Below are 57,671 nucleotides of genomic sequence, written 5' to 3' on the forward strand. Positions count from 1 at the left end.
AACCGCATCCTACTGGAGAACTACTTCCTGCCCGGCGACCTCGAGGCCCAGATCGAGGCCTTCGTCGAGCACTACAATCACCAGCGCTACCACGAGAGCCTGGCCAACGTGACCCCTGCCGACGCCTACTTCGGAAGGGCGCCGGGCATCATCAAACAGCGCGAAAGGATCAAGCGACAGACCATCGAATATCGGCGCTTGCAGCACCGCAAGCTCGCCGCCTAACATCAATCCCCAGACGAAGCCCGCACTCCGCTAATCTACGCCGCGAAGTGTGCCAAATGTTCTGACGACGGACACTCTGTAATCTCGACGATTCCTTCCAGGATGTGGCAGAATTCGAAAACTTCGCCCTTGATCGACTTGTTGGTGCCCTCGGTCCCCGAGAAGACACCGGTGCGCACCTTACCGTCTTTCGCGGTATCCAGATCCCAAGCCTTGCAGACCGGCGTACCGGCAATCAGGCGATCGGGAGCGACCGGGACGGAACGTGGCTCGAATTCGGGCGCGGTCACAACGGGAACGAATAGATTCATGGCACTAGCCTCTTTCAGAAGGGAGGTCTTCAGTTTAGTGGAGTGATCCTGCCCAAGCGTGCCGAATTTCGCGGTCGCTCCGAACCCTATGCTGTTTCGTCCGGGCCAGGCCAAATTTGATGCGCCGCCTTCGGAAAATTCGATGCCGTAGTGCGCGTCAATTCCGCGATAACATGGCAAGACGGATGCGGTGCGGGCAGGCATCGGCTCGTCCTTCGGGATCATCGCCATGCAGGCGCCGGTGCGGGGTCCGCAAGGCAGTGGAGGGACTGCGGTCCCACGGCAGAAAAAAACGCCTATGGCGCCTGCCGCCATGTCGGGGTGCTGTCCGCGCTGCTGGCGGAAAAGGGGTTTCATGGCCATCAGAGCGTCCTGGATGGGCCTTTTGGCTTTTGGATCATGGCCGGCTCGGACCGCCCGGGCCCGAGGGCTATGCCGGACTGGGCGAAGACAGGCTGGTGACGCGGGTCGAGTTCAAGCCCTATGCATGCTGCCAGTGGTCCCATACCATAATCGAGGCTCTGTCACGGCTCGCCAAAGGGTTGGTGCCCGGCGATGTCGCCGAGGTCGATGTGTATGGGATTCTGGAGTTCTATCGCGGTCTGGGCGGTGGTATGCTCGACAACATCGACGATGCGCAGTTCAATGCCCCCTATCTGGCAGCGCTGCAGCTTCTTGGCCGCTCGTCTGAATTCGGCATGTCAGAGCCGGACCTAGCAGATAGCGCGGTGGCAAAGATGACCGAACGGGTGCGCCTGCATCACGATCCCGCCTATGACGTCGCGCAGGATGCCACCATGGCAATGCCGGTGCGGGTGGAGATCGCCACCACTGGCGGCGAGCTGCGCACCCTGTTCATCGAAGAGCCGCCCACGTCGGTCCAGCGCAGTGGATTCGGCCAGAATCAGATCTGCGCGAAGTTTCGGCGCGTCTGCGATCCGGTTCTGGGCGCCGAACGGTCGGAACGGGCGCTGTCCATGTTGTTGGATATCGAGCATGCCGATTTCGCGACGCTCATGCAGCTCTTTGCGATCGCCTGAGCCCAATACGGGTTGGCGCGGTCAGACGCCGCGCCGGTCCCATTTGTCGAGCATCCCATAATAGAGCACAGCCAGGGGATAGAACCAGGCGCGCCCATGGAAAAAAGGCCGCGTTTCGAAATTCAGATCCGAATAAATCGTGTCGCCCTCGGCGCTGCCCATCATCTTGTGTGCGACGCGGCTGCCAAGCCAACTGGCCCGTGCCACGCCGGTTCCGTTGTACGCGCCCGAAAAGTAGAGGCCGTCGAATTGTTTGACATGGGGAAACCCATCGAACGTAAAGCCCAACTGCCCGTGCCAATAGTGGCTGATCTTGGTCTGCGCGAGTTCCGGAAAGATCTGGACCAGCAGGCTGCGGATATAGCGGGCATTGGCCACGTTGCTTTCGTGGCGTCCGCTCATATTCAGCACCCGCCCGCCGAGGATCATCCGAGTTCCGTCGGGCGAAGGGCGGTAATAGGTTACGACGCGCTGGCTTCCGGCAAGGAGTTGCTGCTTGGGCATCAGCCGCGCCATTAGGTCGGGCGGCAGCGGTTCGGTGGCGACAAGGCCGCTGCCGACCGGGATGATCCGCCGCTTCAGATAGGGCGATACGGTGGCACTGTAGCCATTGGTGGCCAGCAGAACCTGCTTGGCCGTCACGTCGCGTCCCGCCACCCGAAAGCGCAAGCCGCCGTTGTCTGGTCGGATGTCTGATACCTTGGCGCCGCTGTGAATCCGGACGCCATGCCGGGTCGCAGCTCGGGCCAGTTCCAGAGCATATTTCGCAGGCTGGATGCCAGCATAGCCCGGCATCGAAATGCCGCCATGATACAGGTCGGTTTTCACCTCGGCATGCTGTTCTGACCGTGGCACCATGTAGGCATCGCAGGGCATGACCTTGGTGATGCGGTCGATCATCCGGCCCAGCTTGTCATATATCCGCGGCGCCATCGCGCCCTTGAAGTAGCCGAGGACTTTCAGGTCACAATCCAATCCTTCAGTAGCGACGACATCCTTGACGTACTGCAATGATTGAAAGCTCTCCTCGACAACGCGACGCGCGACGTCCGGTCCATAGGCCATGGCCGTATCGAAGAAGGCCCAGCCCGGTCCAAGAAAGCCGCCGTTGCGGGACGACGCCCCCCAGCCCGGTGCTTCTGCGTCGTAAAGCGTCACCTGCTTGCCTGCACGCGCAAGGACCAGCGCCGCATTCAGCCCGGTAAAGCCGCCACCGACGACCGCGACTTCGGTGGTCGCAGCGATTTCGTCGGCGGTGGATGCCTCGGGTCTTGAGCCTTCCCACCAGTAGGGCGTGTCGACGGCATTATCGGTGCAGAATTCGGCTTTGAGACGAGGCATGTTGGGTTTTCCCAGAAGTGCGGCCGGGCTGCGCGGGCATTGTCGATATCAAGCGTAAGACAGGCGCGCCCGGTACTTCAAGACGGTTCATCCAGAATTGGACGAAATTACCAGAACCATTCTTACGTCATCCATAGTTTCGCGTTATGACTCGTCCATCGACGCCGGACGCAAAGGGAAATCGAGACCATGGAAAACCAAGAAAATCCCCTGCTTGACCAGTTGGATCAGATCGCCCGCGGCGTGGCTGAGACGTTTGCTCCGTTTTGCGAAGTGGTTCTTCACGATCTGACAGACCCCGATCACGCAATCGTCGCGATCTACAACAACCTTTCCCAGAGGCAGGTGGGCGACCCGGCCACCGAACTGGGGCTGAACCGGATTGCCGACAAGGACTTTCCGCAGGTGCTGGCCGCCTATGCCAATCAGTTCCGCGATGGCCGCCGGGTCAAAAGCACGTCGATCGGCATCCGTGATGCCGGGGGAGACTATGTCGCCGCCCTGTGCATCAACGTGAACATGACACTGTTCGACAATTTGCGAAGCGCCTTTGACGAGTTCTGCCGAACCGGTCCACATCAGGCGCCCATTGAGTCGCTCAACCCTGCAAGTGCCGCCGCCTTGCGCGCGGCGATCGAGCGTTTCGCGGCACAAAGGGCCAAGACCCCCCGCTCGCTCGACCCTTCAGAGCGCAAGCTGCTGATCCGGGAATTGGAGGAGGCAGGCTTTCTGGATGTGCGGCGCGCTATCGAGACGGTCAGCGCACAGCTTGGCGTCTCGCGCTCCACGGTCTATGAGGACCGCCGCGCGGCTGACAATGCGTAGCCTGCATTCCTCGCAGGGTGGCGCCCATTTCTGCCACGAAGAGTGGAAAATTCATTCATTTATGCTGCGGACGCCAAGCCATTCCGCAAAATCCTTTTCTGCCCGCCTCTAAGCTTTGAAACAGGGCAATTGAGGAGCCAAGATGGCGCGCTTCACACCTAAATTCATCACGTTCGAGCGCTACGGAGCCCTGACCAACTACGACACGGGCATTAAGCACAAGGTCTGGGTCAACCGCGGGCACGAGCCGGCCAACCCCTTCTACGAATACATTGAAATTGCCGACACGCGTGGTCTGCCCGCGATCGTCGGACCGTAATTTCCTTGCCACGCCGCCCTGCCGGAAGGTCGGACAGCAATCTAAGGAGACTTCCATGATCAAAGCCGCCGACATTGAAACCGCCACAGCGCGCATGCATCAGTTCTTCATCAACGGCACTTGGGTTGATGCATCGAGCGATGAATGCGCCGACATCGTCAACCCGGCGACCGAGGAGGTCATCGGAGAAGTCGCGCTTGCCTCTGTCGCAGAGACGGACAAGGCGGTGGCTGCAGCGCGCGCGGCGTTTCCCGGATGGTCCACGACAAGTCCCGACGAGCGCGCAGACAAGATTGACCGGCTGCACGCGCTGATCCTAGAAAACAAGGACACACTCGCGCGGGCCATCACCGCCGAAATGGGCGCCGCGACCAGCTATGCGCAGACGGCCCAGGTGCCGCTGGCCGCAGAACATCTGCGCGTTGCGAGCGAGTTGCTGCGCAGCTATCGCTTTGTGACGCGCCGCGGCCAGGCCGCCATCGTGCGCGAGCCCATCGGCGTTTGCGCACTTATCACTCCCTGGAACTGGCCGCTGTTCCAGATCACTGCCAAGGCAGGGTCGGCCCTGGCGGCAGGCTGTACGGTCGTGTTGAAGCCGAGCGAGCTCTCGCCACTCAGCGCGGCTCTGTTTGCAGACCTGATCGCCAGGGCAGGATTTCCGGCCGGCGTGTTTAATCTGGTCAACGGGACGGGTCCGGTGGTAGGCACCCGTCTGGCCGAACATCCCGACATCGACATGGTATCGATCACCGGTTCGACCCGCGCCGGTGTCTCTGTGGCACAGTCTGCCGCACCAACGGTCAAGCGCGTCGCCCAGGAGTTGGGTGGAAAGTCGCCCAACGTGATCCTGCCCGACGCCGATCTCTCTCGAGCCGTGCCGCCGGGTGTTGCCTCGGCGATGCGCAACGTCGGCCAGTCCTGCAGCGCACCGACCCGGATGATCGTGCCCCGTGCACGGCTCGCGGAAGTCGAAGAGCTGGCGGTCGCGGCGGTAGCTGACTTCAAGATCGGAGATCCGACCGATGCGGTTACGACGCATGGGCCCTCCTCGAACCGGAACCAGTATGCCCGCGTTCAAACCATGATCCAGACCGGCATCGACGAGGGCGCGAAGCTCCTCACTGGCGGACCGGGACGCCCCGAGGGTCTTGAGCGCGGCTTCTTTTCGAAGCCCACGATCTTTTCCGAGGTCACGACGGACATGGCCGTGGCGCAGGAAGAGATTTTTGGCCCGGTTCTGGTCATCATGCCATATGATGATGTGGAAGAGGCAATCACGATCGCCAATGATACCGTCTACGGCCTCGGAGCGCAGGTGCAGGGCTCGGACCTTGATTTGGTTCGCAAGACCGCCGCGCGCATCCGGGCAGGCCAAGTGCATCTGAACTATCCTGCCTGGGACCCGTATGTGCCCTTCGGCGGCTATAAACAGTCCGGCAATGGCCGCGAATATGGGATAGAAGGGTTGGAGGAATACCTCGAGACCAAGTCCATCCTCGGCTACTTCGACGGGGAGTAAATGCCACCGTCTTCGCATCGGCCCGAAGTCCACTATTGTTGCAACCGGCATGATTGCGGCATATTCGGGCCGATGTGGACTGAACGAACCTTGACAGCAACACGTATAACAAGTTGGTTCATAACAACAAATTGAGGGCAGAGTTCCAATGAATGCCCGTCAGATCGAGATCTTCCGCCCATCATGCGCAAGGGGTCGCTTACCGCCGCAGTGAATGCGCTGGCCGTGTTGCAACCCGCCATCAGCAAGTCGTTGCTCCATTTCGAAAGTCATTTGGGCTACGCGCTGTTCGACCGCATCTTCCGCGAGATCGAATTGCTGGACGAACTCGCGCTGAACATCACGGAACGGCGGGTTGGACTGTTGCGCATCGGCGTGACCCGGCCGCTGGCGATCCTGGTTTCGTCCTCGCTGGTGGCAGCGCCGCTGGTGCGGCCGGGCCTCGGGGGTGCGCTGGCCGACGCTTTCATGCCCTGTGACAGGAACGAGAACCTCGTGATCCATCGCTTCCGCCCGGAAATCAGCATGAACCTTGCGATCTCGACCAATACCGACAAACCAGCTTCGCGCTTGCTGTCTGCATTCCGGCTGAACCTGCGCGACGCGATCCGGCAGTACCACGCGGCTCACGACGCCACCACACAGCGTTGATGTCCGACCTGCTCGGCCAAATCCCGGCGGACGAACAGATCGGCAGCGTCACCGCCGACGGTGCCTATGACACCCGCAAATGCCACGACGCCATCGCTGACCGCGGGGCGGATGCCGTCATTCCCCCAGGGCTCCGCCCGTTCAGGGCTGAATTGATCCACCGGATCAATTCCAGGCCGCCCTTCACCCCCGCAAGAACGCCAAGCCGTGGAAGACCGTCACCACCGGCACGATCGCACGAAACGAAGCCCTGCGGGCATCGAAAGACCACGGTCGTGCCCTCTGGCGACGATGGAGCGGATACCATCGCCGAAGCCGCGTCGAGACGAAACCTCTCGGGACATTTCCTTCGGAAATACCCTGCCGGTCAGTGGATGCACTGTGTGAAACTGCTTGGGCAGCGCCTCATGGCGCAGGACTTTGACCGGCAGGTCGCCGAAGTCCAAGTCCGCATCGCCGTCATGAACGGCTACACCGCGCTTGGCATCCCTGTCACAGAAGCCGTGGGATGAAACCGTCCGGGGAAAGGGAAACCTCGGGTATCACAAGCTTTGTGCATCAGAGCCGCGACGTTCTGCTCATGATGTCCAGCTACCATGCTGGATTCACGAGATGAATCCAGCACGAGATTTGTGTAATAGAGCTTCTTGGCAGATTCTGTTGTCGCATTGGGTGAAACAGCAGATTAATTCAGGCCTATCGCGCGATACTGCGCTGAATTACAAGTATTCGATAAGCCGGATGTTAAAGACCATGTCAGATGACGATCTACAGCCCGAAGCCGCCGAGGGCTGTCTGATCCTCGACAATTACCGGGCGACAGCTCACAAGATCACTACTGCCGACCGCCATTTGTTGCACGAACTGACAATCAGCGTGTTCTGGCCGCATCGCGACCGGGATCTCGATCTCTTCATCTCGCTCGGTCAGGGCTATGTCGCTGTCGATGAAATCGGTCGGGCGATGGGATCGGCGATGTATTTCCCCATGGGGGACGATTTCGCCATGTTCGGGATGATGGTCACTGCACCACGATTGCAGATGCAGGGGGCCGGCCGCTGGCTTTTGAACCGGATCATGTCCGATTGCGCCGGGCGCGACCTGCGGTTGAGCGCGACGCGCGCTGCCTATTGGCTGTATGAAGGCGCGGGCTTCGTGCCGGTGAATACGATCTGGCAGCATCAGGGCAAGGCGCGGCGGATCCACTCCCCGGAGCCGGTCGCGGGAGTGGATGTTCGCCCGATGACCGGGGCCGATATCCCGGCCATTCTCGCGCTTGACCTGCTGGCCCTGGGGGCGGATCGCTCCGACACGCTGAAGGTGCTGATCGGCCTGTCCGAGGGGCTTGTCGCGGTTCGTGGCGATCAGGTCTTGGGCTATGCGCTGAAGCGCCCGTTCGGTCGAGGCAAGGTGATCGGGCCGGTGATCGTCGATGACGAACGGGTCGCGATGCAGCTGATCGCACCGTTCATCCAGGCTGATGTGGGCAACTTCCTGCGTGTCGATACCCCGGTGCAGAGTGATCATTTCGCGGCCTTTCTCGCCGCCGCGGGACTGGGGGCCTATGACACGGTGACCGAGATGCGGATCGGCCCGCAACGCCGCGCGACGGAAGGACCGCGAGTGTTCGGCATGGCATCGCATTCGCTGGGCTAAACGCCGCCGGGATTGATGACAGCAGAAAGGGGCGCTTCAGCGCCCCTTTTGGTCTCTGTCGCGTATCCGGTCAGGACAGGCGGTCTTTCATTCCGAACCACAGGCCCACCAACGGCAGGAACCAAGGTTGGCCCGAATGCGCCGGGATCGGTGGCCAGCTCATCCCGGCCAGCGGGTTGGTATCAGTCCGCCCCATCGCCAGGTCGGCCAGCGTCTGGCCGATCAGCGTCGACATCTGCGCGCCATGGCCGGAATAGCCCATGCCATAGATCATGCCGTCATGTTCCCCGGCGCGGGGGTAACGGTCCTTGGTCATGCCGACCAGACCGCCCCAGCAATAATCGATCTCGATCCCGGCCAGATGTGGGAAGGTCTTGGCCAGCCCGGCCTGCAGGATGGCGCCGGATTTCGCATCGGAGCTCTGGTTAGACACCGCCGAAAACCGCGCCCGTCCGCCAAAGATAAGGCGGTTGTCAGGCGACAGGCGGAAATAGTTGCCGATGTTCATCGTGGTCACGCAGGTGCGATTGCCCGGCAGGGTGGCCGCAATCTCGTCTGGCGTCAGCGGCCGGGTCGCCACCACGAAGGAGCCGACCGGAATGATCCGGTGCCGGATCCAGCGGAACGGCTTTTTCGCATATTCGCCAGTATAGGCTCCGGTGGCCAGGATCACACGTTCGGCGCGCAGCTTGCCCTTCGGCGTGGTCAACTCCCAACCGCTGCCGGCGTGCTGGCGGTCGGCCACCGGGGCGCCATGCCAAATCTTGGCACCGTGACGATGCGCGGCCTCGGCCAGGCCGGTGGCATAACGGCCCATGTGCATCATCGCCGCCTTTTCATAGAGCATGGCGCCATGGACCCCGGCGGCCCCGACTTCGCCCGGCAGGTCGGATTTCTCCAGCCAACGGGTATCGGGATCGACCTCGCGATGGATCAGGTCGAAATTCGCCCGCAGCCCGGCGACATGGCTGGGTTTCGAGGCGAGCTTGAGTTTACCCGCGCGGCGGAAGTTGCAGTCGATCCCTTCCTCGGCAATCACCTCCTCGATCATGTCGATGGAATGATCGAAGGCATGGTACAGACGGTGCGCCTGCTCCGCCCCCAGATGCGCCTTGGCTTCGGCATAGCCGTGCGCGATGCCGTTGTTCAGATGGCCGCCGTTGCGTCCGGACCCGCCGGCGCCGACGTGATCGGCCTCCAGCAAGGCCACGCGCACGCCGGATTTCGCCAGTTTGCGCGCGGCGTTGAGCCCGGTGAAGCCGCCGCCGATCACCGCCACATCATAGCTGCCCTGGACCGGCCCGTTTTGGGGTTGGGAAAAGGGGGTGGATGTGTCGTGCCAATAGGATTTGAATTGCATCTGTGCCTCCGCTGCGCGGGTTCCTGATCTGATCTTACAGGCCGGCGACGGCGGCAAGGCCGGAGACGTCGGGGATTTCGGTATAGCCGTAATAGGGGTTGGCCGGTTCGTGGCCGCGGTTCACCCAGGCCTTGTGCTTGATGCCGATGTCATGTGCGGTCATCAGATCATAGCGGAAGCTGGAAGAGACATGCAGCACGTCTTCGGGGCCGCAGCCGAGCATGTCGAACATATACTCGAACGCACGCATCTGCGGCTTGTAGGCGCCGGCGCTTTCGGCGGTAAAGACATGGTCGATCGGCACGCCGAGGTTCTTGATGTTATGCGGGATCTGATCGTTCATCGAATTGGTCAGCGCCACCAACGGGATCTTGCCGGCGATCTTGGCCAGGCCGGCGGTGACGTCGGGGTGGGGGCCCCAGGTCGGCACCCGGTTATAGATGTCTTCGGCGACGGCGGGATCGAAGGCGATGCCGTTCCTTTTGCAGGTCCGTTCGAGCGAGTTGTAGACGACTTCGGCATAGGGCTTCCAGGCGCCCAGAACCTCATCCAGACGGTAGGCCGCGAAATCGGCGATGAAGGTGTCCATCTGCTCGGGCGACAGCTTGTCTGCATAATGTGCGCGGGCGGCGCCGGCCATGTCGAAGAAGATCATCGTGCCGTGGCAGTCGAAGGTGATGAATTTGGGGCGGAAGGTCATGTATCTCTCCGAGAGGTCTTGTCTGCCTGACAGCATGACCCGGGTCGCACGACAGGGATTGCCGCGTTTGCAGGTTTGGACGCAGGAAATTGCGTTTCCTGCGCGGGATCCGGCAGGGGATGCCGTGGGGAGGCTGGCTTTGGGCGCTCCTGCCGGGGCGGGCAGGGCAGGGTAGGGGGGCGCCCTGCCGGCGCCATTGCCCCAACCGAGGAATTCCCTATGACGCATCTCGTGCCGCTTGACCTGACCCCTGATTTCGCCCCGCGCGAGGACAAAGCCCTGCCTGAACGGTTGATCGAGGGCGATCCCACCTTCAAGACCTGGGAACTGGACTGCGCGCAGGCCGAGACCGCGAAGTGGGGCAAGATCCGCACCGGCATCTGGGAGGCGACGCCAGGCACCACCAAGTCGATCAAGGGCGAGACTTTCGAGTTCTGCCATATCCTGTCGGGTCATGTACGTCTTTCCGAAGAGGGTGGCGAAAGTCGTGACTTTACCGCCGGCGACAGTTTTGTGCTGAAGCCCGGTTTCGTCGGCACCTGGCACACGATCGAGACCGTGCGCAAGATTTGGGTTATCGCGGCCTGAGGCGCATGATGATGTTTGCAAAGGATATTCTGGCCCGGCTGGTGGGGTTTCCCTCCGTTGTCGGGACCCCGAACGGGGCGCTTCTTGGCTTCGTGCGCGATTATCTGGCCGGTCATGGCATTTCCTGCCGTATTCTGACCGGCCCCGAGGGCGATCGGGCCAATCTCTTCGCGACGATCGGCGATGCCTCGACACCCGGCTATATTCTGTCGGGCCATGTCGATGTGGTGCCGGCCGGAGAACCCGAGTGGCTGGCCGATCCCTTCGTGCTGCGTGAGGAAGCCGGCCGGCTGATCGGTCGCGGCGCCTGCGACATGAAAGGCTATGTTGCCGCAGTCCTCGCGGCGGTGCCCGATCTGGTGGCGATGGATCTGTCTAGGCCGATCCATATCGCGCTGTCTTATGATGAAGAGGCCGGTTGCAAGGGCGTGCCGCATCTGCTGTCTGCCTTGCCCGATCTCTGCGCGCCGCCGCTTGGCGCCATCATCGGTGAGCCGACCGGTCTGGTGCCGGTGCTTGCACATAAGGGCAAGGCCTCGGTCCGGGTCACGGCCAGGGGCGTGCCGGGACACAGTTCGCGCCCCGATCTCGGGCAGAATGCCATTCATGCGCTGGTGCCGGTGTTGGCCGCTGCCACCGCTCAGGCCGAGGCGCTGAAGGCCGGGCCGCAGGATCTGCGGTTTGCCCCATCCTATTCCAGCCTGCAGATCGGCACGTTGTCGGGCGGGCAGGCGATCAATATCATTCCCGACCGCGCGGAGGCGCGTATCGAGGCGCGCGCGATTGCCGGCGTCGATCCGGAGGCCCTGCTGGCCCCGGTGATCGCGGCGGCGGAGCTGGCGGGTCTCGAAAGTGAAATCTTGTCATCCTATCCGGCCCTTGCGCTCGATGCCGCCGATCCGCTGGCGGCATTGGCTCAGGCAATCTCGGGTCATGCGCCCTTGGGGGCGGTCAGTTTCGGGACCGAAGCCGGGCTGTTCCAGAAAGCGGGGATTCCATCGGTGATCTGCGGTCCGGGGGATATCGCCCGGGCGCACAGACCCGAAGAATATCTGACCCTGGAGGAGCTGGAAGGGGCCCGCGCCATGGTGGTGGCGCTTGGTCAACGCCTGAGCGGCTGATACGATCCCGGTTCGGCAAAATTTTCTGCGGTCCCGCGGTGCGGCGGCAAAGTAAACTGCCGCGCCGCGGCGCAATCAGACCAATCATGCCGCCTCTTGGAGTGTAGGGTCGGGGGGACAAGATCAAGAGCCGGAGTTCCAATGTCTCACACTGCGTCTCAGCAAATTCTATTCGAAGACTTCGCTCCGGATCATCTCGACGGGGCACTGCGCCTGTCGCAGGAAGCCGGATGGCCGCATCGCCGCGACGACTGGGCGTTGACCCTGTCGGTTTCGACTGGCGTGGTCGCGATGGATAGTGGCGAGGTGGTCGGCACCGCGCTGTGTTCCTGTTTCGGCGATGTCGCAACGCTCAATATGATCATCGTCGATCAGCGGATGCGGGGCCGGGGCCTTGGGCGCGAATTGATGAATCGCGTGATCGCCATGGCCGGGGCACGCGAAACGCGTCTGGTTGCCACCACAGACGGGTTGCCGCTGTATGAAAAGCTGGGCTTCGTCGCGACCGGTCGGATCGAACAATACCAGGGCATCGCGGTTGCAGCGCAGCCCGAGGTTTCTGTCGATGCGGCGACGGGTGCCGATATCGCGGCGCTGGCCGCGGCAGATCTGGCGGCCTCCGGAATGGAACGGGCTACGCTGTTGGCCCGAATCGTCGAGACTGGAACCCTGCTGCGGGCCGAAGGTGGCTTTGCCCTGCTGCGCCGCTTCGGGCGGGGTCATGTGGTCGGCCCGGTGGTGGCGCGCGATGTGGCGACTGCCCGGGCGCTGATGGCGGCGGCTGCCAGTCGGCTGGAGGGGCAGTTCCTGCGGATCGACATGGCTGGTGCTCTCGTTCAGGCCGATTACGCCGAAAGCCTCGGCCTGACACATGCCGGCGGTGGCACCACGATGGTGCGCGCCCCGAAATCGCCCACGGCGATTTCTTCTGAATACAAAACCTTCGCCCTCGTGTCGCAGGCCCTGGGCTAATTCCGCGGAGATTGAACTGACATGTTGTCAAATTCCCTTGTCGAACTCGACCGGCGCCATCTGGTCCACCCGGTGTCCTCGTTCCGTGGGCACGAAGCGCGCGGCGTGCGCATTCTGACCGGCGCAAAGGGCGCCACCGTTACTGATGCCGAAAGTCGTGAGCTGATCGACGGATTTGCTGGCCTGTGGTGTGTCAACGCCGGCTACGGCCATGAAAGCGTGGTCGAGGCCGCCGCTGAACAGATGCGCCAATTGCCCTATGCCACCGGCTATTTCGATCTGGGCGCCGAAGCGCCGATCAAGCTTGCCGCGGAACTGGCCGAACGGGCCCCGGGTGATCTGAACCATATCTATTTCTCGCTCGGCGGGTCGGACGCTGTCGACAGCACAATCCGCTTTGTGCGCTATTACTGGTATTCCAAGGGCCAGCCCGAACGCGATCAGTTCATCTCGGTCGAGCAGGGTTATCATGGTTCCACCACGATGGGCGCCGGCCTGACTGCGCTGCCGGGCTTCCACGAAGGCTTTGGCGTGCCCTATAGCTGGCAGCACAAGATTTCCTCGCATTACACCTATCGCAATCCGCTCAAGACCGATGCCGAAATCATTGCTGCCTCGGTTGCCGAGCTGAAGGCCAAGGTCGAGGCGATCGGGCCCGAAAAGGTAGCCGCCTTCTATGTCGAGCCGATCCAGGGTTCGGGCGGGGTTCTGGTGCCGCCGAAGGGCTGGGTCAAGGCGATGCGCGACGCCTGCAAGGAGATGGGCATCCTCTTCATCGCCGATGAGGTGATCACCGGTTTCGGCCGCACCGGTCCGCTGTTCTGCTGCGAAGAAGAAGACATCGTCCCCGATCTGATGACCACGGCAAAGGGGCTGACCTCGGGCTATGTGCCGATGGGCGCGGTCTTCATGTCGGATCATGTCTATGAAACCATTGCCGAAGGCGCCGGTGCCAAGGCGGTGGGTCATGGCTTCACCTATTCGGCGCACCCGGTGTCGGCGGCTGTCGCGCTTGAGGTTCTGAAGCTGTACGAAGGCGGGCTGCTGGAGAATGGCCGCAAGGCCGGTGCGCGGCTGATGGAAGGGCTGCAGGGCCTTTCGGATCATCCGTTGGTCGGCGATGTGCGCGGGCGCGGCATGCTGGCAGCGATCGAACTGGTCACCGACAAGGACAAGAAGACGCCGCTGCCGGCCAGTGTCCAGCCGGCCACGCGGCTGTTTGACCGGGCCTGGGAACAGGGGCTGGTGATCCGCTCCTTCGCGCAGGGCATCTTCGGCTACGCCCCGCCGCTGTGCTGCACCATGGAGGAGATCGACCAGATCGTCGACCGCACCCGCAAGGTGCTGGACCTGACGCTGGAAGATCCCGAAATCCGCGCGGTGCTCGCCTGATGGCGCTGCTGCTGCAGACCTTTCCGGAACGCGCGGCCATCTGGTCGCGCGTCTTCTCCGAGGCAGGCGAACCGCTGGTCTGCGGTGCCGATCAGGTCTCGGATCCTGCGGCGGTGCGGTATCTGGCTTGCTGGGTGCCGCCGCCGGATCTGACGATCTATCCCAATCTCGAGGTTGTCATCTCGGTCGGGGCCGGGGTTGATCAGATGCCGAAGATGCCCGAGGGTGTGCGGCTCTGCCGGACCCTGGCCCCGGGCATCGAGGAGATGGTGCGTGACTGGGTGGTGATGGCCACACTGATGCTCTATCGCGCCATGCCGGTTTATCTTGAGCAGGCAACGCGCGGGCAATGGCAGACCCATGGCGTGCCTCTGGCCCGCAACGGTCGTGTCGGCATCATGGGCATGGGGCGGATCGGTCAGCTGGCGGCGGAAACCCTGACGGGACTGGGCTTCCAGGTGAGCGGCTGGTCACGATCGGGGGCGCCTGCCGGTGGGGTCGAGATGTTCTCGGCCGAGGAGCTCGACCGCTTTCTGGGGCAGAGCGATGTGTTGATCTGCCTGCTGCCCCTGACCGGTGAGACCCGTGGTATGTTGAATGCGAATCTGTTCGCGAAACTGCCGGAGGGCGCCCATCTGGTGCATGCCGGGCGCGGTGCCCAGCTTCATATGCCGGCGCTTCGGGCGGCGCTGGATACAGGGCGTCTCGCTTCGGCCATGCTGGATGTGACCGAGCCGGAGCCGTTGCCACAAGACCATTGGGCCTGGGCCGATCCCCGGGTGATCATCACCCCGCATGTGGCGGCGAATACCGATCACCGTGAAGGGGCCGAACATGCCCTGCGGGTGGTGCGCGCGGCCCGCGCAGGCCAGCCCTTGCCCGGTCTGGTCGATCAGGCGCGCGGCTACTGACCCACTCACGGCGGCGGTTGGAAATACCGCCCGCCGCGAGAATTTAAAATAATCTGCTGTCGAGGTGCCGTGTTTCGGAGAATTTCGAGCGGCGAGCAGAGCGACACTGAACAGAACCGAGACGGCGAAAACGCCGCTAGATGTTAAAGACAAGGGGAGAGCGGCACGTATCCGGGCAGGTTTGCATCGGAGCGCCGCATCATTTCCCTCGCAAAATAAAATGCTGCCTTGTGCGGCTGTTTGCAGAAAGGACTGCTGTAATGGCAACCGAAACCGTCGTGAAACCGCTGACTGCGTTTTCCTACGTCACCTTTGACGTGGTGGGCACGTTGATCGACTTCGAAGGCGCAATCAAGGATGGGCTGGCCGAGATCGCTGCCCGCGAGGGGCGCGAGATCGACGGCGAAGCCGCGTTATCGGTTTATCGTGACGCGCGTTACGAGCCGGGCGCGTTGCGCTTTCCCGATGATCTGGGGCGTTGCTATTCTCGGATCGCCGCCGCTTTCGGCCTGCCCGACACCGAAGAATATCGCAAGCTGATGATCGAACGCGTCGGCGATGCCAAGCCGTTCCCGGATTCGGTCGAGGCGATGGCGCGGCTCAAGGCCCGTTACAAGCTGATCGCGATGACCAACGCCCGCCGCTGGGCCTTTGAGAAATATGAGGAAAAGCTGGGCTTTCCCTTCTGGGCCGGCTTTACCACCGACGATACCGGTTGCGAAAAGCCGAACCCCGACTATTTCCACCAGGTGTTCGATTATGTCGCCAAGGACGGCGGCAGCAAGGATGACATCCTGCACACTGCACAAAGCCAGTATCATGACATCGGCATTTCGCGCCAACTGGGCATGACCAATGCCTGGACTCAGCGCCGGCATGCCCAGAATGGCTATGGCGGGACCATCGAACCGAAAGAATTCACCGAGCCTGATTATCACTTCCACGCGCTGATCGAGCTGGCCCGCGCCGCCGATACCGCATTCGAGGCCTGAGTTCACCACCGGCCCGGCACGCCGTCAGAAGCGGGGCGGGCCCACATCAACAGGGAAGAAGCACCAATGACAAATAAGACCCCCACCAACTGGACCGGTCGCGACGATGCGATGGTCGAACAGGCGATTCGTCGCGGCGCGTCACGCCGGGAGTTGCTGAAGATGCTGATGGCTTCGGGCATCGGTGCGGTAGCCGGCGGCTCGTTGCTGCTGCGGGCGGATCAGGCCGTGGCCGCGGCGCCGGTCTTCGGCGGCAACATGAAGGCCGCAGGCTGGTCCTCTTCCACCGCTGATACGCTCGATCCGGCCAAGGCTTCGCTGTCGACCGACTATGTCCGGTGCTGTGCCTTCTACAACCGCCTGACCTTCCTTGACGAGGCCGGCCAGGTACAGATGGAACTGGCCGACAGCGTGTCTTCTGACGACGCGCAGACCTGGGAGGTGAAGCTGAAGTCGGGCGTTCTGTTCCACGACGGCAAAACGCTGAGCGCCGACGATGTGGTCTATTCGCTCAAGCGTCACCTGGACGAGGGCGTCGGCTCCAAGGTCAACTCGATCGCCAAGCAGATGACCGAGATTTCCAAGGTGGACGATCTGACGGTGAAGATCGTTCTGGCAGCCGCCAACGCCGACCTGCCGACCATCCTGGCGCTGCATCACTTCATGATCATCGCCGATGGGACCACGGATTTCTCCAAGCCGAACGGCACCGGTGCCTTCATCTGCGAGGTGTTCGAACCCGGCGTGAAATCGGTTGCAGTGAAGAACCCGAATTATTTCAAAGCCGAAGGTCCCTATCTGGACAGCTTCGAATTCTTCGCGATCACCGACAACAACGCCCGCGTCAATGCGCTGTTGTCGAATGACATCCAGCTTGCCGCCTCGGTCAATCCGCGGTCGCTGCGGATGCTGGACGGCCAGTCCTCGGTGAAGACCTCGGTCACCACCTCGGGCAACTATTCTAACCTGAACATTCGTCTCGACATGAACCCGGGCGACAAGGCCGGGTTCATCGAAGGGATGAAGTATCTGGTCAACCGTGAGGCGATCCAGAAGTCGGTGCTGCGCGGTCTGGCCGAAATCGGCAACGATCAGCCGGTCTCGGCGGCGAGCCGCTATCACAACCCGAACCTGAAGCCGAAGGACTACGACCCCGAGCGCGCCAAGAGCCTGTTCGACAAGGCCGGTCTCTTGGGCCAGTCGATCCCGGTCGTCGCCTCCGACGCCGCCACCTCTTCGGTTGATATGGCGATGATCGTGCAGCAGGCCGGAACCCAGATCGGCATGAAGCTCGATGTGCAGCGCGTGCCGTCCGATGGCTACTGGTCGAACTACTGGCTGAAGGCGCCGATCCACTTCGGCAACATCAACCCGCGTCCGACCCCGGATATCCTGTTCTCTCTCCTCTACGCATCCGATGCGCCGTGGAACGAAAGCCAGTACAAATCCGAAAAGTTCGACAAGATGATGGTCGAGGCCCGTGGCGCCCTGGACGAGGAAAAGCGCACCGCGATCTATTGGGACATGCAGGAGATGGTCGCCAACGAAGCCGGCACCATCATTCCGGCCTATATCTCGAACGTGGATGCGATCTCCTCGAAGCTGGGCGGGCTGAAACCGAACCCGCTTGGCGGCATGATGGGGTATGCTTTCGCCGAATACGTCTGGCTGAACGCCTGATCCGTGACCAAAAAAGCGATCCGCGGGGGCGATGGCCCTCGCGGATCCGTTCGCTCACAAGGAGGTGCCACATTTGCCCGCTTCGCTTACCCCATATTTCCTGATCGCCCAGCGACTGGGGGTTGCGCTGATCACTTTGGTCATCGTCTCCTTCGCGGTGTTTTTCGCAACCGAACTTTTGCCCGGGGATGTGGCAGAAATTCTGCTGGGGCAGGCGGCAACACCCGAGGCCGTGGCCGGTCTGCGCGAGGCAATGGGACTGAACCAGCCGGGTATCTACCGCTTTTTGCACTGGTTCGTGGGGCTGGCCTCTGGCGATCTGGGAACATCCTATGTGAACAACATGCCGGTGGCCGATCTGATCAGCGGACGACTGGCGAATTCGCTGAAACTCGCCGGTGTGACGACGCTGTTTGCAGTGCCGATCGCTCTCAGCCTCGGCATCGGAGCGGCGATGTGGCGCGGTTCGATCTTCGATCGGCTGGTGTCGGTCCTGACCATCTCGGTGATCTCGGTGCCTGAATTCATGGTGGCGACGCTGGCGGTCCTGATCTTCGCGGTCTGGCTCGGCTGGCTGCCGGCGCTGAGCTATGGCGCCGATGTCGGCTCCTGGTCGGCGATGCTCAAGGCCTATGCGATGCCGGTGATCACCCTTGGTTTCGTGGTCTCGGCGCAGATGATCCGGATGACCCGTGCCGCGGTGATCGAGACGATCAACACCCCTTACGTCGAAATGGCCCTGCTCAAGGGCGCCTCGCGGTCGCGCATGGTGCTGCGGCACGCCCTGCCCAACGCGCTCGGCCCCATTGCCAATGCTGTGGCCCTGTCGCTGAGCTATCTGGTCGGTGGCGTGATCATCGTCGAGACCATCTTCAACTACCCCGGTGTCGCCAAGCTGATGGTCGATGCTGTTTCCACCCGCGATCTGCCATTGATCCAGTCCTGCGCGATGATCTTCTGCATCAGCTATCTGTCGCTGATCACGCTGGCGGACATGATCGCCATTCTTGCCAACCCGAGGCTGCGCCACTGATGTCCGAGAAATCCCTCTCCCTCCGCCTGCCGACGCCGCGCAATCTGGGCTATTCCTTCAACTGGGTCGGCCGGATCGGCCTGATGATCATCCTGTTCTGGGGGGCCGTCGCGATCTTCGGACCCTGGCTTACGCCCTATCCGGTCGGTGAGATCGTCGATTGGGATTATTTCGGTCCGATGAGCGATAAGTTCTGGATGGGGACCGATTATCTGGGCCGCGATATCCTGTCCCGGATCATCATGGGCGCGCGCTATACCGTCGGCATCTCGCTGGCCTCGGTGACGCTGGCCTGCACCGGCGGCGTGATCCTCGGCATGGTCGCGGCTGTCGCGGGCGGCTGGTTCGACACTGGCCTGTCGCGGCTGCTGGACGCGTTCAATGGCATTCCCTCGCTGCTGTTCGGTCTGGTGGTCGTGGCTGCCGTGGGCTCTTCGATCCCGGTTCTGGTCCTGACGCTTGCGGCAATCTATCTGCCCGGTTCCTATCGCTTTGCCCGCGCCCTGGCGGTGAACGTCAACACGATGGACTTCGTCACCGTTGCCCGCGCGCGGGGCGAACGGACGCCCTATCTGATCTTGCAGGAGATCTTTCCCAATATCCTCGGGCCGGTGCTGGCCGATCTCGGGCTGCGCTTCGTCTTCATCGTGCTGGTGCTTTCGGGGTTGTCGTTCCTGGGGCTCGGGGTGCAACCGCCGAATGCCGATTGGGGCGCGTTGGTGCGTGAGAATATCGAAGGTCTGTCGCTTGGCGCGCCGGCGGTGGTCTTCCCTTCGATCGCCATCGCCTCTCTGACCATCTCGGTGAACATGTTCATCGACAACCTTCCCACCAAGATCCGCGACAGGAGCGAATGATGACTGCAGCCCCCCTCGTTTCCGTTCGCGGTCTGACCATCGGCGCCACCACCGACGCCGGCCGCAAGGTGAAGATCATCAAGGGTGTCGATTTCGACATCGCCCCCGGTGAGATCGTCGCGCTGATTGGTGAATCCGGATCGGGCAAGACCACGATCGCCCTGTCGCTGATGGGCCATACCCGCACCGGTTGTGAAATCACCGGTGGCACGATCCGGCTGGGTGATGACGACATCACCGCCATGGACGAACGCGCCCGCAGCGGGCTGCGCGGCACGGCGGTATCCTATGTGCCGCAATCGGCCGCCGCCGCCTTCAACCCGAGCCAGCGGATCATGCAGCAGGTGATCGAGATTTCCGCGATCCACAAGCTGATGCCGCGACCCGAGGCCGAGAAGAAGGCGGTGGAGCTGTTCCGCGCCCTGGCGCTGCCGGATCCCGAGACCATCGGCCACCGCTATCCGCACCAAGTCTCCGGTGGCCAGTTGCAACGGCTGTCGGCGGCCATGGCGCTGATCGGGGATCCGCAACTGGTGATCTTCGATGAACCGACCACCGCGCTTGACGTGACCACCCAGATCGAGGTGCTGCGCGCGTTCAAATCGGTGATGGAAAAGGGCGGCATGGCCGGGGTCTATGTCAGTCACGATCTGGCCGTCGTTGCCCAGATCGCTGATCGGATCATCGTGCTGAAGGGCGGTGAAATTCAGGAGGTCGGCACGACGCAGCAGATCCTCGACGCGCCGGCCCATCCCTATACGCAAGAGCTGCTGGCGGCGTTCGAACCGGTGCCGCATGAACTGGCCCAGATCGAACATCGTCCGCACGAACGGCCGATCCTCGAGATTCAGCATCTGTATGCCGGCTATGGTCCGGTGCGCAACGGCGAACCTCAGCTCAAGATCCTCAAGGATGTGAATTTCAAGCTGCAGCGCGGCCGCAATCTGGGGGTGATCGGGGAATCCGGATCGGGCAAATCAACCCTGGCCCGCGCGATTGCGGGGATCGTACCGGCCTATCGGGGCAATATCCTGTTTGACGGTCGCGAACAGCATCTGTCTTTGGCGGATCGGTCGAAAGACGATCTGCGGCGGGCGCAGATGGTCTTTCAGCTTGCCGACACCGCCCTGAACCCGGCGCAGTCGATCGAGAAGATCCTCGGCCGACCGTTGTACTTCTATCATGGAATGAACAGCCGGCAACGCGAGGCGCGGGTGATCGAACTGCTGGACATGGTGCGCTTGCCGGCGGCGTTGCGCCATCGCCTGCCGGGAGAGCTCTCCGGGGGGCAGAAGCAACGGATCAACCTGGCCCGGGCGCTGGCTGCTGAACCTGAGCTGATCCTCTGCGACGAGATCACCTCGGCGCTCGATACCGTGGTGGCGGCGGCGATTCTCGATCTGCTGAAGGAACTTCAGCGCGAGCTGAACCTGAGCTACCTGTTCATCAGCCACGATCTGTCGACGGTCGAGTCGATCTGCGACGATGTTCTGGTGATGTACAAGGGAGAGGTGGTGGAGGCCCTACCGGCGGCGCAGATGTCGCGCGATGCCAGCCATGGCTATTCCCGGTTGCTGATCTCGTCAGTGCCACAGCTCGATACCGGCTGGCTGGCGGGGCTGGAGCAGGATCCCGAACTGGTGGCGGCCTTCTCGGATCGTTAGGCTGGACTCTGTTCTGGCGGAACATGGCTCAAGGGCGTGACAGCGATGTCGCGCCCTTTCAGATGCGATCGGCGAAAAGCCGGGTCAGCGGCAGCTGATTCTTGACGAAAGGCGTCTTGATCACGACGAAGCTGAAATATTTGTCGATGCCGATATCACGGTCGTTCAGCCCTTCGATGATGTTCTGGTAATCGACGATTCCCGAGGTCACGAATTTCACCAGATAGTCGTAGCCGCCAGAAATCAGGTGGCACTCGACGCAGCTGTCGATCTTTTCGACCGCCTCCTGAAATCGGGCGAAATCAATCTGGCGATGGTTCTTGAGGGTGAATTCGGTGAAGACCGTCAGCGTTTCGCCCAGTTTCGCCACGTCGATCTGGCCGGTGTAGCCAGTGATATATCCTGCCTTTTGCAACTTTTTCACGCGCATGAGGCAGGGCGAGGGTGACAGGTTCACCCGTTCGGCCAGCTCCACGTTGGTGATCCGACCGTTTTGTTGCAGTTCTGCCAGGATCTTGAGGTCGATCCGGTCGAGTTTGAGGCGATTATTCATGGTGCTTTCCTTCCCGCGCATATCGCGCAGCGTGGCCCGTCAGAAAAATCAGCAACCCCGCCCTGTCAACTGCATTTAACAGAAAATGCCGGCTTGGCATCGGCATCCGGCAGATGCGGCTGAACAGACCCGGATAATCTGCGTTAAACGACAGGAGACTCCGATGTCCGCACCCTTGATGCAAATCCCGACCCAGACCACGCTTCCAGCCGCCGCCGACTGTGTGGTGATCGGGGCCGGGATCGTCGGGGTAAGCGCGGCCTATTGGCTGGCGCGGGCGGGCAAGTCGGTCGTTTTGCTGGAAAAAGGCCTGGTGGGCGCGGAACAATCCAGCCGCAACTGGGGGTGGTGCCGACAGCAGAACCGCGATGCGCGGGAATTGCCACTGTCGACCAAGAGCCTCGCGCTCTGGGACGAGATGACCGCCGATATCGGCGAGGATCTGGGGTTTCGCCGTTGTGGGCTGCTCTATCTGTCCAATGATCCCGCCGAACTTGATGGCTGGGCCGCTTGGGGCCGTTTCGCCCGGGGGGAGGGAATCGATACCCGGATGCTGAGTGCCGCAGAGGCCGGTGAACGCGGCGCCGCCACGGGGCAGAACTGGCTGGGTGGCGTCTGGTCTCCGACCGACGGGATTGCCGATCCATCGCGCGCCGCACCGCTGATCGCCAAGGGCGTGATCAAGCACGGTGGCCAGGTGGTGCAGAATTGTGCTGCGCGCGGGATCGAGTGCAGCGGCGGCGCGGTCTCGGGCGTGGTCACCGAACGGGGCGTGATCGCCACCCGGCAGGTGGTGATGGCGGGCGGTGCCTGGGCCGGCAGTTTCATGCATCAACTGGGGATCGCCTTTCCGCAGGCTGCGGTGCGCAGCTCGATCCTGTCGGTGGCGCCCGGTGCCGAGGGGTTGCCGCCGGCGCTGCATACTGCCGCGGTGTCCTCCACCCTGCGCGGCGATGGCGGCCATACCCTCGCGATCTCCGGGCGCGGGCATCTTGACCCGACTCCCGGTGCGTTGTTCGGTGCGAAGCATTTCCTGCCGATGTTCGCCAAACGCTGGCGTGCCCTGCGCCCGGGTGGGCTGCAGGCTTGGCATGCCGGCTTCGAGTCCCGCGCCCATTGGGCGCTGGATCGCGAAACGCCGATGGAGCGCATGCGCATTCTCGATCCGCGCCCCTCGCGCCGGCTGATCGACGAAACCCTGCGGGCCGCGCGCGCCCTGTTGCCGGCGCTGCGCAACATCCCGGTGCAGGCGGCCTGGGCGGGCTATATCGATTCCACCCCCGACGGGGTGCCGGTGATCGACACCGACACCGGCGTCGACGGGCTGATCCTGGCCGCCGGCCTGTCGGGGCACGGGTTTGGCATCGGGCCGGGGGTTGGTCACCTGGTGGCCGATCTGGCGTTGGGGCGCGCGCCGCTGACCGAGGTCGCGCAATACCGTCTTGCACGGTTCAGGGAAAGCCAGTGGGGCAAGGTCGCAAAATTCTGAATTCATGCGGCGAATCGGTCGATGCGGAAATCGTCGAGCGGGGTTTCGCAGGTGCCGGTGGTGATCAATTCGGCTATGGCGTCGCCGACGCCGGGGCCCAATTGAAAGCCATGGCCGCAGAAGCCGAAGGCGTGAAACAGCCCGGGCGTGGTGGCCGATGCGCCCATCACCGGCAGCATGTCCTGCACATAGCCTTCGCAGCCGGACCAGGTGCGGATCACCGCCACGTTGGCAAGCGCCGGCACCAGCCGCAACAGCGCGCGCATCTGCACCGGAGTCCGGACCGGGTCGATCCGGGCATGCCCGGGATCGAGCGCTACCGGCACCCGTTCCGCACCGCCGCCGAAGACGATATTTCCGCGCTCCACCTGCCGCAGATAGGCGCTACCGTTCTTCTCCCGCGTCCAGATGCCGACCACAGGCAAGATACGGTGGGGCAGGGGCTCGGTCACGCCCATCTGTGGGCCGAAGGCCGTGATCGGGACGGGTTCACCGAAGTGTTCCGCAATCCTCCCGCCCCAGGCCCCGGCGCAATTCAACAGCCGCTCTGCCCCGATCTGACCCTCGCGGGTTTCGACAGTGAAACCGCCATCGCCATGGCGGATGTCAACTTCGGTTTCTTCGACGATCCGCACGCCCAGACGCGTGGCGGCCTCGGCGAAGGCCGGGGCGATCAGCCTGGGGTTGCCAGAGCCGTCGTGCGGCGAAAAGCTGGCCGCGATGGCGCCGGGGCCGAGGCCGGGAAAGCGACGGCGGATCTCTGGCGGCGTCAGCTCGTCAATCTCCAGCCCCCAGGGACGGGCGGCGCCTTGAAAGGCGCGCATGTCGGCCAGGCTGTCGTGATCGAAGATCAGCCGGATATGACCGGTGGCACGGAATTCCACGTCACGGCCCAGCAGCTCCTGCGCCTGCCCCCAAAGGGCGCGCGACCGGTGTGCCAGAGGCATTTGCGGCAGATAGCGGCCGGTACGGCGGATATTGCCGAAACTGGCGATGGTGGCCCCGGTGCCGATGCGGTTGCGTTCGATCAGCGTCACCCGGGCACCGCGGCGGGCCAGAAAGAAGGCCGAGGCCGTCCCCATCAGCCCACCGCCCAGAACGATCACATCCATCCGGCTTTCCTCGCCTGCTTGTTCAGATGCCGCCAAGTCAAACAGCGGCAGTCTGGGCTGTCAAAGACCGGAAATGTGTGGAACCATAAGTCGAACCTATGGAGGCAGGATGCGCGCCCGCCAGCTTGAAGTCTTCACCGCCGTGATGCGTGCCGGAACCGTGACCGGTGCGGCCCGAATGCTGAATATCTCGCAACCCGCGTTGAGCCAGATCCTGATCCATACCGAGGATGATTTGGGCTTTGCGCTGTTCAACCGGGAAAAGGGGCGGCTCTATCCCACGCCGGAGGCACTGGAGCTTTATCCCGAGGCTGAACGGCTGTTCGCCGGGCTGGAGGGTTTGCAACGCAAGACCTCGGATCTGCGGCTGGGCCGGGCCGGGCTGGTGCGTCTGGCGGCCTCCACCCCGCCGGCGATGGCACTGGTGCCGCAGGTGCTGGCAGAGTTTCGGGCACGTCACCCGGACATCCAGCTTCGGTCCCATGTCGCGCCGCTACAATCCATGATTGCGATGCTGCGCGCCGGCGACGCCGCGCTGGCGCTGGCGTTGGACGATCGCCTGCCCCCGGATATCGAGGTGGAAACGTTAGGCCATACCGGGTTTTGCTGCATCCTGCCCGAAGGGGATGCGCTGACCGGGAGCGTGGAGATTTCCTTTGCCGATCTCGCGCCGCGCACGGTGATTTCCTATCGCGGCAACACCCGACCGCAGGAGGAGCTGGCCCTCGCCGCCCGAGCGCAGGGGCAGGCCTTCGCCCCTGAAATCGAAATTGATTCCTCGATTTCCGCCGTGGCCTTCGTGCAGGCCGGGCTGGGGATTGCCGTGGTGGACGATCTGCTGCCCTGGGAGCAGTTCGCCGGGGTGCAGGTCCGGCCACTGGCCGGGGCTCCCGAGCTGCCTTTGTCGCTGCTGACCTTGAAGGGTAAGGTGCTGTCGCGGGCAGAAGATCTGATGCGTGACCAGATCCGCAGTCTCTGTGCCAAAGGGCTATAGGCGGGACTTATAGCCCGTGTCGGGATGCGTCTTGGACCGCCGTTTCGCTTTCTGAGAGCTTGGCGCCAAAGGCTCTGGAAAGGACAGATCATGGACGCGACCCCGCAACGGGACAAGGGCGCCACTGCCGATTGGAAGATCGGCGTTGATATCGGCGGCACCTTCATGGATTTCTGCGCGCTGGAAACCACCTCTGGCCGCGTCGCTTCGCTCAAGGTGCTGACAACGCCGGACGATCCCGGGGCGGAGCTGTTGACGGGCTTGCAGTTGCTGGCCGAGCGCGAGGGGCTTGATCCCACCACGGTCAGCCGTTTCGTGCATGGCACCACGGTGGGCATCAATACCATCATCCAGCGCAAAGGCGCGGATCTGGCGTTGATCACCAACGCCGGTTTCGAGGATGTGATCGAATTGGCTCGGCTCAGGATGCCGGACATGTATTCCCTGTTTTGCCACCGCCCAGATCCGCTGATTCCGCGCGACCGGATCTTCGGCATCCCGGCCCGGCTGCGTGCGGATGGCACCGAGACCACGGCCCCCGACCTGACGACGCTTGCCGAGGCTGTGGCGCGGATTCGCGCCCAGGGGTTGCAGGGTGTGATCGTGTCCTTCCTGCACAGCTGGCGCGACGGGGCGCAGGAGGCCGCGGTAAAGGCCGAGATCGAGCGCCTTGCCCCGGATCTTTTCGTTTTCACCTCGGCCGAGGTCTGGCCGGTTATCCGCGAATATGAACGTACCTCGACCGCAATCCTGAACGGGTATGTGCATCCGCGTGTCTCCGGCTATCTGGAGGCGTTGGAGGCGCGGCTTGCTGGACAGGGGGTGCCGGCGCGCGCCATGCTGACCAAATCGAACGGCGGGTTGATGAATGCAGCCGAAGGCCGGCGCGATTGTGTGTCCATGCTGTTGTCTGGCACTGCCTCGGGGGTGATCGGTGCAGCCTGGCTGGCGCGGCAGGCGGGGGAAACAAAGATCCTGACGCTGGATATCGGCGGCACTTCGGCCGATTTCGCGCTGATCGTCGACGGTCAGGCACAATATGGCACCGGTGAGCTGATCGGGGAGTTCCCGCTCTATATCCCTTCGGTCTCGGTCAGTTCGATCGGCATCGGCGGTGGGTCTATCGCCAGCGTCGATGCGCAGGGCGTGCTGCGGGTCGGGCCGGAATCGGCGGGTTCCAATCCCGGGCCGGCCTGCTATGGCCGTGGCGGCACCCGGGCGACGGTGACCGATGCGATGGCGGTCTGCGGTTGGCTGGGCCATACCGCCATGGCCTATGGCCAGCTTTCGATGGATGTCGATCTGGCCCGCCAGGCCGTGGGCGTCCTGGCCGAACAGCTTGGCCGGGGCCTTGAGGAAACCGCGCAGGCGATCCTGGATATCGCGGTCTCCGAGATGTTTGTCGAGGTCGAAAAGCTTGCCTCGCGCGCAGGTGTCGATCTGCGCGAATTCACCCTGATGCCCTTCGGCGGTGGCGGCCCGATGCTGGGCGCCTTCCTGGCCCGGGAGCTGGGGCTGGCCAAGGTGATGGCCCCGCGCCGTCCCGGCGTGGTCTCGGCGCTTGGCGGGTTGGTGGCCGATCTGCGCGGCGATTTCATCCGCACGATCTATGCCGATCTCGATGATGCGGCGCTTTCCTCTTTGCGCCAGGGATTCGAGGCCCTGGCCGAGGAGGGGGCGGCCTGGTTGCGGGTGCAGGGACATGCGGGCGCGGCGGAGCTGAAGCTTTCGGCGGATATGCGCTATGCCGGGCAAAGCTTCGAGATCGAGGTGGAATTGCAGCCAGATTGGCTGTCGGACAGGGCCGAGATCGAGCGTGCCTTCCATGAAACGCACCGCCGAATCTATGATTTCGACGACCCGGCAGGCCGGATCGAGGTTGTGAACCTGCGGCTTTCAGCCATTGGCGCGGGTCCTGCGCTGGACATGCCCGAGGCGGAGGAAACCGGCGGTCGGGCCCAGGCATTGCGCCAGGTGCCCATCTATCTGGGCAGCCCGCAGGAGATCGCGCTTTATGACCGGACCTCCCTGACCAGCGGGGCGCGGTTCGAAGGGCCTGCCGTCGTGGTGCAGGAGGATACCACCTTCGCCATCCCCGCCGGGACCGAAGCGCAGATCGACCGCCACCTGAATATCCACCTGAGCTTTGCGGAGTGAGCCCCATGTTTGACAAAATGACCCTGCAGGTTCTGGCCAACCACGCCCGGGCAGCGGCCGAGAACATGGCCCATACGCTGCACCGCACCGCCCATTCCGCCTTCGTCAAGGAGACGCAGGATTTCACCGTCATGCTGATGGATCGGGCCGGTGATACCTTTGCCGTGCCGATGGATCTGGGCGCGACCTGGTATCCCGGGCTGACCTATGGCCGGGCGATCGACATGATCGGGGATTACAGGCCCGGCGATGTGGCGTTTACCAATGATCCCTATTCCGGCCATGTTGCCACCCACGCGCCCGACACCCACCTGTGGAAGCCGGTCTTTGTCGGCGACGATATCGTCGCCTGGACCGGTGGCCATATCCACAATACCGACATGGGCGGCGCGGTGCCGGCGTCGCTGTCACGCTCGCTGACCGAGATCCATCAGGAAGGCATTCGCTTTCCGCCGATGAAGCTGGTGAACGAAGGGGTGTTCGATGAGCAGATCCTGCGGATCATGACCACCAATGTCCGCAAGCCGGAACTGAACATCGGTGATATCAAGGCGCTGGTCGGCGCGCTCAATACCGGCGAACGCAAGGTGCTCGCCATGGTCGACCGCTTCGGTAAACAGGGCTTTGTCTCGGGCGTCGCGGCGCTGCTCGACCAGGCCGAGGCGCAGGCGCGCGATATCCTGCGGGCGATCCCGGACGGCGAATGGGTGTTTGCCGATTATGCCGACGAGGACAGCGACAACGCCAATCCCTGCCGGTTGAAACTGACGCTGCGGATCAGCGGGGATGAGGCCATTCTGGATTTCACCGGCTCTGACCCGCAGCTTGCCAGTTCGCTCAACGTGCCTTCGGGCGGCGACCCGCGGCATACGATCCTGCTCGTCGGCATTTATTACGTGCTCTACACGCTGAACCCGAAGATTCTGCTCAACACCGGGCTGACGCGGCCCTTCACCTGCATCGCGCCCGAGGGCACGGTATTGAATCCGGTGGCGCCGGCGGCTGTGGGGATGCGGTCCTTGACCTGCGCGCGGCTGCGGTCGGTGATCTTCGGCGCCTTCAGCCAGGCGGTGCCCGACCGGATGCCCGCAGCGCCGGCAGGCAACAATTGCATCGTCAACGTGATGACCCGCAACGAACGCACCCAGAAGACGGTGATCGCGGCGGTGAACCCGGTGGTTGGGGGCGGCGGCGGCATGCCGCATCGCGATGGTACCAACGGGTCGGGGGCCGATGCGGCATACCTCAAGAACACCCCGATCGAGATCACCGAGACCGAGGTGCCGGTGGAATTCGTCAAATACGGGTTGGCGCAGGATTCTGGCGGCCCCGGCCGTTGGCGAGGTGGGTTGGCGACGCAGATGGCCTTTCGCGTCTTCGCGCCCGACAGCCGGATCACCGCGCGCAACCGCGATCGGTCGTTCTTCCGGCCCTGGGGCACGCTGGGCGGCAAGGCGGCCGGCCTGTCGGATATGGTGGTGAACCCCGGCACGGCCGAGGAACGCCGGCTGGGCAATATCGACACTGCCGTGCTGCAACCGGGCGATGTACTGGACATCCGGTCCGCTGGCGGTGGCGGGCGCGGCAACCCGATGGAGCGCGAGCCCTGGCGGGTGGCGCAGGATGTGGCGCGCGGCCATGTCTCGCTCGCTTCGGCGGAACGCGACTATGGTGTGGTGATCCGCGACGGTCTGGTGGACGAGGCTGCGACGCACGCGTTGCGTGCCAAGGCCGCGCATCCCGAAGGGCATTTCCACTATGGGCCCGAACGCGATGGGTACGAGGCGCAGTGGACCGCTGCCGCCTATGATCGGCTGACCGATATTCTCACGGCGCTGCCGATCCACTGGCGGTTCTTCACCAAGACCGAGATCTTCCGCCGGATCGGCGACCGCACCGGCGCCGCGGGTGTCGAGGCAGCCTTTGCCGAGACCTGCGCGCGGTTCCCCGAACTGCCGCGCCCGGCACCGGTCGCCGAGGCCGCCGAATGATCGGCGGCGCGCAGGGACGCGTCGTCCGCCTGGCCGAGACCGCCCGCGCGCCGGTTCGCTTCTGGTTCGATGGCGAAGAGCTGCGCGCACTCAAGGGGGATACCGTACTGACGGCGATCCTGCTGTCGGCACGGGCCCTGCGCCCTTCTGAATTCGGCCCGGAGGATCGGGCCGGCTTCTGCCTGATGGGCGCCTGTCAGGATTGTTGGGTCTGGCCCGAGACCGGGCCGCGCTTTCGTGCCTGCTCCACCCCGATTGCCGAGGGCATGCGGCTGCTGAGCCGCCCGCCTGCGCCTTGGCCAGAGGAGAGCGAGGCATGAGCCAAACTAGCCAAGGTGCGCGGGTGCTGATCGTCGGTGCTGGCCCTGCCGGTATCAGGGCCGCCGGAACCCTCTGTGCCGCCGGGCTCAGGCCCATTGTCGTGGATGAAGGCGCCCGGGCCGGCGGGCAGATCTATCGCCGCCCGCCCAAAGGTTTCACTCGGTCGCCCGAAACGCTCTACGGATCGGAGGCGGCGAAGGCGCGGGCCCTGCATGGAGCCTTCGACGCGCTGGTTGCAGCGGATGCGCTGGACTATCTGCCCCGGGCCTCGGTCGTGGCTTTGTCGGACGGGGTGGCGCAGGTGCTGAACGAGGGGCGGATCCGGCAGGTGCCCTATGACAGGCTACTATTGGCGACCGGGGCGATGGACCGGGTCGCGCCGGTGCCGGGCTGGCAGTCGGCTGGGGTCTATACCCTGGGCGCGGCGCAGATTGCGCTCAAGGCGCAGGGGGTGGCGCTGGGGCAGCAGATCGTGCTGGCAGGGTCGGGTCCCTTGCTGACCCTTCTGGCCTATCAGTTGCGAAAAGCCGGGGCGGGGCTGGCTGCTGTTCTGGACACATCGTCCCTGACAACCCAGATGCGCGGCCTGCCGGGGATGCTGGCGCGGCCGGCAGTTGCCCTGCGGGGCGTCACCATGCGGGCGCGGCTCGGCCGGCTTTATCATTCCGGCGTCACGCTGGAGCGGATCGAGACCGACGCGACCGGCCCGGTGGCGATCCATTGGTGCGACAGGCGGGGGCGGCCGCGGCGTACCCCCTGCGACATGGTCGGGTTGGGCTGGCACCTGAGGGCCGAGACGCACCTTGCTGATCTTGCCGGAATTGTCTTCGATTATTCAGAAGTTTGGGCGCAATGGCTGCCGCGTGCCGATGCCATGGGGCGGGCAGGCCAGGGGCGCTATCTGGCCGGTGACGGGCTGCGCATCCTCGGTGCCGATGGGGCCGAGATTGCCGGGCGTTTGGCGGCCATCGCCTGTCTGCAGGATCTCGGCCTGCCAGCGCCCGATCCGCGGGGGGAGCTGCGCAGCCGCGCCCGGATGGAACGGTTTGCCCGGGGGCTGGCCCGCGGCTTTCCCTGGCCGGCGCAGATGGTCCGGGCCTTGCCAGACGACAGCATAATCTGCCGCTGCGAAGGTATCACCGCTGCCGATCTGCGCGCCGGGGCGGTGCTTGGTGGGGCCGAGGCCAACCGGGTCAAGTCTCTGGCCCGGGTCGGCATGGGCCGCTGCCAGGGCCGCTACTGCCAATTGGCCGGGGCCGAGCTGATCGCGGCGGGGGCAGGGCAGTCGCCGCAGGCGGCTGGACGGCTCAGAGGACAGGCACCGGCGCGTCCGGTCCCGGCGGGGGCCTATTGCGACGAAACCGGCCAATGACCGGCAAAATCTTCTGCCCCTGCGACGGGGCAGACAGTGCTTTGTGCTGCCCAGCACGGCGATACGGCAGCTTCGTTTGCCGTGCTGGGGCATACTTCCCAACACTCTCCTTCTCAAGGATAACGATATGACCCTTGCCTTCGCGCCCGAAACCGTCACGCTTCCGACCGGCCACTTCATCGCCGGCGCCTATGTCGAGGGGCCGGCGGCGATCGAAGTGCAGGCGCCCTCTGACGGGCGGGTGCTGGCGGCGATCCCCTGCGCCGATGCCGAAATGGTCGACCGCGCGGTCCGTGCCGCCCGAGAGGCGCTGAAGGCCTCGGGCTGGGCCGGCTGGCAGCCGCGTGCGCGGCTCAAGGCGCTGCACGCCTGGGCCGATCTGATCGAAGCAGAAGCGCCCCGGTTGGCGCAGCTCGAGGCGATCTGTTCGTCGCGGCCCATCCGCCAGGTCATTGAGGGCGATATCCGTGTCACCGCCGAGCAGATCCGCTTCTTTGCCGAATTTGCCGACAAGGAAGGGGGCGATCTGGTGCCCACGGGGGCGGGATCTGTCGGGTTCATCGCCGCCGAGCCCTATGGGGTGATCGGCGCGATCACACCGTGGAATTTCCCGATCTCCATGGCGGGCTGGAAGTTTGGGCCGGCGTTGGCCGCTGGCAATGCGGTGGTGCTGAAACCGTCGGAGATGACGCCTTTCTCAACCCTCTACATGGCCGAACTTTCGGTCAAGGCGGGCATTCCGGCGGGGCTGATCAATATCGTTCTGGGCGATGGCCCGGTGACCGGCAACGCGATCACCGGCCATCCGGGCATTGACAAGGTTTCGTTCACCGGCTCCACCCGGGCCGGCAGCGCGATCATGGAAAACATCGCACGTCACGATATCAAACCGATGACGCTGGAATTGGGCGGCAAGAGCCCGCAGGTGGTCTTTGCCGATGCCGATCTGGATCGCGCCGCCGATTGTCTGGCGCGCGGCATCCTGCCGAACGCGGGCCAATTCTGCGTTGCCGGGTCGCGCATGATCGTTCAGCGCGAGATTGCCGACGCGCTGATGGAAAAGCTGACCGCACGTTTCGCGGCGGAGCGCCCCGCAGCCACCTGGGACGATCCGGCGGGATTCTCTCCGATCATTTCGGAGCGGCAGCTCAACCGGATCGACGGCATCGTGCGCGCCGCCCGGGAGCAAGGGGCAGAATTGATCTGCGGCGGCACCCGTTTCGACCGCCAGGGCAGTTATTATCAGCCGACGCTGATCGCCGGCGTGACCGAAACAAACCCGGCAGTGACCGAAGAGATCTTCGGCCCTGTCGCCACCTTCCAGACCTTCGGGACCGAGGAAGAGGCCATCGCCCTGGCCAGTCATCCGACCTATGGCCTCTGCGCCGGTCTGCACAGCCGCGATCTGTCGCGCACCATGCGGATGATCGGAGCGCTGCAGGCCGGCACTGTCTGGGTCAACCGTTACGGTCGGTCGCTCGATCATATCCTGCCGACCGGTGGCTGGAAGTCGAGCGGGCTGGGCAAGGATCTGGGTCGTGAGGCCTTTCTTGCCAATCGCCGGACAAAATCCGTTCTGATCGACCTTTGAACGCCCCAAGGAGCCCCGCATGAAAACCCATAAACTTGCCCTGATCCCCGGCGACGGGATCGGCGTGGATGTCACCGACGCGACGATGGAAGTGCTGGCCGCGGCCGGCACCCAATTCGGCTTTGCGCTGGAAACCGAGACCTTCCCCTGGTCTTGCGAATACTATCTGCAGACTGGCGCGATGATGCCCGAAGACGGGATCGAAACGCTCGGTGGTTTCGACGCGATCTACTTGGGTGCGGTCGGCTGGCCGGCGACGGTGCCGGATTCGGTGTCGCTCCATGGGCTATTGTTGCCGATCCGCAAGGCCTTCAACCAATATGCCAACATCCGGCCGCACCGGCTTCTGCCGGGTGTCGAGGGGCCGTTGAAAGCGGAAGGCTTCGATATCCTCTGCATCCGCGAGAACACCGAAGGCGAATACTCCGGCGCCGGTGGCCGCGTGCATCAGGGCAAGGATAACGAAGTTGCCACCGAAGTCGCGATCTTCACCCGCAAGGGGGTGGAGCGGATCATCCGTTTCGGCTTTGAACAGGCGCGGGCCCGGCGGGGGCACCTGACTTCGGTCACCAAGTCGAACGCGCAGAAATATTCGATGGTATTCTGGGACGAGGTGACGAAGGAGATCGCCGCCGAGTATCCCGACGTCACCGTCAGCCACATGCATATCGACGCGATGGCGGCAAAGATGGTGATGGCGCCCGAAAGTCTTGATGTGATCGTCGCTTCGAACCTCTTCGGCGATATCCTCACCGATTTGGGGGCCGCGATCCAAGGCGGGCTGGGCTTCGCGGCCTCGGCCAACATCTGTCCCGATCGTTCGGGGCCCTCGATGTTCGAACCGGTGCATGGGTCTGCTCCGGATATTGCCGGCAAGAACATCGCCAACCCGATTGCCGCGATCTGGTCCGGCGCGATGATGCTGGAGCACCTGGGCGAAGGGGAGGCTGCTGCCGCCGTGCTTGCCGCGATCGAGGCCGTCACCGCCCAGGGCATCGGCACGCGCCCGGGCAAGAGCACCACTGACGAGATTACTGCGGCAATCAAGGCCGCGCTGGAGAAGTAAGATGCAACTGACCGACAAGGAACTTTTCCGCGAAGCCGCGCTGATCGACGGCGATTGGATCGCGCGCGCGGATATGGATGTGATCAACCCCGCCACTTCTACCGTGCTGGGCACGATGCCCGATTGCACCGCCGCCGAAACCGAGGCGGCGATTGCCGCGGCTGAGACGGCGATGGTGGGCTGGAAGGCGCGCACCCATGCGGAACGCGCCGATCTGTTGATGGCCTGGTACGACCTGATGCTGGAACATGCCGATGATCTGGCGCAGATTCTGACCGCCGAACAGGGAAAGCCGCTGGCCGAGGCCAAGGGAGAGATCCTCTATGGCGCCTCCTTCGTGCGCTGGTTCGCCGAGGAAGCCCGCCGGATCAACGGGCACATCATTCCTTCGCCGGTGAAGGGCAAGAAGATTTTCGCGATGAAAGAGCCGGTCGGCGTCTGCGCGATCATCACGCCGTGGAACTTTCCCAATGCGATGATCACCCGCAAGGTGGCGCCGGGCCTGGCCGCCGGTTGCACCATGGTGATCAAGCCGTCGGATTTCACCCCCTATTCGGCGCTAGCTCTGGGCGTTCTGGCGGAACGGGCCGGTATTCCGAAAGGCGTGCTGAACATTCTGACCGGCCGGCCCGAGGTGATTGGGGCCACGCTCACCGCCTCGCCGACAGTGCGCAAGCTCAGCTTTACCGGCTCCACCCGCGTGGGGGCGCTGCTGGCCGAACAATGCGCGCCGACACTGAAGAAGATGTCGCTGGAACTGGGGGGGAACGCGCCCTTCATCGTCTTCGACGACGCCGATCTGGACGCGGCTGTCGAAGGCGCGATGGTGTCGAAGTTCCGCAACGGCGGCCAGACCTGCGTCTGTGCCAACCGTATTCTGGTGCAATCGGGCATTCATGATGCCTTTGTCGCCGCGCTGGCCGCGAAGGTCGACGCGCTGCGTGTCGGTCCGGGCACCGAGGCCGACACCACCATCGGCCCGATGATCAACGCCGCTGCGATTGCCAAGATCACTACCCATATCGAGGACGCATTGTCGAAGGGGGCCGAACGGGCCACCGTCGCCCGCAACCTGACCGAGCAATATGCCGATCCGGTGGTGCTGACCGGCGCAACGACCGAGATGCGGCTGGCCTCGGAAGAGACTTTCGGCCCGGTCGCTCCGATCTTCAAGTTCGAGACCGAGGAAGAGGCCCTGGCCATCGCCAACGGCACGCCCTTCGGGCTCGCGGCCTATTTCTATACCACCAACATGGCCCGCGCCTTCCGCTTCGGCGAAGCGCTGGAGGTTGGTCTTGTCGGGCTCAACACCGGGGCGGTCTCTCATGCTGAGGCACCTTTCGGTGGCGTCAAATCCTCCGGCCTCGGGCGTGAGGGCGCGCAGGAAGGGATCGAGGAATATCTTGAAACCAAGGCCTTTCATTTCGGCGGGCTGGATTGATAGCATCGGGCGCGCGGGACCTCTCGCGCGCCCGAACTTGCCGGGCTGACAGGAGACATGCAGATGAGCGCTGCCAAGCTTCCATCCGTTCCGGCCCATGGTGCGCAGATTCCGCAGATCGGCCTTGGCACCTGGCAATTGCACGGCGATGTGCTGGCCCGTGCGGTCGAGGCGGCGGCAGAAGCGGGATATCGGCACTTCGACACCGCCCCACGCTATGAGAACGAGGCCGATCTGGGCAGGGCGCTGGCGGCCACTGGCCTCAGGCGCGACAGCTATTTTCTGACCACCAAAGTCTGGTACACTGATCTGGCGGCACCGGCGCTGCTGGCCTCGGCCGAGGCCAGCCTGGAGCGGCTGAGGGTGGATCAGGTCGATCTGCTGTTGATCCACTGGCCGAGCCCGGATGTGCCGCTGAGTGAAACCATCGAGGCGCTATGCGAGGCGGCACGACGCGGCTATGCCCGCCATATCGGAGTGTCGAATTTTCCGGCGCGGTTGATGGAGCAGGCGATTGCCCTGGCGGACCGGCCGCTGGTGGCCAATCAATGCGAATATCACCCCCGTCTTGATCAATCGGCATTGATCGAGACCTGCCGGCGCAACGGGATGGCCTTTATCGCCTATTCTCCGATCGGCAGTGGCCATCTGCTGGCCGATCCGGTGATCGCTGACATTGCCGCGACCCACGGGAAAAGCCCGGCGCAGATCATGCTACGCTGGCATTTGCAACAGGGGGTTGTGGCGATCCCGCGCTCCAGCAGCCCCGAACGGATCCGGGAAAACATCGCCTTGCAGGACTTTGAGCTGTCAGAGCGGGAAATGGCGAGGTTGTTTGCCCTGAACGCCCGGGATGGTCGGCTCTACAACCCGGATTGGGTGACGAGCTGGGAATAGGTCGGGCCGATCCCTGGGGGCGGTTGAATGGCCGCGGGTGTGCTTGCCCGCGGCCTTTATGTTTTCTGGATCAGGCGGCGTAGCGGCTGATCGCCAGATCGTCGGTCCGGATTTCAGGCTGGTTGCGGCTGATCATGTCGGCCAGCACGCGGGCGGAACCGCAGGCCATGGTCCAGCCCAGCGTGCCATGGCCGGTGTTCAGTGACAGGTTGTCGAATTTCGTGCCCCCGATGATCGGCGTGCTGTCGGGGGTCATCGGGCGCAGGCCGCTCCAGAAGGTGGCCTGGGTCTGGTCGCCGGCACCGCCGAACAGATCTTCGACCGACAGTTCCAGCGTGGCACGGCGAGCGGGTGGCAGATCGGTGCTGAAGCCGGCGATCTCGGCCATGCCGCCGATGCGGATCCGATCGCCCAGACGGGTGATCGCCACCTTATAGGCCTCGTCCATCACGGTGGAGACCGGCGCACGGTCGTAATCCTTGATCGGAACCGTCAGCGAATAGCCCTTTACCGGATAGATCGGCGCACGCAGCCCCAGCGGTTTCAGCATCGCGGGAGAATAGCTGCCAAGCGCCAGCACATAATGATCTGCAACGACGAGGCCCTGTGCGGTGTCGACCCCGGCCACCCGTCCGGCTTCCATGCGCAGGGCCCGGATATCGGTGCCGAAACGGAAGTCGACGCCAAGCGCCTCGGCCTTTTCGCGCAGGGCATTGGTGAATTTGAAGCAGTCGCCGGTTTCGTCATGCGGCAACCGCAGCCCGCCGACCAGCTTGCCCTGCACCCGGGCCAGAGCGGGTTCCACCGCCGCGCAGCCCTTGGCGTCGAGGATTTCATAAGGCACGCCGTCCGCCTTCAGCACTTCGACATCCTTGCCGATGGCATCGAGCTGCTTTTGGTTGCGGAACACCTCAAGCGTGCCCTGGCTGCGGTTGTCATAGGCGATGCCGGTTTCCTCGCGCAGCGCGATCAGGCAATCGCGGCTGTATTCGGCCAGACGCACCATCCGCCCCTTGTTCACCGCATAGCGCGCCGAGGTGCAGTTGCGCAGCATCTCCATCATCCAGCGCCAGGTGGTGGCATCGGCCATCGGGCGGATGATCAACGGCGCATGTTTCATGAACATCCATTTCACCGCCTTCTGCGGGATGCCGGGCGCCGCCCAGGGCGAGGCATAGCCGGGAGAGATTTCGCCTGCATTGGCGAAACTGGTCTCCAGCGCCGGCCCCGGCTGCCGGTCCAGAACCGTGACTTCATGGCCCGCCTTGGCCAGATACCAAGCCGAGGTGACACCGACCACACCAGCGCCCAGGATGACGATCTTCATGCTGCATCTCCATACCGGCCCGCCATCCACAGCGTCCGGCAATCGTGTTTGAAACAGGGTCGCGAGAGGATCAGATCACAGGTGTCAGCCCCGGTGCGGTAATCGTCGGAAACCTGTGTCATGGCCCTTCGCAGGGTATCCTCCGAAGATACTCAGAATCGCATGCAATAAATGGTCGATTATTTTTGTGTTGCGCGAAATTGTGCACGATACGGTCGTCTAGATCCATTTTGTCGGGATAGTCTTCGAGTATGAAGCCGAATCGTGCTCGGGTTTCGAGCTGGTTCCCCGACTCGAGATGCCGGCTTCATCGGGATCAGCCAGAGGGATGCGGCCTAAAGATCACATAATTCTCATTATGTGACTAAATCCGATATGTAAAAGCCGCTGCGCTCTAATGCGGAATAGTCTTAAGTCGGTCCAGTCGCTGAAAGAACCCGCGTTCGACCGATGCCGACAAGGCAGCGGGGAAATCCGCCGGCATGTCGTTCTGGGCCGTGGCGAATGCCATTTTCGAATGGCTGCGGATGTCGTCAAAGATTTGCCGGATCGCGTCCCGCGAGAGCCCCGCATCCAATCCGGTTTCGACAAAATGCCGGCCCGAGATATCCGCGACCTTGTAATGCCGGTTCTTCCCCGCCCGCATCGCTAGCTTCATGTCCTTGATCTGAAGCTGTCCGGCATCGAGAGAGGGTTGCACGCTCAGCACGTCATAAAGCGGTGTCATGGTGAACCGCCCGCCGGGCATCAGGGCAATGCTGAAGTTCTTGGCATGCCCGTCCGTCGCCCCGATCAGCCAGAATAGAACCACCGCCTTGAAGAAATTGGCGCGGTCGCGCAATGGCTCGTCGCTGGCCTGCAAAAGCGCGCTGATCTCGACGATACCGGGGCCGCCCTCGTTTTGGTATTTCAGCATGGGGGGAACGGACAACGCCTGACAGCAATCTTCTTGCGGCAAGCGGATCAGGCGGTGGTCCCGGGTGTGCAGCCGGTCAAACCGTTCGATGACCAACGCTCTGGTGCCGGCAAAACTGGCGATCTCGGTCCGGGCGACCGGCAGGCCGAACCCGGCCATGAGCCGCAGACAGAAATGTTCGTTATCGACACTGTCGGTCAGATCCATCCCATTGGGCAGGGTGCCGATCGTGGGTTTCAGGATGTGCGTTGTCGGCGTCGTCCCTGTCGGTTCGATCCACTGACCGTTATGAAACAACAGCGCGGTCTTTTCCTGCGCGCCCGCGACCGAGATCCTGAAATCGCGATCGCGTCGGATGCCCAGCGGGGCGCGCCCCAGATCTTTCAGCATGGCAGCGATCTGATCGTCGTCCAGCGGATCGCCCGTCAGCGCATCGCCGGGCGCAGGTACATCGCCTTCGGGCAGAAATTGCAGCGCGCCAACGCAGTCCCGTCCGATCCGCGCAAGCAGGCTGTAGGCGTCCAACCCCTCGGCACCGACGCGTTCGGCCACCCGTCTTCGAATATCGTCATTGTCGGGCAGCAGGTTGTCGAACACCGCAATGACGGGGCGCCCGACATAGCGTTCGGGACGCAGCGGCAAGGAGCGCGACACCGGCAGCCTGTTTTCCCACCCCAGCCAGTCGGGGGCATAGGAAAAGGCGAATGCCCCACCCGGCTCGCGAAGGAACTGCCCCACCTTGCGGCGGTTCATATAGACATCCAGCGGCGCATAGCTGCGCTTGCGCCCCATCAGAAGATATCCTCGAGATCCGAGGGCGTCAGCTTGCTGCGCGGGGTGATGTGAAGTTCGAGATCGAGCGCGGCCAGAAGATCGAAGAGGGTATCCAGCTTGGCCCCGCTGGCATTGGTTTCGATATGTGAAATCGTGCGCTGCCAGACCCCGGCGCGGCTTGCCAGCTCGTCCTGGGTCAGACCCTGCGCCTTGCGCGCATTGCGCAGGACGTTGCCGATATCCTTGGTGCTGCGGGCGATCTGATCCATCGTGACGATCCTTTCCCCGAAAATATGATCGTCGGATCATTTCCTGTCAATATGATCAGGCAATCATAAAATCGAAATAGTATCCGCAGATCATAAAGTCGAAATATGATCTATGGATCATCATCCCTGCCCGGATGATCGTATCACCAGAGAGCCGGTGCCCGGGTTCTTCGTTACTATTGTCAAAGGAGCCCGGGCCGTTCCGGAACGGCCCGGGAAACTGTCGGTCAGTATTCGATCCCGACGGTGTCGGAGACAGACGGGATCAATCCAAGGTGACGGGGCCCAGATCGGCATAGACATCCCCCGGGCCGGGGTTTGCCGGGTCCGAAGCCCCGCCGAAATGATGCATGATCCCCCAGACCGCATTCAGCGCCGTCTGCATCGCCCCTTCGACCCAGGCCGGGGTCCAGCTGATGCCGTCGCCGGCCAGGAAGATCCCCTTTTGTGCTGCCGGGAGATCGTCCTGCATGAAATGCCCGTACATGCGGTGATTATAGCGATAATGCCCCGGCAACGCCCCCTTGAAGGCGCCGAGGAAGTTTTCGTCCGCCTCCCAGCTCACACAGATCGGATTGCCACGGATGTGGCTGGCGATATCCACGTCGGGATAGGTCTGGCGCAGCGCCGACAAGGCCAGCTCCACCCGTTTTTCCGCCCCGTGCGGCAGCACCTTCAGCGCATCGGTCATCCAGCTGTAGGACAGGCAGATCACTGCCGGCTTGTCCGGGCCGTTGTCGAAGAAATAGGTCCCCCGGGTGATCCGGTCGGTCAGCGTCATCGACAACAGCGGCCGACCGGTCTCCGGGTTGATGTCGTTCCAGAACGGACGGTCGACCATGACGAAGGTCTTGGCCGCCTGCATGTAGCGGGTGCGGTCCAGCGCCATCCAGAGCGGCTGGGCGAACAGGTCCTCGTCCGTTTCGATCGAGGTGGTCAGCAGGTGGCTTTGGCAGGTCACCAGCACCGCGTCGTAAAGATCGGTACGCCCCCAGCAATCGGTCACGGCGATCGCACCCGAGGGATCGCGGGCGATCTTGACTGCACGGGCGCGGGTGGCGCCGCCGTTGAGCCCGGCCAGGGTGGTGCCTTCGGGCCAATGGGCACACTCAGCGGTCTGCCGCCACAGCCGGTGCAGGACGGATTCCACCCCGCCCTTGATGAACCGCTGGTTGTCGTCCAGCCCGCAAAGGTTCACGCGCAGGATTTCCAGCATGGAGTTCGGGAAATCGCTGTCCCAGCCGCCGGTGCCGAAGCCGACCTGGCCGAAAACTTCGCGGTGGCGGAAAGACAGTTCGCCGAAGGCTTTCGATGAGGTGACGAAATCATAGAAGGTTCGTTCGTCCCAGGCGGCAACCAGGGGATCCCAGATTTCCTTGACCCGCTTGGCATCACGGGCCTTCATCGCTGCCTGCAGGTCGGAAAACCGCGCGCCCTCTTCCAGCGCTGCGTCATAGGCCTCGGCCACTTCGCGATAGAGATCGGGCAGATCGGCAAGGGTTCGAGCAAACAGCGTTTCCCCTTCCAGATCAATGACGGTGGATCCTGCTGCCTCGGTCAAGGGGTTGGGAAAGGGTGCGCTTTCGCAGCCGACAAGGTCGACATAGTGATAAAAGGCACGCGACGAGATCGGAAACCGCATCCCGCCCAGTTCGGCGATCACGTCTTCGGTGCTTTCGAAAGTTTCCGATCGCAGGCGCCCACCGAACTTGCCCGATTCATAAAGGATCGGGCGCAGGCCCAGTTTCATCAGCTCGTGCCCGGCGGTGATTCCGGCCGCGCCGGCCCCGATAATGGCCACGCGTTCCCCATGGCGACTTTTCGGAATCGAACCTAGACCTGCATCATGGACCAGCCATTGATCATAGGAAAAAGGGAAGTCGGGCCCGAAGGCGGAGAGATCATTCATTGTTACGGCCTGTTCGAAAAAACTGGGATTTCTATCCGGGATGAGACGGTGCCATCGAACCGGACGACTCAGTCGGACCGGACCTACAAATCGCGAAAGTCGCAGTTTCGCAAGCCGCTCCAACGCACCGGGCAATCGCAAAGGCCCATTTCGAAATCGGTCAGGGCCTGGAATTCTTCATGCGCGGTGTTGCGAATTTTCCGGGTTTTCCCGGAAACTTTCCGCCCTTTTCAGCTGTTCCGATTTGCTTGGACACCATGCGGCGCCTGTGGTTCCAGCGCGAGCTGAAGCGTTTCCGACATTTCCGCCACCACCTCGCGCAGGGTCGCGACGAACTTGTCTGCCCGCGCGGTGCGGGTGCTGTGGGCTGGCCGCCAGATCGACAGCAGATAGGGGACCGACACGCTCAGCCGGCGAAACGCGACGTTGCGCGGCGCCTGGCTGGCGGCGGTCAGCGGGTTGATCACCGATACCCCGACACCTGCGGCGACCATGGCGCACACGCTGGCCGCAGTCGTGGTCTCGGCGGCATAGTCCCGCGTCACCCCGGCAGCTGAAAAGATTTCGTCCAGCTTGTGCCGATAGGGGTCGTTCTGCCCGAAGTAGATGAACGGTTGGCCTTCGAAATCGGACGGAGTCAGCATCGTCTTGCCGGCCAGCGGGTGTTCCAGCGGCAGGACGCAAACCATGTCACCAACATGGATCGTCTCGGTCGTCGCGCCTTCGCGTTCGAACTGGCTTTCGGTCAGGCTGAGATCGAAGGCCTGCGTGGTCATCTCGTGGCGCAGTGACGGCTCCTCGTGCGAATGGATCGAAAACAGCACCGCCGGCCGGGCGTGCAGAAACCGCTGGATCACCCGAGGGATGACCGATTCCGCATGCGCCGGAATGCTGGCGATCCGGAAGTTCGCAGCATTATGCGACCGGATGGCCGAGGCCGCGCGACTGATTTCATCCAGCCCGATGAAGGACCGCCGCACGGTTTCGTGCAGCAATACTGCCTGATTGGTGGGCGTTAGACGTTTGCCGAACCGGAGAAACAGGTCGAAGCCGATGCGTCGTTCCATCTCGCGGATTTCCCGGCTGATGGTCGGCTGCGACGTGCCGAGAACGGCTGCGGCGGCCGTCATGCTCTTGTGAATCATGATTGCGTTGAACAGGTCGATCTGTCGCTGACTGAGCCGCATCCCGGCCCTCCTTTGATGAACGCGCTCCTCCGACGGCATTTGTCATATCAAATGTGAATAAGAATGACACAAAAATTATTTAGAATACATAAAACGATCTGAAATGTTGAAATTATCACAACTATTACACGATTTTGTCATGCCCGCAGCGACGTCTCTCTTGCCCACAGCCGCGACCGTTCCCTCTCAGGCACCAGCCTTCTCCGGCTGGTTGGATCGGCGTAACGGAACACTATGCGCCGATGGTGTCGCGCTCAGCCAAATCGCGGTTGAAGTGGGCACGCCCTTCTATTGCTACTCCGCCAGCGTGTTGCGGCAGCGCTATACCGCCCTGGCGGCGGCGGTCTCTCCTGTCGGGGTGTCGGTCTGCTTCGCGGTGAAGGCCAACAGCAATCTGAACGTATTGGCCGAATTCGCCCGTCTGGGCTGTGGCATGGATATCGTCTCGGGCGGTGAGATGGAGCGGGCGCTCGCCGCTGGCACCCCCGCCGAGCGGATCATCTTTTCCGGCGTGGGCAAAACCCGTGACGAAATCCGCCGCGCGCTGGAGGTTGGCCTTCATCAGATCAACATCGAATCCGTGGCCGAGCTGGAGACCGTTGCCGAAATCGCCCATGCGATGGGGCTGCGCGCGCCGGTTGCTCTGCGGGTGAACCCGGATGTCGACGCCGGCACCCATGCCAAGATCACCACCGCGCGCAAGGACAGCAAGTTCGGCATCGCCATCGGCGAAATTCCCGCGCTCTACGCCCGGGCCAGTGCGATGCCCGGGCTCGAGGTTCTCGGGCTCGCGGTCCATATCGGTTCACAAATCCAGTCGCTGGCGCCCTTCCAGCGGGCCTGGTCGGCGCTGGCCGATCTGGTGCGAGAGCTGCGGGACGCCGGGCTGACAGTCGCACGGTTGGATTTGGGCGGCGGGTTGGGTATCGGATCGGAAACCGAGCCGGCCCCTGATCTGGAAGCTTATGCCCGGACCATCGCCGAAACCGTCGGCGATCTGGGCTGTGCGCTGAACATCGAACCGGGGCGCTGGCTGGCGGCACCCGCCGGTGTGCTGGTGACCGAGGTGACCTATCTCAAGGAATCGTCGGGCGCCGATTTCGCGGTGATCGACGCCGCGATGAACGATCTGATGCGCCCTGCCCTCTATGACGCCCACCACGCGGCGGTTCCCATCCATGCACCGCGCCCGGGTTCTGGGCCTGCCTGGCGCCTTGTCGGTCCGGTTTGCGAGAGTTCCGACGATTTCGGAAGCTATCCGAACCTGGGCCCGCTGGAACCCGGCGATCTGCTGGTGTTCGGCAGCGCCGGCGCATATGGTGCGACGATGTCTTCAACCTATAACTCGCGGCCGCTGGTGCCCGAGGTCATGGTTGACGATGGCCGTTTCCGGTTGATCCGGAAACGTGCTGAAATGGATCTGTTCCTGGAGCTGGAAAAGCCGTCTGACTGGGTGGCTGCAGCAAATGGGGTAAATGTTGCGGAGTAAATCATGCGCATGTGTCTTGCGGAATATCTGCATTTTTTGCAGCTCCAGGCGCCGCAACGACAGTGTCCCCGTGACACGACATGACATTCCGGGCACCCGAAATAATGAAACCTAGAAAATAGACCATCGAGGGAAATATGAAGAACAAGGTGAGACTTCTGCTTGCGTCCGGTATCGCGAGCCTCGCGCTTATGTCGCCGGCGATCGCGGACCAAATGCTGCGCATTTCCTATACCGACGATCCGAAATCCGCTGATGTGCAGATGACGACGGACTATTACACGCTGCCGTTGAACGTCTATGACCGTCTTATCGAAGCCGAAACCACCGGTCCGGGCACCTCGGCGCTGGTGCCGGGTCTGGCCGAAAGCTGGGAAGTCTCGGACGATGGTCTGGTCTATACCTTCCATCTGCGGCAAGGCGTGAAGTTTCACGACGGCGCCGAACTGACGGCCGATGATGTCGTCTATACCTTCGATCGCATGCTGAACCCCGAGACCCGGGCGCTTGGCACCGATATCCTCAATTTCGTTGCCGGCGCACAGGACCGTCTGGATGGCAAGGCCGATACGGTCACCGGCCTGAACGCAATCGACAAATACACGGTTCAGCTCACCCTGTCGCAGCCCTATGCTGCCTTTCTCGCCCTGATGGCCAGCCCCCAGGCTTCGATCTATAACCGCGCCTTCACCGAAGCGGCGGGCGATCAATTCGGGCTCACCCCGGAAACCACCAACGGCACCGGCCCGTTCATCCTGCAAAGCTATGAGCTGAACGACAGCCAGATGCTGGTCGCGAACAAGGACTATTTCCGTGGCGCCCCCAAGCTCGACCGGATCCTGATCCGGGTGATCTCGGATTCCGAGACCCTGCGGCTCTTGTTCGAGACCGATGAGATCGACGTTTTCGACATGGACTATGCCTCGTCGCAAACGCCTTACTTCTATGCCAGCGACACTTGGAAGGACCAGATCCGGAGCGGTCCGCGCGTCGGCATGTACTATTACCACATCAACCAGGCAATTAAGCCCTTCGACGATGTGCGCGTGCGCAAGGCCTTCCAGATGGCCATCAACCGCGAACAGATCCTGGAAAAGAACTTCTATGGCAAAGGGCAGCTTGAAAACGGCGTGATGCCCCGCGGCCTGAGCTGCTATGAGCCGGCAACACCGATCGAATACAACCCGGCCAAGGCCAAGGAACTGCTGGCCGAGGCCGGCTATCCGGATGGCGTGGAGATCACCCTGGCGCAGGTCAGCAGCTGGTCGTCGAAATGGTCGGACATGAACCAGATCATCCAGGCTCAGGCTGCCGAGGCCGGGTTCACGGTCAAGATCAAGACCATGGATGAAGCCGCCTATTTCGCACAGCGCAAGGCCGGGGCGATTGATGCCTATACGCAATCGTGGTCTGCCGACTTCAACGATCCCGACAACTTCTTCTACACCTTCTTCTCTGAACCGGGGACCAAGGTGCGCGCCTTCAACAACATGGACCAGGAGGTGTTCGACGGCATCGAGAAAGCCCGCAGCATGACCGATCCGGAGGCACGTTGCGCGCTGTATCGCGAGCTGGGGGAACGGATCGTACAGACCGATGCCGCCTGGGTGCCGCTCTTCAGCCTGGACCACAGCTATGTGGTGCAGCCGCGCGTCAAGAACTTCGTCGTTCCGTGGAACGGCTGGAGCGACATGAACTATTACAAGATGGAAATCGCGGAGTAATCCGTAACGGCGGCGGGGCAACCTCGCCGCCATGTCTTTCCCGCCTCTCCGGAGCTGACCGCCCGGCAGTCTCCGGAGGGCGTCGCAACAAGAGCACCCCTTTCCATGCTAATGTTCGCCATTCGACGAATTCTCGTCTCGATTCCGGTTTTGATCGGGATCACGGCAATCCTGTTTGTCATGCTGAACGTGATCCCCGGCGACCCGGTGGCGCTGTTGATGAAGGAACACGCCAGCCCTGAGGTCATCGCCCGTGTCACGGCGCAGATGCACTTGGACGATCCGCTCTGGACCCGCTACTTCCGCTTTCTCTCCGGCGCGTTGCAGGGCGATCTTGGCACTTCGATCAAGCTCAATCGCAGCGTGACCAGCCTGATCATGAAGGCCTTTCCGAACACGCTTTATCTGGCAGCCTGTGCGGCGGTCGTGTCATGGATCATCGGCATTCCCGCCGGCATCCTGTCGGCAGTGCGGCGCGATTCCTTCATCGACCGCTTCTTCATGGGGTTTTCCCTTCTTGGCGTGTCGATGCCGATCTTCTGGTCGGCGCTGCTGATGCAATACATCTTTGCACTGAAACTTAAATGGCTGCCGGTTTCGGGTTTCTATGGCTTTGAATATGTCATCATGCCCGCGATCGTGCTGGGCTGGAGTTCGGCCGGCGTGATCGCGCGGTTGACCCGTTCCAGCTTGCTGGAAGTGATGCGTCACGATTATATCCGCACCGCCCGCGCCAAGGGGCTGCGCGAGGTGGGTGTTATTTCCGGACATGCGCTCAAGAATGCATTGATCCCGGTGGTGACGATCATGGCGATCCAGATCGCAAGCCTGCTGTCGGGTGCCGTCATCACCGAAGCGATCTTCGGCATTCCCGGGGTGGGGCGGATTTCGATCAACGCCATTCAGGCCCGCGACATGCCGCTGTTGCAGGGCTCGGTCCTGTTCGCAACCGTTCTGGTCATCCTCGGAAACCTGGTGGCCGACATCCTCTATTCAATTCTCGATCCGCGCATTCGGTCGCAGATGGGGAGGGGCAAGCCATGACCGTTTCACCAGATCTGAACGTGGACACCGTCGAAGAAATCCAAGAAGCCAGCCTGCTGCGCGACACGATGCGCGCCTTTGCCCGCAACCGCATGGCATTGCTGGGGCTCGTCTTCGTCGCTTTGCTTGTGTTCCTGGCGATTTTCGCGCCCATCGTCAGCCCGCATGATCCCTATCGCATGGCGCTGGATGAACAGTTCCTGCCGCCCTCGACCACCTATTGGCTGGGCACCGACAACTTCGGGCGCGATGTGCTGACCCGCATTATCTATGGTGCGCGGATTTCGCTGGTGGTGGGCATCGTACCCAGCCTGATCTCGCTGATCATCGGCACCTTCATGGGCGTGCTGAGCGGCTATATCGGCGGGAAGGTCGATTTCGTCATCATGCGGCTGGCCGATATGATGATCGCCTTCCCGTCGCTGCTGCTGGCGATGGTGGTGATGTATACGCTTGGCGCCAATCTCTTTAACATCTTCGTGGCCCTGGCGCTGGTCGGCTGGGCCGGGGTGGCGCGCGTGGTGCGGTCGCAGACGCTGGCGCTGAAGGAGAAGGAGTTCATTGAGGCCGCCCATGCCAACGGCGCCTCGCGCGTGACGATCATGTTCCGCCATATCTTTCCCAATGTGGTGCCGACACTGATCGTCCTCTTCTCGCTGTCGATCCCCGATGCGATCATGTGGGAATCCAGCCTCAGCTTTCTGGGCGTGGGCGTGCAGCCGCCCGAAGCGAGCTGGGGCCTGCTGGTCTCGCGCGGCAAGGAATACCTGTTTCAGGCCCCCGTCGTGGCGATCGCGCCCGGCGTGGCGATCCTGCTGACCGTGCTGGCCTTCAATTTCGTCGGTGACGGGCTGCGCGACGCGCTCGACCCATCCATGAAGGACTGATCGCGATGACCGAGAAAACCGATAACGTGCTGAGCGTGCGCGATCTGCGCACCGAATTTCGCGGCGATCGTGGGCATGTGCGCGTGCTGGAGGATATTTCCTTCGACGTTGGACGCGGCAAGATCGTCGGGCTGGTCGGTGAATCCGGCTCCGGCAAGAGCATGACGGCGCTGTCTTTGATGGGGTTGGTGCCGAAACCCCGGGGTCAGGTTACTGCGACCCGGATGGACCTGGACGGCACCGACCTGACCCGGCTGAGCCAGGACGGGCTGCGCCAGCTCCGCGGACGCGACATCTCCATGGTGTTTCAGGAGCCCATGACCTCGCTCAACCCGGTGCGCAAGGTCTGGGAACAGGTAGGCGAGCCGCTGGCCGTGCACCAGGGCATGAAGCGGCGGGCGATCCGTGCCCGCGTGCTGGAGATGTTCGAAATGGTCGGCATTCCCGATCCCAAGGCGCGGCTCGATGCCTATCCGCACCAGCTTTCGGGCGGGTTGCGGCAACGCGCCATGATCGCCATGGGGCTGATCTGCGAACCGAAGCTGTTGATCGCGGACGAACCGACCACGGCGCTCGATGTCACCACACAGGCGCAGATCCTGCGGTTGATGCTGGATCTGCGTGATCGGGTCGGCACTTCGATCATCATGATCACCCATGATCTCGGCATCATCGCCGAGATGTGCGACGAGGTGAACGTGATGTATGCGGGCCAGATCGTGGAGCAGGCGAATGTCTTCGATCTGTTCGAACGTCCCTCTCACCCCTACACGCGCGGGCTGCTGGCTTCGATCCCCAAGGCAACCGAAAAACGGCTGTCGCGCCGGATGCCCAGCATTCCCGGCATGGTGCCCAATCTGGCCAAGCTCCCCGGCGGCTGCCGGTTCCGGCCGCGCTGCGGCGATGCGATGCCTATCTGCATGCAGAAGGATCCCGGCCTTGCCGATCTGGGCAACGGCCATGGGGCCCGGTGCTGGCTGCATCTGCCGCATGATGCCCACCCGCAGGGAGAAACCGCATGAACGACATCGTCATTTCCGCTCGCAACCTGACCAAGCATTACCATCTGGGCGGCGGTCTGGGCGGGGCGGGCCAGATTGTGCGCGCCGTCGACGGGGTGTCTCTCGACATCCACGAACGCGAGACCTTTGCTTTGGTCGGGGAATCTGGCTGCGGCAAGACCACGCTGGGCCGTATCATGTTGCGGCTGCAGGAACCCAGCGGCGGCGAGATCAACTATCGTGGACAGGAACTGACCACGCTGGACGAAAAGGGCATGCGGGCACTTCGCAAGAAATTGCAGGTCGTGTTCCAGGATCCCTATGCCTCGCTCAATCCGCGCATGCGGATCGAACAGATCCTGGCAGAGCCCCTGCGCGCCCACGGCTATGGCTCAGCCGCCGAGATCCGCGAACGCTGCGCCGCACTGCTCGAGATGGTCGGCCTGCGCCGGCAATATCTGCGCAGCTACCCGCATCAGTTCTCGGGCGGGCAGCGCCAACGCATCGGTATCGCCCGGGCATTGGCGAACAATCCGGATTTCGTGGTCTGCGATGAATCCGTCTCGGCGTTGGACGTGTCGATCCAGGCGCAGGTTCTGAACCTGCTGCGCGACCTCCAGGACGAGCTGAAGCTGACCTATTTCTTCATCACCCATGATCTCAGCGTGGTGCGCCAGTTTGCAGATCGCGTCGGTGTCATGTTTCTCGGCCGTCTGGTCGAGGTCGGTACGACGGAAGAAATCTTCTCGGCCCCGAAACATCCCTATACGATGTTCCTGATCTCTGCCGTGCCGCGCGCCGATCCGCATCAGCGCAGCCGTGAACGCCCTATTCTCAAGGGCGAAATTCCCAGTCCGATGGATATGCCGAACGGCTGCCGGTTCCACACCCGCTGCCCCTTTGCGCAGGATATTTGCCGGACCGAGGATCCAGAACCGCAGACGCAAGGCACGCGTACCGTTGCCTGCCATTTCCCGCTGGAAGCCTGAAGGAGATCACCTTGGATCTGATCGTGAAACCGGGCCCCGACGGCCATCTGGCCAGTTTCGGAGACAAGACCTGGCCCTGCGCCGTTGGACGCAGCGGAATCGGGCAAAAGCTTGCCGAAGGCGATGGCGTCAGCCCGATCGGCTGCTGGCCGATCCGGCGCATATTCTATCGTGCCGACCGGCTGGATCACGCGCCGAGCGATGCCTTCCCCTGCCAGGTGACTGACCGCCAGGATGGCTGGTGCGACGCAGCCGATCACCCCGATTACAACCGCCTTGTCCGCCTGCCATTCGATGCCAGCCACGAGGAAATGTGGCGCGAAGATGCGCTCTATGACATCGTCGTGGTGCTGGGACAGAACGACAATCCGGTGGTGCCTGGCGCCGGCAGTGCGATCTTTCTGCATATCGCCCGCCCCGGCTATTCGCCAACCGCCGGCTGTGCCGCGCTGTCGCGCGAGGATTTGCTGGAATTCCTGTCGCTGGCCGGGCCTGACACCCGGCTCTGTTTCCAGGCTTAGAGACATATCATGACCGAAATCGACATGACCGCGCTGGAGCGCGCGTTGGCCCTTTTGCCTGCGGCCCATCGCGGGCCGGCGGGGGTTGCGGGCGTCGTCAAGGATGGGCAAGTGATCGCCCGCCGGGCCTGGGGCTTTGCCGATATGTACCGGCATCTGCCGATGACCGCGCAGACGCGGTTGCCGATCTGTTCGATGTCGAAACATCTGACCTGTGCGTTACTTCTCGATCTTTTCGGCGGGACCGAGCCGCTGGAGCCGTTGCTGTCCGATCTGTTGCCGAACCATAAGGGCCCGCTTCCCAGCGTCGCGCAGCTTTGCCACAACCAATCGGGCCTGCGTGATTACTGGGCGCTAACCGTTCTTCAGGGGGCGGAGCCGGAAGGGCTCTTTACCGAAGCCGACGGGCTGCGCCTGCTCGGTCAGGCGAAGGGCGGGCATTTTGCCCCCGGCACGATGTATTCCTACAGCAACGGCAATTTCCGGCTGCTGGCCGAGCTGATCCGACGCGCCACCGGGCGCGACTTTGCCGAACTGCTGCAAGAGCGCATTTTCGGCCCCGCCGGCATGAAAACCGCGACGCTGGCCGCCGATACCCGTACCCCCGCCGACGGTGTGGTGGGCTATGAGGGCAACGACGAGGTGGGCTTTTTGCCCGCGAAAAGTGGCGTCTACTGGTTCGGCGATTCCGGCGTGGCGGCCTCGCTCGACGATATGCTGGCCTGGGAATGCCATATCGACGCGACCCGCGACATGGCGGACGGGCTTTACAACCGCCTCTGCGTACCGGTTGCCTTCGCCGACGGGACCCCCGCCAGCTATGGTTATGGTCTGCGCCGCGATGTGCTCGCGGGCTATGAGGTGACAAGCCACGGCGGCGGATTGCGCGGCTTCGCCTCCTTCCGGTTGCATGTCGCCGCGGAACGGCTGTCGGTTGTCGTCATGTTCAACCATGAAGCCAGCGCCATGCGGGCAGCCTGGTCGCTGATGGAGGCGGCGCTGGGATGCAAGATCGGTGAAACGCCCGGCCCGGCCCAGGGTTGGAATGGGCTCTGGCTGGATGAGGAGAGTTCACTCCTGATCCGGACTGTCGATCGCCCGACCGGGGTCAGGCTTGACTATGCCACCTCTCCGTCCCTGCTGCGCCCCATGCCCGATGGCAGCGCCGAGGGCCGGGGGCTCCGTCTGTACCGCGACGGCGACCGGCTGCGAATGGACCGCCCGGGGGAGAATTTGCATGTCGAGGCCCCTGCCCTGTCGCCCGTTGACTGGGCCGACGGTCAGGAAATCTCCGGTCGCTATCGCTCGGACGATATCGAGGCAGAACTGACGATCGAGGCCCGCGATGGCGCGAGCTACATCGCCTTTCACGGCATGCTCGGGACCGGTCCGATGGAGCGGATGTATCCGCTGGCGGCCGACCTGTGGTCAGTCACCACCCGGCGGGCGATGGATGCCGCCCCGCCAGGCGAATGGACCCTGCGCATCCGTCGGGACGAAAATGGCCGGATCACCGGGCTGACGCTCGGCTGCTGGCTGGCGCGCAATATCGAGTATCATGTGCTGGAGGAGCCGCCGGCGAGTGAAACCTGCCCTGCGGCAGGAGCCACCCCTCTACGGTAATCGGACCATCGCACCGACGTCACCAGTCCGGCGCCGGTGCGACACGAATGCCAAGCGCAAACGGCCTCTGCTGCTGGGCTATCGCCTTTCCCTCTACCTCAGGGGCCTCAGCAAGCCTTCCGCGTTACAGGGTTTTTCCAGCATCCCCCGCGCAGCATACTCTTTAGCACGCGGCCAGATGGTGGGAATCTGAAAAGCGGTCATCAGAATAACGGGGAGTTACGGAGCGCCCCGGTCTCCGGCAGCACCAAGGCATCCTGGCCCCATCGGAAGGTTTCTTCGTAGAACCACGCTAAGGAAGAACTTTCAGCGAACACAATCAGGTTCCCCAGTCTCTGGCTGGCCTGATGTTCAGTGGTCGCGCAATTTTGCGGTCTGCGGCTCCAGAATGCCAATCGAAGTCGCCGGATAGAATGACGTGCTCCCACCCGAGGGGCGATGTGTGAGGAAGCAGCTTGACGTCGTAGATCTGGGTGGTCTGCGCGAGGTGGCTGGCGGCCTTGTCCATGTAGATCGTATTCCAGAACGTGATGGCGGCGATGACGAGGTTGAGCGCCATGGCCCGCTTCTGTTGGGCGGCATCAGAGCGATCATGAATGCGCCCTTGTGAGTGGGCAAAGACGGCCCGAGCCAGCGAGTGTCGCGCTTCACCCTTGTTGAGGCCTGCGTGGCATTCCATGCGCAGGTCGGCGTTTTCGATCCAGTCGAGCATGAAGAGCGTGCGCTCGATCCGGCCGATTTCACCCAAGGCAAGGTAGAGCCGGTTTTGCTGGCGGTACGCTCCAAGCTTGCGCAGGATTTCAGACGGTTTGAGAGACTTGTCGCGGATGCTGGCGGCGAGACGCATGATGTCACCCCAATGCTGCCGGATCACTTCTTCGTTGATGGGCTTCCCGATGAGGGATGACAGGGTGGGCCACGCCTTCGCGCTTCCGAAGCATGCCAGCCGCCGGTCGGGAAAGTCGCGCAAGCGCGGGGCGAATGTCATCCCCAAGAGATGGAACAGGGCGAAGACGTGGTCCGATACGCCACCGGTATCTGTGTAATGCACAAGAGGGTCGAAGCTGGCCGGATTGCTCAGGAGGCCATCAAGCACGAAGGGGGCTTCGCCTGCGGTCGCCCCGATGACACTGGAATGGAACGATCCGTACTGACCCGACAAGAAGGAGTAGATCTTCAGGCCGGGATCGGGTCCGTATTTGGCGTTGATGAGCCCACTGCCACGATTGGCAGCGAAGAACTGCCCATCCGATGAGCTGTGCTCCACCGCGCCCCAGTGCTGCGCAAAGGGCAGGCCATGATGGGCGTCGACGATACGGCCCAAGGCATCCGCGAATGTCTCCGGCCGAAGGTACCATGTCTGCGCCCAGGTCAGCTGCGCATGGCTGACGCGCGATGAGGCATGCGCCATCCGCTCGAGACCAAGATTGGTGGCCCCGGCCAGGATCGTGGCCAGAACGGCGGCGGGTTCATCGTGCTGCTTGCCAGACCGCAGGTCGGTGAAGGCATCAAGGAACCCGGTCTGCGCATTCACCTCCCAGAGCAACTCCGTGATGCGGATGCGCGGCATCACGGCATCGATCGCCCGTTCCAAACGCATCGCTGCGGGCGGTGTGACCGCGTCATGCGGCGTAATCTTCAACCGCCCGTGTTCAATGCGGACACCAGGGAGCGCATTGCGCTTCAGGGCGCGGTCAACTTGCTCAAGGCGTTTCGCCAGCGTAGCCCGCCGGTCAGACAACCATGCGTCTGGATCGGTTTCGAATCCCGCGTCCCGCATGATGATTTCGGCTTTGTCCCGGGGCTTCAGGTAGCTGTCGAACCGGCGATAATCACGACTGCCGTCAACCCAGACATCCCCGGCGCGCAGGCGCTCTCGCAAGGTTGACACAACCGCAGTCTCGTACACGCGCCGTTGTGGCTGACCATCCTGAATGATCAGCGATGGCCAATGCTTGGCCGCGAACGGCATGGGAGGATCGTCGGGCAACTTGCGTTTGCCTGTGCGGTTTTGGTCGCGCAGCAAGGCAATTGCCTCCTTGAGGTCATCCCCCGCATCGGTGGCATTGAACTCGAACGCTTCAAGGAAGGCCGGGGCAAACTTGCGCATATAGACATAGCGCTCAGCCGCCAGAGCGAGCGGATCACTGGTTGCCAGCTCTCCAAAGCCAGCGATTTCGTCACGCTTGCCCAAGAGCGTTTCCCACCCGACATCCGCATCCAACGCAGCAAAGGGATCTTGCCCCAAATCTTGTGCGCGGGCCATGGCATCAATGGACGCGCCGAAGAGCTGCATCAGCTTGCCAACCTTGGTCTTGCCCATACGCCAGACCTCCTCCTGGCGATTGCGGGATCTTGAGAAGAGCTGGCCGGTCAGTCGCTCGAACATGGCGATCGTCGCATCGGTGAGCGTGATGGATAAATCCGCCATCTGCGCCGCGACCGTAGCGATCCGCCGCCGTTCACCAAAATCGTTCAGCAAGCTCACAGGCGCCACAGCGCCCTCGCGCGCGAACTTGAGCAGCCGGTCAGGGTGGAGGCCGTGCCCAAGGTTTGGCGGCATGTTCAGCGATCGCAGATATTTCAGGCGATCCAGAAGCGCGGTCATGCTGGCCGGGCTGGCGGAATGCGGATAGCCACGCAGCCACGTGAGCCGCGTTTGCCCAACAGATGGATCGTTGACCAAGAGCGCCTGCAACTGGACACGTTGACCCGGAGAGAGAGCATCAAACAGCGCTGCGGCAGCCTCGCGCCGGGCGCGTGCCCGCCCTTTCAGGGCAAGACGCTCAAGCGTGTCCACGCTCGGTAACACCAGATGCTGCTTGCGCAGCTCCGCAACCAGCGTCTCAACAATCTTCACGCCGTGATCCGTCGCGAAGGCCGCCATCGTGGCGATATCCTCCGCTTGCTGCACATGTTCAGGTCCGAAAGGGGAAAGCCCCAAGTGGCGCATCGCGAGGGCATGATGTTCGTGCCGCGTATTCCGCCTGATGGCATAATCGTCGAGAGTACAGGCCTCCACCTGAAGCTGTTCAGCAAGCCAAGCGATCAGTTCCGCTGGCGGCATGATGCCGTCGCTCCACCCGAAGCCCGGGTAGCGCAGCAGACAAATATGCACCGCGACACCAAGGAGGTTTTCGGCGCGACGTCGGGTACGGATCAGGTCAATGTCGTCCCGGCTCAGCAGATAATGGCGGATCAAAGCATCAGGATCCGTCAGCACCTCGAAGAGGTCTGCATGCGCGCGGGAAGAAAGTAGTCGGCGGGCCATAAAGTGTCCTCAAAACGTAGTTGCAAGTTTGAAGACCTCGAATATTATAGAGACCAATAAAAAGACAGATTTGCTGCGCCAATTCAGGATCACAGCGATCACGTGAAGTCAGGCTACAAAACGGTCGTTTTGGAGACACCATGCCACGCACCGGCGACATCCTCGGATACGCAAGGGTCTCAACCGCCGACCAAGACCTGTCCGGCCAAAAAGACCGACTGCTGCAACACGGTGCCATTCGCGTGTTCGAAGACGTGATCTCCGGCAAGACGTTCAACCGGCCCGGTCTGGCGGCCTTGCTTGATCAGGCCAGGCCCAACGATACTCTCGCTGTCATCCGCCTAGATCGCTTGGGCCGCTCGCTCAAAGAGCTTCTGGAATCCGTCGATGACCTCAAGGCCAGAGAGATCAATCTGATCAGCCTTGAGGAGCGGATCGACACGACATCCGCCGCTGGCGAACTCGTATTCCACGTCTTCGGGGCCATTGCGCATTTCGAGCGCCGCCTGATCTCAGAGCGCACCAAAGACGGCCTGATCAACGCTCGAAAGCATGGCCGCACCCCGGGGCGGCCGCCATTGCAGCCCGAGACAATCTCAGCCCTTCAAGATCTCGTCAGCGCCGGAAAATCCGTCGCCCAGGCCGCAAAACACCTCGGCATAGGCAGATCAACAGCTTACAAGGTGATCAGAAACACCACACCATAAGCCATGTTTATGCTTCGTTCTTCCTTAGCGTGGTTCTACGAAGAAACCTTCCGATGGGGCCCAGTAAGTCGTGAAGAGGGGGAACGGACGGCATTTCCCGGGGGCGCCGTCCGTTCCAAAGCGGATCAGGCGTTCAGGAACTCGTCCCAGCGCATGATCAGGTGATCGTATTCATCCGGCCATTGGTGCCAGTAGGCGACATTGGCAGCGCGCTCTTCCAGCGATCCACCATCACGCAAATCGCCCGGGTTGATGCCGCGTTCGGCAGCGCCTTTCCACGGCTGGCCTTCGTACCAGAAGGCATATTTATCCGGGTCCATCACGTCCTTGATGTTGGTCGAGGGGGAATAATAACCCTGCTCGGTCACCGTGATCCCCGGTTCGCCGGACAGCCAGAAGTTGGCATAGGCAATCACCGCCTCGCGGTTCGGCGTGCCCTTGAGCATCGACGGCCCGATGGCCCAGCCGCGATAGCCCTCTTTCGGGGTGGCGTATTTCGCCGGTTTGCCCTGCGCCTTCACCGCCATGACGGCCGGTTGCCAGGCGTCACAGACCACCATTTCGCCCGAGGCCATCAGGTTCACCAATTCGCCGAAATCGCCCCAGAGCGCGCGGAACTGGCCGGCCTTCTTCTTCGCGATCAGGAATTTGGCCGCTTCGTCGATTTCCGCCGCAGTCGGGTTGCCGGGGTTCTTGGCTTCAAGCAGTCCCAGAGAATTCATCGCCAGGATGGCCTGACCGATGGCGATCAGCGGATCGACGTTCAGGCCGGATTTGCCCTGCCACTTCTCATCGAAGATGGCGGTCCAGGTATTGGCTTCTTCGGCGCTCAGCACCTCGGGATTGTAGCCAATCGAGTCGTAATTGTAGACCGCCGGCACCATGAAAAGCTCGGTCTGCGCCTCATCGGCCCAGATCTGGCCGGAGATTTGCGCCCGCGCGTCCCATTTCGGGTTGGTCTTGGTGAAGGTGTCGCGGATCGAGGACCAGTTCGACAGGGCGGAGGCAGGGATGGTTTCGACATTGTCGGTCGCGATCAACGCCGGCAGCCGCTCGGCGATAATTTCCCAGCAATCGTAATCCGACGATCCCGACAGGATCTTGGTTTGCGCATCCGGATAGGTCGACGGCGTGCCAGAGACGGCCCCAACCCCGCTCTCGGCCTTGAACATCTCGAGAATACGATCCTGGACCGTGGTCGACAGGCCGGTGGTGCGCAGTTCCTCGGCGGAGAGATTGGCGGCATAGGCCATGCGCGACCACGGATGCAGGCCAGCACCGAACGCGGCAACCCCTGCCGCGGCGCCATACCTCAGGAACGAGCGGCGGTTGGTTTTCAAGGTCATGATGTCTTCTTTCCCTGTTGATGACGTGGTGACATTGAGTGGAATGCGGGGGCGTTGATCGCCCCTCATTGGCGACCTCAATAGCGGCCGGGGGTCAGCCCCCCGTCCACGGTGATGACCTGACCGGTGAGGTAGGAGGCATCGGAGGAGGCGAGAAACTTGATGACATTGGCGATCTCGGCAGGCTCGCCCAGTCGCTGCATCGGGATGTAGGGAGAGGCGATATCGGCGGCGTCCGGTCCCAGGCTGTGCCCCGGATTGAGCAGCTGCGCGGTACGGATATAGCCGGGAGCGACACCGTTCACCCGGATACCCCGGGCAGCATATTCAACAGCCAGCCCGCGGATCATGCCGATGACCCCCGCCTTCGCGGTGGAATAATGGACATGTTCGTCCCAGCCGTAATTCGTGCCCATGATGGAGGACAGGCAAATGATCGACGCGCCTTCCTTCATCGCCGGCAGCGCCGGACGGATCACCCGCATCATGCCGTAGAGATCGACGTCGAGGGTTTCATGCCACTTCTCGTCGGTCATCTCGGACATC

51 protein-coding genes (1 of these 51 running past the window's edge) are annotated in these 57,671 nt (G+C 62.8%); 37 read left to right on the forward strand and 14 right to left on the reverse strand.

The genetic code is table 11. The features are described 5' to 3' along the window. The coding region (locus G455_RS0114535; protein ID WP_028094366.1) for an integrase core domain-containing protein at nt 1-225 on the forward strand (225 nt) is incomplete at its 5' end. A gap of 35 nt (nt 226-260) precedes the next feature. On the opposite strand, the gene G455_RS26630 is transcribed toward G455_RS0114535, so the two are convergent. Further along, a complete protein-coding gene (locus G455_RS26630; RefSeq protein WP_161629398.1) occupies nt 261-899 on the reverse strand; it encodes a cupin domain-containing protein in 639 nt (212 codons plus the stop codon). Nucleotides 900-928: 29 nt separating this feature from the next. Between G455_RS26630 and G455_RS0114545 the strand changes: the two genes are divergently transcribed. After that, nucleotides 929-1,576: an MmgE/PrpD family protein gene (locus G455_RS0114545; protein ID WP_028094367.1), complete on the forward strand. Its 648-nt coding sequence runs from the start codon at nt 929-931 to the stop codon at nt 1,574-1,576. A gap of 21 nt (nt 1,577-1,597) precedes the next feature. Here G455_RS0114545 and G455_RS0114550 read toward each other — a convergent pair whose 3' ends face one another. Then, nucleotides 1,598-2,917, reverse strand: coding sequence for an NAD(P)/FAD-dependent oxidoreductase (locus G455_RS0114550; protein WP_028094368.1), 1,320 nt, complete (start codon nt 2,915-2,917; stop codon nt 1,598-1,600). 189 nt (nt 2,918-3,106) lie between these two features. On the opposite strand from G455_RS0114550, the gene G455_RS0114555 reads away from it, so the two are divergent. The 6 genes from G455_RS0114555 (at nt 3,107) to G455_RS0114585 (ending at nt 7,887) form a co-directional block, all read left to right on the forward strand. Beyond that, the gene (locus G455_RS0114555; protein ID WP_035366820.1) at nt 3,107-3,742 is read left to right on the forward strand and encodes a helix-turn-helix transcriptional regulator; all 636 of its coding nucleotides are present in this window, start codon (nt 3,107-3,109) and stop codon (nt 3,740-3,742) included. A 142-nt stretch (nt 3,743-3,884) separates the two neighbouring features. Continuing rightward, nucleotides 3,885-4,061, forward strand: a complete 177-nt coding sequence (locus G455_RS26075; protein WP_205620476.1) for a hypothetical protein — start codon at nt 3,885-3,887, stop codon at nt 4,059-4,061. Between the two features lie 55 nt (nt 4,062-4,116). Then, nucleotides 4,117-5,580 carry an aldehyde dehydrogenase family protein gene (locus tag G455_RS0114565; protein WP_051312526.1) on the forward strand — a complete coding sequence of 488 codons (1,464 nt, stop codon included), beginning with the start codon at nt 4,117-4,119 and terminating at the stop codon, nt 5,578-5,580. Between the two features lie 183 nt (nt 5,581-5,763). Further along, nucleotides 5,764-6,231, forward strand: coding sequence for a LysR family transcriptional regulator (locus tag G455_RS0114570; protein WP_028094371.1), 468 nt, complete (start codon nt 5,764-5,766; stop codon nt 6,229-6,231). Next, on the forward strand, nt 6,231-6,743 hold the full coding sequence (locus G455_RS26080) for a transposase (protein ID WP_407636247.1): 513 nt from the start codon (nt 6,231-6,233) through the stop codon (nt 6,741-6,743). Before G455_RS0114570 ends, G455_RS26080 begins: the two co-directional genes overlap by 1 nt. 241 nt (nt 6,744-6,984) lie before the next feature. Further along, entirely contained in the window at nt 6,985-7,887 is a 903-nt protein-coding gene (locus G455_RS0114585) for a GNAT family N-acetyltransferase (RefSeq protein ID WP_051312528.1), read from the forward strand. 70 nt (nt 7,888-7,957) lie between these two features. On the opposite strand, the gene G455_RS0114590 is transcribed toward G455_RS0114585, so the two are convergent. Both G455_RS0114590 and G455_RS0114595 read right to left on the reverse strand, forming a co-directional pair. Continuing rightward, nucleotides 7,958-9,247, reverse strand: coding sequence for an NAD(P)/FAD-dependent oxidoreductase (locus G455_RS0114590; RefSeq protein ID WP_028094375.1), 1,290 nt, complete (start codon nt 9,245-9,247; stop codon nt 7,958-7,960). 34 nt (nt 9,248-9,281) lie between these two features. Beyond that, nucleotides 9,282-9,947, reverse strand: coding sequence for a haloacid dehalogenase type II (locus G455_RS0114595; protein ID WP_028094376.1), 666 nt, complete (start codon nt 9,945-9,947; stop codon nt 9,282-9,284). 219 nt (nt 9,948-10,166) lie between these two features. Between G455_RS0114595 and G455_RS0114600 the strand changes: the two genes are divergently transcribed. From G455_RS0114600 to G455_RS0114645, 10 genes are all read left to right on the forward strand, one after another. After that, entirely contained in the window at nt 10,167-10,535 is a 369-nt protein-coding gene (locus G455_RS0114600; RefSeq protein ID WP_028094377.1) for a cupin domain-containing protein, read from the forward strand. Between the two features lie 8 nt (nt 10,536-10,543). Beyond that, nucleotides 10,544-11,656 carry an acetylornithine deacetylase gene (argE, locus tag G455_RS0114605; protein ID WP_240474630.1) on the forward strand — a complete coding sequence of 371 codons (1,113 nt, stop codon included), beginning with the start codon at nt 10,544-10,546 and terminating at the stop codon, nt 11,654-11,656. A gap of 141 nt (nt 11,657-11,797) precedes the next feature. Next, the gene (locus G455_RS0114610; RefSeq protein ID WP_035366822.1) at nt 11,798-12,628 is read left to right on the forward strand and encodes a GNAT family N-acetyltransferase; all 831 of its coding nucleotides are present in this window, start codon (nt 11,798-11,800) and stop codon (nt 12,626-12,628) included. Between the two features lie 21 nt (nt 12,629-12,649). Further along, entirely contained in the window at nt 12,650-14,020 is a 1,371-nt protein-coding gene (locus G455_RS0114615; protein WP_028094380.1) for an aspartate aminotransferase family protein, read from the forward strand. Continuing rightward, entirely contained in the window at nt 14,020-14,931 is a 912-nt protein-coding gene (locus tag G455_RS0114620) for a 2-hydroxyacid dehydrogenase (protein ID WP_028094381.1), read from the forward strand. The genes G455_RS0114615 and G455_RS0114620 overlap by 1 nt, the downstream gene beginning before the upstream one ends. 260 nt (nt 14,932-15,191) lie before the next feature. Next, a complete protein-coding gene (locus G455_RS0114625; RefSeq protein ID WP_051312530.1) occupies nt 15,192-15,923 on the forward strand; it encodes an HAD-IA family hydrolase in 732 nt (243 codons plus the stop codon). Nucleotides 15,924-15,989: 66 nt separating this feature from the next. Further along, the gene (locus G455_RS0114630) at nt 15,990-17,603 is read left to right on the forward strand and encodes an ABC transporter substrate-binding protein (RefSeq protein WP_028094383.1); all 1,614 of its coding nucleotides are present in this window, start codon (nt 15,990-15,992) and stop codon (nt 17,601-17,603) included. 73 nt (nt 17,604-17,676) lie between these two features. Continuing rightward, the gene (locus tag G455_RS0114635) at nt 17,677-18,636 is read left to right on the forward strand and encodes an ABC transporter permease (RefSeq protein ID WP_028094384.1); all 960 of its coding nucleotides are present in this window, start codon (nt 17,677-17,679) and stop codon (nt 18,634-18,636) included. Beyond that, nucleotides 18,636-19,493 (forward strand): ABC transporter permease, encoded by an 858-nt coding sequence (locus G455_RS0114640; protein WP_035366824.1) that lies wholly within the window; start codon nt 18,636-18,638, stop codon nt 19,491-19,493. The genes G455_RS0114635 and G455_RS0114640 overlap by 1 nt, the downstream gene beginning before the upstream one ends. Then, on the forward strand, nt 19,493-21,157 hold the full coding sequence (locus G455_RS0114645) for an ABC transporter ATP-binding protein (RefSeq protein ID WP_035366826.1): 1,665 nt from the start codon (nt 19,493-19,495) through the stop codon (nt 21,155-21,157). Before G455_RS0114640 ends, G455_RS0114645 begins: the two co-directional genes overlap by 1 nt. 58 nt (nt 21,158-21,215) lie before the next feature. Here the strand turns inward: G455_RS0114645 and G455_RS0114650 are convergent, their stop codons facing one another. After that, nucleotides 21,216-21,710 (reverse strand): Lrp/AsnC family transcriptional regulator, encoded by a 495-nt coding sequence (locus G455_RS0114650; protein WP_028094387.1) that lies wholly within the window; start codon nt 21,708-21,710, stop codon nt 21,216-21,218. Between the two features lie 163 nt (nt 21,711-21,873). On the opposite strand from G455_RS0114650, the gene G455_RS0114655 reads away from it, so the two are divergent. Beyond that, on the forward strand, nt 21,874-23,199 hold the full coding sequence (locus tag G455_RS0114655) for an NAD(P)/FAD-dependent oxidoreductase (protein ID WP_028094388.1): 1,326 nt from the start codon (nt 21,874-21,876) through the stop codon (nt 23,197-23,199). 2 nt (nt 23,200-23,201) lie between these two features. On the opposite strand, the gene G455_RS0114660 is transcribed toward G455_RS0114655, so the two are convergent. After that, nucleotides 23,202-24,311: an NAD(P)/FAD-dependent oxidoreductase gene (locus G455_RS0114660; protein WP_028094389.1), complete on the reverse strand. Its 1,110-nt coding sequence runs from the start codon at nt 24,309-24,311 to the stop codon at nt 23,202-23,204. Between the two features lie 109 nt (nt 24,312-24,420). Here G455_RS0114660 and G455_RS0114665 point away from each other — a divergent pair, with 109 nt between their 5' ends. From G455_RS0114665 to G455_RS0114705, 9 genes are all read left to right on the forward strand, one after another. Further along, nucleotides 24,421-25,305: a LysR family transcriptional regulator gene (locus tag G455_RS0114665; protein ID WP_028094390.1), complete on the forward strand. Its 885-nt coding sequence runs from the start codon at nt 24,421-24,423 to the stop codon at nt 25,303-25,305. 90 nt (nt 25,306-25,395) lie between these two features. Beyond that, on the forward strand, nt 25,396-27,462 hold the full coding sequence (locus G455_RS0114670) for a hydantoinase/oxoprolinase family protein (RefSeq protein WP_028094391.1): 2,067 nt from the start codon (nt 25,396-25,398) through the stop codon (nt 27,460-27,462). Between the two features lie 5 nt (nt 27,463-27,467). After that, complete coding sequence (locus G455_RS0114675) at nt 27,468-29,453, forward strand: hydantoinase B/oxoprolinase family protein (protein WP_028094392.1); 1,986 nt, start codon at nt 27,468-27,470, stop codon at nt 29,451-29,453. Beyond that, a complete protein-coding gene (locus G455_RS0114680; protein WP_028094393.1) occupies nt 29,450-29,773 on the forward strand; it encodes a (2Fe-2S)-binding protein in 324 nt (107 codons plus the stop codon). Before G455_RS0114675 ends, G455_RS0114680 begins: the two co-directional genes overlap by 4 nt. Beyond that, nucleotides 29,770-31,146, forward strand: coding sequence for an FAD/NAD(P)-dependent oxidoreductase (locus G455_RS0114685; RefSeq protein WP_028094394.1), 1,377 nt, complete (start codon nt 29,770-29,772; stop codon nt 31,144-31,146). The genes G455_RS0114680 and G455_RS0114685 overlap by 4 nt, the downstream gene beginning before the upstream one ends. A 127-nt stretch (nt 31,147-31,273) precedes the next feature. Then, nucleotides 31,274-32,737: an aldehyde dehydrogenase family protein gene (locus G455_RS0114690; RefSeq protein WP_028094395.1), complete on the forward strand. Its 1,464-nt coding sequence runs from the start codon at nt 31,274-31,276 to the stop codon at nt 32,735-32,737. 19 nt (nt 32,738-32,756) lie between these two features. Further along, nucleotides 32,757-33,803 (forward strand): tartrate dehydrogenase, encoded by a 1,047-nt coding sequence (locus G455_RS0114695; RefSeq protein ID WP_028094396.1) that lies wholly within the window; start codon nt 32,757-32,759, stop codon nt 33,801-33,803. 1 nt (nt 33,804) lies between these two features. Beyond that, entirely contained in the window at nt 33,805-35,244 is a 1,440-nt protein-coding gene (locus G455_RS0114700) for an NAD-dependent succinate-semialdehyde dehydrogenase (protein ID WP_028094397.1), read from the forward strand. A gap of 63 nt (nt 35,245-35,307) precedes the next feature. After that, nucleotides 35,308-36,141: an aldo/keto reductase gene (locus tag G455_RS0114705; RefSeq protein ID WP_035366827.1), complete on the forward strand. Its 834-nt coding sequence runs from the start codon at nt 35,308-35,310 to the stop codon at nt 36,139-36,141. A 70-nt stretch (nt 36,142-36,211) separates the two neighbouring features. On the opposite strand, the gene G455_RS0114710 is transcribed toward G455_RS0114705, so the two are convergent. From G455_RS0114710 to G455_RS24220, 5 genes are all read right to left on the reverse strand, one after another. Then, nucleotides 36,212-37,468, reverse strand: coding sequence for a D-amino acid dehydrogenase (locus G455_RS0114710; RefSeq protein ID WP_028094399.1), 1,257 nt, complete (start codon nt 37,466-37,468; stop codon nt 36,212-36,214). A gap of 394 nt (nt 37,469-37,862) precedes the next feature. Then, the gene (locus tag G455_RS0114715; protein WP_028094400.1) at nt 37,863-39,176 is read right to left on the reverse strand and encodes a type II toxin-antitoxin system HipA family toxin; all 1,314 of its coding nucleotides are present in this window, start codon (nt 39,174-39,176) and stop codon (nt 37,863-37,865) included. Further along, on the reverse strand, nt 39,176-39,427 hold the full coding sequence (locus G455_RS0114720; protein WP_028094401.1) for a helix-turn-helix domain-containing protein: 252 nt from the start codon (nt 39,425-39,427) through the stop codon (nt 39,176-39,178). Before G455_RS0114720 ends, G455_RS0114715 begins: the two co-directional genes overlap by 1 nt. A 265-nt stretch (nt 39,428-39,692) precedes the next feature. Further along, entirely contained in the window at nt 39,693-41,228 is a 1,536-nt protein-coding gene (locus G455_RS0114725) for a flavin monoamine oxidase family protein (protein WP_229861798.1), read from the reverse strand. 338 nt (nt 41,229-41,566) lie between these two features. Continuing rightward, entirely contained in the window at nt 41,567-42,523 is a 957-nt protein-coding gene (locus G455_RS24220) for a LysR family transcriptional regulator (RefSeq protein WP_051312532.1), read from the reverse strand. 139 nt (nt 42,524-42,662) lie between these two features. Between G455_RS24220 and lysA the strand changes: the two genes are divergently transcribed. From lysA to G455_RS24230, 8 genes are all read left to right on the forward strand, one after another. Further along, nucleotides 42,663-44,012 (forward strand): diaminopimelate decarboxylase, encoded by a 1,350-nt coding sequence (gene lysA, locus G455_RS0114735; protein WP_084437090.1) that lies wholly within the window; start codon nt 42,663-42,665, stop codon nt 44,010-44,012. 149 nt (nt 44,013-44,161) lie between these two features. Next, the gene (locus G455_RS0114740) at nt 44,162-45,736 is read left to right on the forward strand and encodes an ABC transporter substrate-binding protein (protein WP_205620477.1); all 1,575 of its coding nucleotides are present in this window, start codon (nt 44,162-44,164) and stop codon (nt 45,734-45,736) included. A gap of 111 nt (nt 45,737-45,847) precedes the next feature. Then, nucleotides 45,848-46,780 carry an ABC transporter permease gene (locus G455_RS0114745; RefSeq protein WP_268246085.1) on the forward strand — a complete coding sequence of 311 codons (933 nt, stop codon included), beginning with the start codon at nt 45,848-45,850 and terminating at the stop codon, nt 46,778-46,780. Then, nucleotides 46,777-47,667 (forward strand): ABC transporter permease, encoded by an 891-nt coding sequence (locus G455_RS0114750; protein ID WP_028094406.1) that lies wholly within the window; start codon nt 46,777-46,779, stop codon nt 47,665-47,667. Before G455_RS0114745 ends, G455_RS0114750 begins: the two co-directional genes overlap by 4 nt. Nucleotides 47,668-47,672: 5 nt before the next feature. Beyond that, complete coding sequence (locus tag G455_RS24225; protein WP_051312533.1) at nt 47,673-48,689, forward strand: ABC transporter ATP-binding protein; 1,017 nt, start codon at nt 47,673-47,675, stop codon at nt 48,687-48,689. Then, on the forward strand, nt 48,686-49,657 hold the full coding sequence (locus tag G455_RS0114760; RefSeq protein ID WP_028094407.1) for an ABC transporter ATP-binding protein: 972 nt from the start codon (nt 48,686-48,688) through the stop codon (nt 49,655-49,657). Before G455_RS24225 ends, G455_RS0114760 begins: the two co-directional genes overlap by 4 nt. An 11-nt stretch (nt 49,658-49,668) precedes the next feature. Then, complete coding sequence (locus G455_RS0114765) at nt 49,669-50,178, forward strand: L,D-transpeptidase family protein (RefSeq protein ID WP_028094408.1); 510 nt, start codon at nt 49,669-49,671, stop codon at nt 50,176-50,178. A 9-nt stretch (nt 50,179-50,187) separates the two neighbouring features. Beyond that, the gene (locus G455_RS24230; RefSeq protein WP_051312534.1) at nt 50,188-51,801 is read left to right on the forward strand and encodes a D-aminopeptidase; all 1,614 of its coding nucleotides are present in this window, start codon (nt 50,188-50,190) and stop codon (nt 51,799-51,801) included. Between the two features lie 319 nt (nt 51,802-52,120). Here the strand turns inward: G455_RS24230 and G455_RS0114775 are convergent, their stop codons facing one another. Continuing rightward, the gene (locus G455_RS0114775) at nt 52,121-55,072 is read right to left on the reverse strand and encodes a Tn3 family transposase (protein ID WP_028094409.1); all 2,952 of its coding nucleotides are present in this window, start codon (nt 55,070-55,072) and stop codon (nt 52,121-52,123) included. A gap of 140 nt (nt 55,073-55,212) precedes the next feature. Here G455_RS0114775 and G455_RS0114780 point away from each other — a divergent pair, with 140 nt between their 5' ends. Continuing rightward, a complete protein-coding gene (locus G455_RS0114780; RefSeq protein ID WP_028094410.1) occupies nt 55,213-55,779 on the forward strand; it encodes a recombinase family protein in 567 nt (188 codons plus the stop codon). Between the two features lie 125 nt (nt 55,780-55,904). Here G455_RS0114780 and G455_RS0114785 read toward each other — a convergent pair whose 3' ends face one another. Together G455_RS0114785 and G455_RS0114790 are read right to left on the reverse strand one after the other, a co-directional pair. Continuing rightward, entirely contained in the window at nt 55,905-57,125 is a 1,221-nt protein-coding gene (locus G455_RS0114785; RefSeq protein WP_028094411.1) for an ABC transporter substrate-binding protein, read from the reverse strand. A 77-nt stretch (nt 57,126-57,202) separates the two neighbouring features. Continuing rightward, nucleotides 57,203-57,671: the 3' portion of an SDR family NAD(P)-dependent oxidoreductase gene (locus G455_RS0114790; RefSeq protein WP_205620479.1), read on the reverse strand. The gene runs 284 nt beyond the window's last position; 469 of the gene's 753 nt are visible here — the last part of the coding sequence; its start codon lies beyond the right edge, outside the window — the gene reads right to left on this strand; its stop codon occupies nt 57,203-57,205.

Source organism: Pseudodonghicola xiamenensis DSM 18339, assembly GCF_000429365.1.
Taxonomy (GTDB): Bacteria; Pseudomonadota; Alphaproteobacteria; order Rhodobacterales; family Rhodobacteraceae; genus Pseudodonghicola; species Pseudodonghicola xiamenensis.

Excerpts from the sequence above, each read along its gene's own strand:
- G455_RS0114585 (WP_051312528.1), top strand. The coding sequence starts at position 6,985 with ATGTCAGATGACGATCTACAGCCCGAAGCCGCCGAGGGCTGTCTGATC.
- G455_RS0114720 (WP_028094401.1), bottom strand. The coding sequence starts at position 39,427 with ATGGATCAGATCGCCCGCAGCACCAAGGATATCGGCAACGTCCTGCGC.
- G455_RS0114760 (WP_028094407.1), top strand. The coding sequence starts at position 48,686 with ATGAACGACATCGTCATTTCCGCTCGCAACCTGACCAAGCATTACCAT.
- G455_RS26080 (WP_407636247.1), top strand. The coding sequence starts at position 6,231 with ATGTCCGACCTGCTCGGCCAAATCCCGGCGGACGAACAGATCGGCAGC.
- G455_RS0114780 (WP_028094410.1), top strand. The coding sequence starts at position 55,213 with ATGCCACGCACCGGCGACATCCTCGGATACGCAAGGGTCTCAACCGCC.
- G455_RS0114650 (WP_028094387.1), bottom strand. The coding sequence starts at position 21,710 with ATGAATAATCGCCTCAAACTCGACCGGATCGACCTCAAGATCCTGGCA.
- G455_RS0114595 (WP_028094376.1), bottom strand. The coding sequence starts at position 9,947 with ATGACCTTCCGCCCCAAATTCATCACCTTCGACTGCCACGGCACGATG.
- G455_RS0114685 (WP_028094394.1), top strand. The coding sequence starts at position 29,770 with ATGAGCCAAACTAGCCAAGGTGCGCGGGTGCTGATCGTCGGTGCTGGC.
- G455_RS0114640 (WP_035366824.1), top strand. The coding sequence starts at position 18,636 with ATGTCCGAGAAATCCCTCTCCCTCCGCCTGCCGACGCCGCGCAATCTG.
- G455_RS0114655 (WP_028094388.1), top strand. The coding sequence starts at position 21,874 with ATGTCCGCACCCTTGATGCAAATCCCGACCCAGACCACGCTTCCAGCC.
- G455_RS0114700 (WP_028094397.1), top strand. The coding sequence starts at position 33,805 with ATGCAACTGACCGACAAGGAACTTTTCCGCGAAGCCGCGCTGATCGAC.
- G455_RS0114645 (WP_035366826.1), top strand. The coding sequence starts at position 19,493 with ATGACTGCAGCCCCCCTCGTTTCCGTTCGCGGTCTGACCATCGGCGCC.
- G455_RS26075 (WP_205620476.1), top strand. The coding sequence starts at position 3,885 with ATGGCGCGCTTCACACCTAAATTCATCACGTTCGAGCGCTACGGAGCC.
- argE (WP_240474630.1), top strand. The coding sequence starts at position 10,544 with ATGATGTTTGCAAAGGATATTCTGGCCCGGCTGGTGGGGTTTCCCTCC.
- G455_RS0114785 (WP_028094411.1), bottom strand. The coding sequence starts at position 57,125 with ATGACCTTGAAAACCAACCGCCGCTCGTTCCTGAGGTATGGCGCCGCG.
- G455_RS0114665 (WP_028094390.1), top strand. The coding sequence starts at position 24,421 with ATGCGCGCCCGCCAGCTTGAAGTCTTCACCGCCGTGATGCGTGCCGGA.
- G455_RS24220 (WP_051312532.1), bottom strand. The coding sequence starts at position 42,523 with ATGCGGCTCAGTCAGCGACAGATCGACCTGTTCAACGCAATCATGATT.
- G455_RS24225 (WP_051312533.1), top strand. The coding sequence starts at position 47,673 with ATGACCGAGAAAACCGATAACGTGCTGAGCGTGCGCGATCTGCGCACC.
- G455_RS24230 (WP_051312534.1), top strand. The coding sequence starts at position 50,188 with ATGACCGAAATCGACATGACCGCGCTGGAGCGCGCGTTGGCCCTTTTG.
- G455_RS0114680 (WP_028094393.1), top strand. The coding sequence starts at position 29,450 with ATGATCGGCGGCGCGCAGGGACGCGTCGTCCGCCTGGCCGAGACCGCC.
- G455_RS0114620 (WP_028094381.1), top strand. The coding sequence starts at position 14,020 with ATGGCGCTGCTGCTGCAGACCTTTCCGGAACGCGCGGCCATCTGGTCG.
- G455_RS0114715 (WP_028094400.1), bottom strand. The coding sequence starts at position 39,176 with ATGGGGCGCAAGCGCAGCTATGCGCCGCTGGATGTCTATATGAACCGC.
- G455_RS0114625 (WP_051312530.1), top strand. The coding sequence starts at position 15,192 with ATGGCAACCGAAACCGTCGTGAAACCGCTGACTGCGTTTTCCTACGTC.
- G455_RS0114600 (WP_028094377.1), top strand. The coding sequence starts at position 10,167 with ATGACGCATCTCGTGCCGCTTGACCTGACCCCTGATTTCGCCCCGCGC.
- G455_RS0114565 (WP_051312526.1), top strand. The coding sequence starts at position 4,117 with ATGATCAAAGCCGCCGACATTGAAACCGCCACAGCGCGCATGCATCAG.
- G455_RS0114610 (WP_035366822.1), top strand. The coding sequence starts at position 11,798 with ATGTCTCACACTGCGTCTCAGCAAATTCTATTCGAAGACTTCGCTCCG.
- G455_RS0114705 (WP_035366827.1), top strand. The coding sequence starts at position 35,308 with ATGAGCGCTGCCAAGCTTCCATCCGTTCCGGCCCATGGTGCGCAGATT.
- G455_RS0114570 (WP_028094371.1), top strand. The coding sequence starts at position 5,764 with ATGCGCAAGGGGTCGCTTACCGCCGCAGTGAATGCGCTGGCCGTGTTG.
- G455_RS26630 (WP_161629398.1), bottom strand. The coding sequence starts at position 899 with ATGGCCATGAAACCCCTTTTCCGCCAGCAGCGCGGACAGCACCCCGAC.
- lysA (WP_084437090.1), top strand. The coding sequence starts at position 42,663 with ATGCCCGCAGCGACGTCTCTCTTGCCCACAGCCGCGACCGTTCCCTCT.
- G455_RS0114675 (WP_028094392.1), top strand. The coding sequence starts at position 27,468 with ATGTTTGACAAAATGACCCTGCAGGTTCTGGCCAACCACGCCCGGGCA.
- G455_RS0114750 (WP_028094406.1), top strand. The coding sequence starts at position 46,777 with ATGACCGTTTCACCAGATCTGAACGTGGACACCGTCGAAGAAATCCAA.
- G455_RS0114670 (WP_028094391.1), top strand. The coding sequence starts at position 25,396 with ATGGACGCGACCCCGCAACGGGACAAGGGCGCCACTGCCGATTGGAAG.
- G455_RS0114590 (WP_028094375.1), bottom strand. The coding sequence starts at position 9,247 with ATGCAATTCAAATCCTATTGGCACGACACATCCACCCCCTTTTCCCAA.
- G455_RS0114695 (WP_028094396.1), top strand. The coding sequence starts at position 32,757 with ATGAAAACCCATAAACTTGCCCTGATCCCCGGCGACGGGATCGGCGTG.
- G455_RS0114775 (WP_028094409.1), bottom strand. The coding sequence starts at position 55,072 with ATGGCCCGCCGACTACTTTCTTCCCGCGCGCATGCAGACCTCTTCGAG.
- G455_RS0114660 (WP_028094389.1), bottom strand. The coding sequence starts at position 24,311 with ATGGATGTGATCGTTCTGGGCGGTGGGCTGATGGGGACGGCCTCGGCC.
- G455_RS0114550 (WP_028094368.1), bottom strand. The coding sequence starts at position 2,917 with ATGCCTCGTCTCAAAGCCGAATTCTGCACCGATAATGCCGTCGACACG.
- G455_RS0114710 (WP_028094399.1), bottom strand. The coding sequence starts at position 37,468 with ATGAAGATCGTCATCCTGGGCGCTGGTGTGGTCGGTGTCACCTCGGCT.
- G455_RS0114690 (WP_028094395.1), top strand. The coding sequence starts at position 31,274 with ATGACCCTTGCCTTCGCGCCCGAAACCGTCACGCTTCCGACCGGCCAC.
- G455_RS0114630 (WP_028094383.1), top strand. The coding sequence starts at position 15,990 with ATGACAAATAAGACCCCCACCAACTGGACCGGTCGCGACGATGCGATG.
- G455_RS0114745 (WP_268246085.1), top strand. The coding sequence starts at position 45,848 with ATGTTCGCCATTCGACGAATTCTCGTCTCGATTCCGGTTTTGATCGGG.
- G455_RS0114555 (WP_035366820.1), top strand. The coding sequence starts at position 3,107 with ATGGAAAACCAAGAAAATCCCCTGCTTGACCAGTTGGATCAGATCGCC.
- G455_RS0114615 (WP_028094380.1), top strand. The coding sequence starts at position 12,650 with ATGTTGTCAAATTCCCTTGTCGAACTCGACCGGCGCCATCTGGTCCAC.